The sequence below is a fragment of the Desulfurobacterium thermolithotrophum DSM 11699 genome (assembly GCF_000191045.1).
In the GTDB taxonomy this organism is placed as follows: domain Bacteria; phylum Aquificota; class Aquificia; order Desulfurobacteriales; family Desulfurobacteriaceae; genus Desulfurobacterium; species Desulfurobacterium thermolithotrophum.
The window spans coordinates 343857-401527 of sequence record NC_015185.1 but is presented as its reverse complement, the minus strand read 5'-3'; the positions used below and the strand labels follow the sequence as shown (position 1 = coordinate 401527).

Annotated in this window: 47 protein-coding genes and 4 tRNA genes (2 of these 51 cut by a window edge); 22 read left to right on the top strand and 29 right to left on the bottom strand. The window is 34.5% G+C overall.

What is annotated here, in order from left to right; genetic code table 11:
- The 12 genes from DESTER_RS02050 to DESTER_RS01995 all read right to left on the bottom strand — a co-directional run.
- Positions 1–775, bottom strand: the 5' portion of a protein-coding gene (locus DESTER_RS02050) for an ABC transporter permease (RefSeq protein WP_013638013.1). It extends 419 nt beyond the left edge of the window; 775 of the gene's 1194 nt are visible here — the first part of the coding sequence; the start codon lies at positions 773–775; its stop codon lies off the left edge, out of view.
- Position 776: 1 nt separating this feature from the next.
- Positions 777–1967 (bottom strand): ABC transporter permease, encoded by a 1191-nt coding sequence (locus tag DESTER_RS02045; protein WP_013638012.1) that lies wholly within the window; start codon positions 1965–1967, stop codon positions 777–779.
- Position 1968: 1 nt separating this feature from the next.
- The gene (locus tag DESTER_RS02040) at positions 1969–2658 is read right to left on the bottom strand and encodes an ABC transporter ATP-binding protein (RefSeq protein WP_013638011.1); all 690 of its coding nucleotides are present in this window, start codon (positions 2656–2658) and stop codon (positions 1969–1971) included.
- 2 nt (positions 2659–2660) lie between these two features.
- The gene (locus DESTER_RS02035) at positions 2661–3899 is read right to left on the bottom strand and encodes an efflux RND transporter periplasmic adaptor subunit (RefSeq protein ID WP_013638010.1); all 1239 of its coding nucleotides are present in this window, start codon (positions 3897–3899) and stop codon (positions 2661–2663) included.
- Positions 3896–5161 carry a TolC family protein gene (locus DESTER_RS02030; RefSeq protein WP_013638009.1) on the bottom strand — a complete coding sequence of 422 codons (1266 nt, stop codon included), beginning with the start codon at positions 5159–5161 and terminating at the stop codon, positions 3896–3898. The genes DESTER_RS02035 and DESTER_RS02030 overlap by 4 nt, the downstream gene beginning before the upstream one ends.
- 12 nt (positions 5162–5173) lie before the next feature.
- Positions 5174–6151: a tRNA (adenosine(37)-N6)-threonylcarbamoyltransferase complex transferase subunit TsaD gene (gene tsaD / locus DESTER_RS02025; protein WP_013638008.1), complete on the bottom strand. Its 978-nt coding sequence runs from the start codon at positions 6149–6151 to the stop codon at positions 5174–5176.
- A complete protein-coding gene (locus DESTER_RS02020; protein ID WP_013638007.1) occupies positions 6151–8016 on the bottom strand; it encodes a DUF3857 domain-containing protein in 1866 nt (621 codons plus the stop codon). The genes tsaD and DESTER_RS02020 overlap by 1 nt, the downstream gene beginning before the upstream one ends.
- Positions 8017–8037: 21 nt before the next feature.
- Positions 8038–9390, bottom strand: coding sequence for a phosphoglucosamine mutase (glmM, locus tag DESTER_RS02015; RefSeq protein ID WP_013638006.1), 1353 nt, complete (start codon positions 9388–9390; stop codon positions 8038–8040).
- Between the two features lies 1 nt (position 9391).
- A complete protein-coding gene (locus DESTER_RS02010; RefSeq protein WP_013638005.1) occupies positions 9392–10030 on the bottom strand; it encodes a YbbR-like domain-containing protein in 639 nt (212 codons plus the stop codon).
- Entirely contained in the window at positions 10014–10826 is an 813-nt protein-coding gene (gene cdaA / locus DESTER_RS02005; RefSeq protein ID WP_013638004.1) for a diadenylate cyclase CdaA, read from the bottom strand. Before cdaA ends, DESTER_RS02010 begins: the two co-directional genes overlap by 17 nt.
- Entirely contained in the window at positions 10820–12028 is a 1209-nt protein-coding gene (folP, locus tag DESTER_RS02000; protein WP_013638003.1) for a dihydropteroate synthase, read from the bottom strand. Before folP ends, cdaA begins: the two co-directional genes overlap by 7 nt.
- Before the next feature lie 69 nt (positions 12029–12097).
- Positions 12098–13384 (bottom strand): RNA-guided endonuclease InsQ/TnpB family protein, encoded by a 1287-nt coding sequence (locus tag DESTER_RS01995; RefSeq protein ID WP_013638002.1) that lies wholly within the window; start codon positions 13382–13384, stop codon positions 12098–12100.
- A 108-nt stretch (positions 13385–13492) separates the two neighbouring features.
- On the opposite strand from DESTER_RS01995, the gene DESTER_RS01990 reads away from it, so the two are divergent.
- The 15 genes from DESTER_RS01990 to DESTER_RS01920 all read left to right on the top strand — a co-directional run bounded on the left by DESTER_RS01990 (position 13493) and on the right by DESTER_RS01920 (position 32366).
- Positions 13493–16138 (top strand): CBS domain-containing protein, encoded by a 2646-nt coding sequence (locus tag DESTER_RS01990; RefSeq protein ID WP_013638001.1) that lies wholly within the window; start codon positions 13493–13495, stop codon positions 16136–16138.
- Complete coding sequence (locus DESTER_RS01985; protein WP_013638000.1) at positions 16125–16928, top strand: PDZ domain-containing protein; 804 nt, start codon at positions 16125–16127, stop codon at positions 16926–16928. The genes DESTER_RS01990 and DESTER_RS01985 overlap by 14 nt, the downstream gene beginning before the upstream one ends.
- Positions 16929–16939: 11 nt before the next feature.
- Entirely contained in the window at positions 16940–18832 is a 1893-nt protein-coding gene (gene gspD, locus DESTER_RS01980; RefSeq protein WP_013637999.1) for a type II secretion system secretin GspD, read from the top strand.
- Positions 18822–20417, top strand: a complete 1596-nt coding sequence (gene gspE, locus DESTER_RS01975; RefSeq protein ID WP_013637998.1) for a type II secretion system ATPase GspE — start codon at positions 18822–18824, stop codon at positions 20415–20417. The genes gspD and gspE overlap by 11 nt, the downstream gene beginning before the upstream one ends.
- A complete protein-coding gene (locus DESTER_RS01970) occupies positions 20417–21625 on the top strand; it encodes a type II secretion system F family protein (RefSeq protein ID WP_013637997.1) in 1209 nt (402 codons plus the stop codon). Before gspE ends, DESTER_RS01970 begins: the two co-directional genes overlap by 1 nt.
- Positions 21626–21637: 12 nt before the next feature.
- The gene (gene pilM, locus DESTER_RS01965; RefSeq protein ID WP_013637996.1) at positions 21638–22687 is read left to right on the top strand and encodes a type IV pilus assembly protein PilM; all 1050 of its coding nucleotides are present in this window, start codon (positions 21638–21640) and stop codon (positions 22685–22687) included.
- Positions 22674–23237 (top strand): PilN domain-containing protein, encoded by a 564-nt coding sequence (locus tag DESTER_RS01960; RefSeq protein ID WP_013637995.1) that lies wholly within the window; start codon positions 22674–22676, stop codon positions 23235–23237. Before pilM ends, DESTER_RS01960 begins: the two co-directional genes overlap by 14 nt.
- Positions 23221–23808 (top strand): type IV pilus inner membrane component PilO, encoded by a 588-nt coding sequence (locus tag DESTER_RS01955; protein WP_013637994.1) that lies wholly within the window; start codon positions 23221–23223, stop codon positions 23806–23808. Before DESTER_RS01960 ends, DESTER_RS01955 begins: the two co-directional genes overlap by 17 nt.
- 5 nt (positions 23809–23813) lie before the next feature.
- Positions 23814–24227 (top strand): hypothetical protein, encoded by a 414-nt coding sequence (locus tag DESTER_RS01950; protein WP_013637993.1) that lies wholly within the window; start codon positions 23814–23816, stop codon positions 24225–24227.
- 4 nt (positions 24228–24231) lie between these two features.
- The gene (gene pilQ / locus DESTER_RS01945; RefSeq protein ID WP_013637992.1) at positions 24232–26160 is read left to right on the top strand and encodes a type IV pilus secretin PilQ; all 1929 of its coding nucleotides are present in this window, start codon (positions 24232–24234) and stop codon (positions 26158–26160) included.
- Positions 26161–26179: 19 nt separating this feature from the next.
- Complete coding sequence (truB, locus tag DESTER_RS01940; protein ID WP_013637991.1) at positions 26180–27010, top strand: tRNA pseudouridine(55) synthase TruB; 831 nt, start codon at positions 26180–26182, stop codon at positions 27008–27010.
- 206 nt (positions 27011–27216) lie between these two features.
- Positions 27217–29514: a hydrogenase iron-sulfur subunit gene (locus tag DESTER_RS01935; RefSeq protein ID WP_013637990.1), complete on the top strand. Its 2298-nt coding sequence runs from the start codon at positions 27217–27219 to the stop codon at positions 29512–29514.
- Positions 29501–30451 carry an NADH-quinone oxidoreductase subunit B family protein gene (locus DESTER_RS01930; RefSeq protein WP_013637989.1) on the top strand — a complete coding sequence of 317 codons (951 nt, stop codon included), beginning with the start codon at positions 29501–29503 and terminating at the stop codon, positions 30449–30451. The genes DESTER_RS01935 and DESTER_RS01930 overlap by 14 nt, the downstream gene beginning before the upstream one ends.
- Positions 30452–30457: 6 nt before the next feature.
- Positions 30458–31921, top strand: a complete 1464-nt coding sequence (locus DESTER_RS01925) for a Ni/Fe hydrogenase subunit alpha (protein WP_218914922.1) — start codon at positions 30458–30460, stop codon at positions 31919–31921.
- Position 31922: 1 nt separating this feature from the next.
- Positions 31923–32366, top strand: coding sequence for a hydrogenase maturation protease (locus DESTER_RS01920; RefSeq protein WP_013637987.1), 444 nt, complete (start codon positions 31923–31925; stop codon positions 32364–32366).
- Here the strand turns inward: DESTER_RS01920 and rgy are convergent.
- From rgy to DESTER_RS01890, 7 genes are read right to left on the bottom strand one after another with little or no spacing between them, the layout of a single operon-like run.
- Complete coding sequence (gene rgy / locus DESTER_RS01915) at positions 32341–35889, bottom strand: reverse gyrase (protein ID WP_013637986.1); 3549 nt, start codon at positions 35887–35889, stop codon at positions 32341–32343. The genes DESTER_RS01920 and rgy overlap by 26 nt on opposite strands.
- On the bottom strand, positions 35867–37363 hold the full coding sequence (locus DESTER_RS01910) for a hypothetical protein (RefSeq protein WP_013637985.1): 1497 nt from the start codon (positions 37361–37363) through the stop codon (positions 35867–35869). Before DESTER_RS01910 ends, rgy begins: the two co-directional genes overlap by 23 nt.
- Positions 37360–38616: an MBL fold metallo-hydrolase gene (locus tag DESTER_RS01905; protein ID WP_013637984.1), complete on the bottom strand. Its 1257-nt coding sequence runs from the start codon at positions 38614–38616 to the stop codon at positions 37360–37362. The genes DESTER_RS01910 and DESTER_RS01905 overlap by 4 nt, the downstream gene beginning before the upstream one ends.
- Before the next feature lie 11 nt (positions 38617–38627).
- Positions 38628–39608 (bottom strand): IS5-like element ISDeth1 family transposase, encoded by a 981-nt coding sequence (locus DESTER_RS01900; RefSeq protein WP_013637983.1) that lies wholly within the window; start codon positions 39606–39608, stop codon positions 38628–38630.
- 3 nt (positions 39609–39611) lie between these two features.
- The gene (locus tag DESTER_RS08280) at positions 39612–39782 is read right to left on the bottom strand and encodes a hypothetical protein (protein WP_013637982.1); all 171 of its coding nucleotides are present in this window, start codon (positions 39780–39782) and stop codon (positions 39612–39614) included.
- Between the two features lie 46 nt (positions 39783–39828).
- Positions 39829–40359, bottom strand: coding sequence for a 2-oxoacid:acceptor oxidoreductase family protein (locus DESTER_RS01895; RefSeq protein ID WP_013637981.1), 531 nt, complete (start codon positions 40357–40359; stop codon positions 39829–39831).
- Entirely contained in the window at positions 40356–42146 is a 1791-nt protein-coding gene (locus DESTER_RS01890) for a thiamine pyrophosphate-dependent enzyme (protein ID WP_013637980.1), read from the bottom strand. The genes DESTER_RS01895 and DESTER_RS01890 overlap by 4 nt, the downstream gene beginning before the upstream one ends.
- Before the next feature lie 99 nt (positions 42147–42245).
- On the opposite strand from DESTER_RS01890, the gene prmC reads away from it, so the two are divergent.
- From prmC to hisG, 5 genes are read left to right on the top strand one after another with little or no spacing between them, the layout of a single operon-like run.
- The gene (gene prmC / locus DESTER_RS01885; RefSeq protein ID WP_041737641.1) at positions 42246–43094 is read left to right on the top strand and encodes a peptide chain release factor N(5)-glutamine methyltransferase; all 849 of its coding nucleotides are present in this window, start codon (positions 42246–42248) and stop codon (positions 43092–43094) included.
- A 1-nt stretch (position 43095) separates the two neighbouring features.
- Positions 43096–44364 carry a UDP-N-acetylglucosamine 1-carboxyvinyltransferase gene (gene murA / locus DESTER_RS01880; RefSeq protein WP_013637978.1) on the top strand — a complete coding sequence of 423 codons (1269 nt, stop codon included), beginning with the start codon at positions 43096–43098 and terminating at the stop codon, positions 44362–44364.
- 23 nt (positions 44365–44387) lie between these two features.
- Positions 44388–44672 (top strand): hypothetical protein, encoded by a 285-nt coding sequence (locus DESTER_RS08365; protein ID WP_041737326.1) that lies wholly within the window; start codon positions 44388–44390, stop codon positions 44670–44672.
- Positions 44579–45697, top strand: a complete 1119-nt coding sequence (locus tag DESTER_RS01870; protein ID WP_148223763.1) for an IS110 family RNA-guided transposase — start codon at positions 44579–44581, stop codon at positions 45695–45697. The genes DESTER_RS08365 and DESTER_RS01870 overlap by 94 nt, the downstream gene beginning before the upstream one ends.
- Positions 45698–45720: 23 nt before the next feature.
- On the top strand, positions 45721–46356 hold the full coding sequence (gene hisG, locus DESTER_RS01865) for an ATP phosphoribosyltransferase (RefSeq protein ID WP_013637977.1): 636 nt from the start codon (positions 45721–45723) through the stop codon (positions 46354–46356).
- 7 nt (positions 46357–46363) lie between these two features.
- Here hisG and purU read toward each other — a convergent pair whose 3' ends face one another.
- From purU to DESTER_RS01830, 7 genes are all read right to left on the bottom strand, one after another.
- The gene (gene purU, locus DESTER_RS01860) at positions 46364–47218 is read right to left on the bottom strand and encodes a formyltetrahydrofolate deformylase (protein WP_013637976.1); all 855 of its coding nucleotides are present in this window, start codon (positions 47216–47218) and stop codon (positions 46364–46366) included.
- Between the two features lie 2 nt (positions 47219–47220).
- Entirely contained in the window at positions 47221–49050 is a 1830-nt protein-coding gene (glmS, locus tag DESTER_RS01855; RefSeq protein WP_013637975.1) for a glutamine--fructose-6-phosphate transaminase (isomerizing), read from the bottom strand.
- Between the two features lie 227 nt (positions 49051–49277).
- Positions 49278–49354 (bottom strand) — tRNA-Met (locus tag DESTER_RS01850).
- 6 nt (positions 49355–49360) lie between these two features.
- A tRNA-Gly gene (locus DESTER_RS01845) sits at positions 49361–49437 on the bottom strand.
- A gap of 7 nt (positions 49438–49444) precedes the next feature.
- Positions 49445–49530, bottom strand: a tRNA-Tyr gene (locus DESTER_RS01840).
- A gap of 4 nt (positions 49531–49534) precedes the next feature.
- A tRNA-Thr gene (locus tag DESTER_RS01835) sits at positions 49535–49611 on the bottom strand.
- Positions 49589–50719, bottom strand: a complete 1131-nt coding sequence (locus DESTER_RS01830; protein ID WP_013637974.1) for an IS481 family transposase — start codon at positions 50717–50719, stop codon at positions 49589–49591. Before DESTER_RS01830 ends, DESTER_RS01835 begins: the two co-directional genes overlap by 23 nt.
- 213 nt (positions 50720–50932) lie before the next feature.
- Here DESTER_RS01830 and DESTER_RS01825 point away from each other — a divergent pair, with 213 nt between their 5' ends.
- Positions 50933–51331, top strand: coding sequence for a hypothetical protein (locus DESTER_RS01825; RefSeq protein WP_013637973.1), 399 nt, complete (start codon positions 50933–50935; stop codon positions 51329–51331).
- A gap of 18 nt (positions 51332–51349) precedes the next feature.
- On the top strand, positions 51350–54925 hold the full coding sequence (locus DESTER_RS01820; RefSeq protein ID WP_013637972.1) for a cytochrome c3 family protein: 3576 nt from the start codon (positions 51350–51352) through the stop codon (positions 54923–54925).
- Positions 54926–55160: 235 nt separating this feature from the next.
- Here DESTER_RS01820 and DESTER_RS08470 read toward each other — a convergent pair whose 3' ends face one another.
- The 3 genes in view from DESTER_RS08470 to DESTER_RS01815 are tightly spaced (at most 27 nt apart) and all read right to left on the bottom strand, a layout consistent with a single transcriptional unit that may run on beyond the window.
- Positions 55161–55292, bottom strand: coding sequence for a hypothetical protein (locus DESTER_RS08470; RefSeq protein WP_013637971.1), 132 nt, complete (start codon positions 55290–55292; stop codon positions 55161–55163).
- A 10-nt stretch (positions 55293–55302) separates the two neighbouring features.
- Positions 55303–55452, bottom strand: a complete 150-nt coding sequence (locus DESTER_RS08275) for a hypothetical protein (protein ID WP_013637970.1) — start codon at positions 55450–55452, stop codon at positions 55303–55305.
- Positions 55453–55479: 27 nt separating this feature from the next.
- On the bottom strand, positions 55480–57671 hold the 3' portion of the coding sequence (locus tag DESTER_RS01815; protein ID WP_013637969.1) for a cytochrome c3 family protein. 886 nt of this gene lie beyond the right edge of the window; 2192 of the gene's 3078 nt are visible here — the last part of the coding sequence; the start codon falls outside the window, past its right edge — the gene reads right to left on this strand; its stop codon occupies positions 55480–55482.

Here is a 57671-nt window from a genome sequence, read left to right as displayed (position 1 = left end):
CTTCATATCTACTTATTGTGAAATCTTTTTTTCCATGTCTCTTGAGTAAAAGTCCTTCTACTTCTTTTATTGTTTCAGGAATAAGATCTGGAGAAAACGGCAGAACATAGATTCCATCAATGTAATCAACGTTTGAGATTCTCTTAACAGCAGAAGTTATTGGAATGTAAACTCTTTCGTCAAGATTTTCTCCACTTAGGTCTGTACCCCTTTTTTCCATAACTCCAACAATTTTGTAAGGAGCATTAAAAAGGTAGATTACTTTTCCAACAGGACAAGTTTTGTTGTAGAGCTCTTTTGCAACATCTATTCCTATAACAGCTACTTGAGAAATTTCCTCTATGTCTTCTTTTGTTAAGAATCTGCCACATAAGGGTGTGTAACCTGCAATTTCTATATATTCAGAATTTACTCCAAACACATCTGCCTTTACCGATTTTCCACCGTAGTGTACGTTGGGACTTACCTGTTTATACGGAGAAACTGCTTTAACAGAAGGACATTTTTCCTTAATTGCTTCTGCATCTTTTAAAGTTAAAGTTGGATAAAATGAGAGCTGAATAGTTCTACCACCAAGGTTTTTAACTTCTCCTGGAATTACAGCAATGACATCTGAACCAAGATTTCCAAGAGCTTTTAAAACCTGTTGTTTCAAAGCTCCTGTAATTCCCATCATGAAAGTAAGAGAAAAAACTCCTATTGCTACTCCTATCACAGATAAAATCATTCTCTTTTTATTTTCTTTAAAGTAAGCAACAAGAGATCTAACAGCCATTCTACACCTTCGTTTTTAAGGCTTTTACAGGTTCAAAGAGAGAAGCTTTTTTAGCAGGGAAATAAGCAGCAAGAAGACCGACGATAATTGAGAATATCGTAGCTAAGAAAAAGGCTTTTACTGGATAAACTACCGGAACGTTAAGAAGCGGCAAAATGTAGTGAACTGCTAAATAACCAACGAAACTTCCAATGAAAGCAGCAACAACTGATATAACGACACTTTCAAAGAGAATTCTTAATAAAACAGCTTTTTTAGTTGCTCCTAAGGCTCTTCTCAGACCAATCTCCCACTGTCTCACATAAACATTTATGTAAAAAATAGAAGAGAGAACAAAACCGCCTACTACAAGAGCTGTAGTTGAAGCTATTCCCAAAAATAGAGCAAAGCTTGCAGAAAGCATTGAAAGAAACTTCTTAACAACAACAGGAGTTATTATTGTAAAATCATCTGGCTTGTGGTTTTTCAATAAGATTTGTCTTGTTTCTTTGACTATTTTTTCGTACTGTGAAATATCAAGAACTCTAAATCTTATAATAGACACTCTGTTAAACGTCTTTTCTACTACTTTATCAAAAACTCTATAGGGAATGAAAACCCTATTATCAAGGTTGTGTCCGTTAGGAGTTTTTCCTTTTCTCTTATAGACTCCAATTATCTTAAAAGGTGTTTTTCCAATTAGAATAATTTTTCCTATTGGATTTTGTCCAGGATAGAAGAAATCGCTAACATCGTGTCCTACAACTGCAACTTTTCTAAGGTTTTTTAAATCATTTAATGTAAAACCTCTACCCATTTCAATTTTGTAATCCCAGGAAAGAAGCCAGTTTTTTCCAACACCAAAAACAGCAGAAAACTTAGAAGTTTGGATATTTGAAATCATCATTGGTTTAACAATTCCATAAGTTAGAGCAAATATTCCTTCTAAATGTGAAATTTTCTTTACATCTTTTAACTCAAGGTTGTTAGTTCTTCCTCGAGGACCACTCCCTATACTACCAGAAACAATAAGAACAGAATCAGGACCAAGTTTTTTAATTACTCTGTTAGCTTGAAGATTACTTCCTTCAATAGCTGAGACAATTAAAACAACAGAGGATACTCCAAAAACTATTCCAAGTAGTGCAAAGAAAGTTCTCGTTTTACTGTAAAACAAAGAAAGGATTAAATCCTTAACAAAAAAACTCATCATTTTACTGAACTACCTTCCCATCTTCTAATTTAATAATTCTTTTTGCATAAGATGCCGTAACAGGATCATGAGTAACAACAATTATGGTTTTTCCTTCCTTGTTAAGATTAGAAAATATTTCCATTACAGCTTTTCCAGATGCTGAATCCAACTGTCCTGTTGGTTCGTCTGCAAGAATTACTTCCGGAGAATTTATTAAAGCTCTGGCAATGGCCGTTCTTTGTTTTTGGCCACCTGAAAGCTGATCAGGCTTAAAGTAGATTCTTTCTTTCATTCCAAGTTTTGAAAGAATTTCTTTTCCCTTTTCTTCAGGAGATTTATTTTTGAAAAGCTTTTTCTTGTAAGCCGGATCAAGATACTCTACAGGCAAAATTACATTATCAAGAACTGTAAGATAAGGGACTAAATAAAATGCTTGGAAAATAAAACCAATATATTTACCTCTTATTTTTGAAAGTTCGTCATCTGAGAGCTCTAAAACGTTCTTACCGTTAAGGTAGTATTCTCCTGAAGTAGGCTTATCAAGACAACCTAATATGTACATAAGTGTTGACTTTCCAGAACCAGAAGGCCCCATTATAGCAACAAATTCACCCTTTTCTATTTGAAGGTCTATTCCTTTTAAAACTTCTGTTTGTAGCTCACCCTGTTTATAGACTTTTCTTATGTTCTTAAGTTCTATTAATGCCATTTTTACTTCCTTGTTACTTTTAGTGCTACAGTATCTCCTTCTTTTAAACCTTCGACGATTTCTGTAAACTTGTCATCGCTCCATCCAACTTTTACTGGTGTTTCTACAACCTTTCCATTTACGACCTTATAAACTGTGTATTTTCCATTTTTCCACTTAACAGCAGCATTAGGAACTACGAGAACATTCTTTTTAATACTAGCTATTATTGAATTGTGCGTTGTCATTTCAGGTTTCAAAAGTTTTACATCCTTAAAACCTCTTGCAACAACTATATAGTACACAACATTATTGAGAATCTTTGGTTTTGGATATATCTCTTTTACTTTTCCTTTAAAAATCTTGCCTCTATAAGCATCAACTGTAAACTCAACATCCATTCCTTTCTTAATTTTTCCAATTTCTGTTTCATCAACGTATATCCAGTTTTCAAGTTTTTCAGGATCAAGGATTGTTACAAATTCAGGAGCGTTAAGTCCTGCAACAACAGTTTCACCTTCTTGAGTAGAAACAAAGGAGATAATTCCACTTTTTGGAGCATAGATGTATGAATAAGAATATCTGATTTCTGCCTGTTTTAAAGCTGCCTTTGCAGTTTCAAGATCAGATTTATACTTTGCTTTTAGTTCTTCAAGGTTCCTCTTTTCAATTTTTACATCAAGATTAGCCTTTTTTAGACTCTCTTCTGCGGCTTTTAGAGAGCTCTGCGCCCGTTCAAACTCTGCCTTTGCCTGTTTTAACTTCTGCTCAGTTGTATATCCGATCTTAAAAAGTTTTTTCTGTCTATCGTACTCCCACTTTTTTAGTTCATAGTTTTCTTTCTCAGCTTTTAGCTTAGCTTCTGCTGCTGTTAGCGATGCAAGAGCTGACTTTAATCTCATTTCTTGTATCTTTATCTTTTCTGAATAGGTCTTTTTTACCTCTTCTAAGTGAGCTTTAGCTTTTTTTAATTCTTCTTTTAGTTCTCTGTTATCAATTATTGCGATCAAATCTCCTTTATTTACGTAATCACCAACTCTAACATTTTCTTTCACAACTGTTCCAGATATTCTTGCACCAACTTTGATTTCTCCTCCAACTTGTGGTTTTACTATTCCAGTAGCATCTATAACATTTCTAACATCTCCTTTTTTGACTTTAACTGTTTGAACTGGAACAAGCGTTACTTTTTTGCGGGATTTAATAAAGAAAAAACCTCCTATAAAGATAGCAATAAGGACTAGCGCTAATATTTTTTTCACTTTTTACCTCCGTAAAGAAGCTCACCAGTTGCCTTTTTTAACTCATAGTAAGCACTATTTAGGTTAAAAAGAGAATTTATATAGCTTTCTTCCGCAGTCTTTAAATTATCAAAAGCTTGTAAAAGAGCAACTATATCTGAAACACCTAACTTGTACTCGTTTAAAACTCTTTTATAAGCTTCCTTAGAATAATTTAAGAAAGACTTAGCAGATTTAACCTCTTCCATAGCCGAATTTACTGCTTCTACAGCGTTTAAAACTTCCCTCTTAATAGCATTTTCCTGCTTTTTTAAACTAAGTTCTTTTGAAATTAAGTCTTTCGTAACTGCAAGAGATTTTAGTTTTGTTACTCCACTATCAAAAATAGGAAAACTTAAAACTGCTGAAAGTTGATAGTTGTCTTTATCAGGGAAAAAAGCTGTTCCACTTTTTGTATAAGACGCAGAAAAATTTAGCTGTGGAGAAAGTGTTTTCTTTTGAATTTCGACGTTCAATTTAGCAATTTCTATCTCTTTTTTAAGCTTATAAATTTCAGGTCTCTTTAAAAGAGCAATTGAAATGAGTTTTTTTATTTTTGGTAGCTTAACTTCCTCTAAAAGCTCAACTTCAGCTTTTTCTCCTGTTTTTAGCGAAAAGTTTACTAGCTCATTTAACAGGTTAAAAGTTTGATTATATTCTTTTTCTGTATTTCTTAGAGAAGTTTTTGCCTTTTCAACATTTGCCTTTGATTTTAAAACGTCTGTAATGAGAACTAATCCATTTTTGTACTTTTTTTCGGAAATTTTTAATATCTCTTTGCTGCTTCTAAGGAGCTCTTTTCTTATTTCAATCAATTTTTCCAAGGTCTTTAATTTCAGGAGATAATTAATAGCTTGAGAGTAAAGCTCCAATCTTGTTTTTTCTAATGCATCTTTGTTAACTTCAATAGAATACTTATCTACCTTTAGCTGAACATTTCTTTGAAGATTTAAGGGATTAGCACTTACTGAAATTCCCAAAGTATATTGCTGGTTCCAAGATTTTGATAAAAAACCTGTGTAAGGATAGAACTCATCTACTTCTCCAGTTAGACTAATTCTTGGAAAATAAGAACGGAAAGTTGCTTCTCTTAGGAATTTTGATTTTTCTATAGCAGTTTTCTCTATTCCAATTTCTAGAGAATATCTATCAATAAGAGATTTTAGTTGAGAAATAGTCACAGCGTATGAATTTTTAAGAGAGAAGAAAAACAAAATAAATAATAAAAATATGGACTTACTCATTTAAAAGCCTCCTTACAAAGAGCTTCTTGCAATGGCATTCATACTTAAACTATCTTCTCCTTCTATTAAAAACTTCCTGTATCCTACATACGCTACCATTGCTCCATTGTCAGATGTAAATTCCATTTCAGGAAGGAAGAGGTTTAAGTTTTTCTCTACCTGCATTATTTTTAAACTTTCTCTTAAGAGAGAATTAGCAGAAACACCACCAGCAATTGCTACTTTTTTCACTTTTAATTCCTTAATAGCTTTTTTCAGTTTTCCTGTAAGATACTCAATTGCCGTTTTCTGAAAAGAAGCAGCTACTTGCTCAACCGGATATCCCTTCTCTATAAGTCTTCTAACTGCTGTTTTGAGTCCACTAAAGCTAAAGTTAAATTGTGGAGCTCTTGGTTTTGGAAGATCTATAAAGTCTCCATCATAGTTTTTATAAATCTTATCTATTACGGGACCTCCCGGATATCCCAAACCAAGCATTTTTGCTACCTTGTCGTAAGCTTCCCCCACGGCATCATCAAGAGTCTTTCCAATGAGCTTATACTTACCAAGTCCCTCAACTAAGACAATAAGTGTGTGTCCACCACTTACAACTAAGGATAAAAAAGGAAACTCAGGAACTTTACCAATAAAAGGAGAGAAAATATGAGCCTCAATGTGGTGAACTCCTTTTAAAGGAATTTCCCTCCAGTAAGCAATACCCTTTCCAAATGTTACTCCAACTAAAAGAGCAGGAAGAAGACCGGGAGTTCTTGTAACAGCAACAAGTTCTATATCACTAACTTCAATACCTGCAACCTTTAAAGCTTCATTAAAAACTATATCTATATTCTCTGCATGTTTTCTTGCTGCAATTTCAGGTACTACTCCTCCAAACTCTTGATGAAACTGATACTGAGAAGAAACAATATTAGAAAGCATTCTGTTTTCTTTACCATTATAAACTGCTATGGAAGTGTCATCACAAGAAGTATCTATTCCTAAAACTATCATTAACTTTTCCTCTTAAGAACAATTGTTTGATTTCTTAACGTTTTTACAGTAGTGTTAAAAAGTTCTCTTAAGTCTTTGTATTCTTCAGGAGGTACTACATTCTTCTTTAAAATCATTTTTGAGTGAAACTTCAAAGTTTTTCCTTCCATTTTCCACTTTATTTCAAAAGAACCAACTCTATTTTCAAAATAAAAGTTTTCTGGTTTTAAATATAGCTCAAAACCTTTTGGTAACTCTACTTCCACTACTGATTCTTTTGTCATCTTATACCCAATAACGTAAGGATACTTTCTCTTCTTTGAAGCCACTAACGAAACAATCCTGCTGTAATCAGGAACTGGGACTTTTGCCACTAAAAGGTGAGAAGTTAAAGTTCCATAAGTTGTATCTTCCCCTTTTATTTTTACTTCAATGTCTGGAATGTTAAGGTTTTTAAAGTTTGATAGCTTAAAACTGTCTACATCAAATCCTGGAGAAACTTTTGAGGCTAATTCTTCAACGTGTCTTTTTGTTGAATCAGGAGAAAGTGATAAAAGTCTGCTTCTTTCAAATTCGCTGTAAATACCACTATAAGTAAATGTGAACTCACCGCTTAATTTTCCAAACGGATGAAGTTTAAACTCTCCTTTAAAGCCTTCAACATTTTTCTCTGAAGGAGCTATAGGTGTTTCTGAAACTTTTCCTTCTTCTTTTTCAACATCTACAATCAGAACTCTTCTTCCTTGATCTCCAGAAGGAAGATAACCAATAGGTGTAACATCACTGGTTGTATCCATGAAAAGATAACCATTTTCAGTTTTTATAGCTGCTATTTCATGATTAAACGCTGTAGGAATTGGAACTTCAGGATCCATGTTAGGAGTACTAAGTGTAGGGATTAAAACAGGATAACCCTTTACTCCAATGACTTTTAACATTGAAATTAAGAGTGTTGCATGATCTTTACAGTCTCCATACCTATTTTTCAAGATTTCTAAAGCTTTATGTGGCTTATAACCATTTATTCCAAACTCCATTCCGACGTATCTTATGTTTTGAGCTACAAAATTATAGATAGCTCTTATTTTTTCCTCTTGTGTTCTCTTTCCAGCAGTTATTTCTTGTACAGTTTTTATAATTGTTTCATCAGGTTCAATAGCTTCCTTTGCAAGATCCGAATACCACCTAGCAACTTGGTTCCAGTTTTTAAGGGAAGTAATTACAACTTTTTTAACAAGTTCTCCCATTGGAGGCATATTAGGTTCTTTCTCTATAGGAGGAATGTCTCTAAGTTTCCAACTAAGGACTTTATAGTTACTCTCCTCTTTAACCTGAGGTTTTTCTGTCATGTTATATTCTTTATACTTAAAGTACTTACCTTTGGGAATATAGGCTGTAAAAGAAGCTTCTTTTATTGGATATTCATCCTGGAAAAAGTTTGTGCTCCAAAATTCATTTTTCATATAAGGTTTTACGGTTTCTACTTCGAATGCATACTTTATTATTGCTCCCTTAGTTACTGCAGGCATTGAGATAGTTTGATATTTTAGGTCTGAATAAATTGGCGCTTCCGATACAAAAGGAGGATATACGATATTGAAAGCTTTTTTATCTGGTTTTACTATTTTACCGTTAGGTAAAACCGTGTAGGCATAAAGAATTTTTAGCTTTTGGTGTTCAGTGGAAAATGGAATTACTATTTCTCCAAAGTCCTTAATTCCTCTCTTGTCAAGAATTTTAATTGCTCTTTCTTCTTTCCAAATTTTTCTTCCATCGGGGAAAAACTTAACAAAAGTATAGTCGTATAGAATCTCTGCTCCGTAAGTATCTGCAAGAACTTTTAATGGAAAAAGAAACAAAGCTAAGACGGTTAGAAGCTGTCTCATTTCACCTCCTATTAACACTTTTTATTCTTCAACTATACCTTCTTCTCTTAATGCTTTTTCTATGAGCTCTGTCATTTCTTCAATTAGCTCTTCACTCTCTGCTTCAACCATAATTCTAATAAGAGGTTCTGTTCCTGAATATCTTACAAGAACTCTTCCTCTTCCACTAAGTTGTTTTCTTGCTTCTTCTATTGCTTTACTAACTCCTTCCATCTTCTCTATAGGCTTCTTTTCTTTCACTCTTAGGTTCTTTAGTTTTTGTGGATACTTTTTCATCATGCTGCTAAGTTGACTTAGAGGTTTTCTTGTTGACTTTACAATGGAAGCAAGGATAACAGAAGTTAAAAGGCCGTCTCCTGTTTCAAGATAGTCCCTTAAAATTATGTGACCGGATTGTTCACCTCCAACAAGGGAATCTGTTTCTACCATCTTTTCAGAAACAAGTCTATCTCCAACATTTGTTCTAATAAGGTTTATACCAAGTTTCTCAAGAAAAAGCTCAAGACCTATATTACTCATAACCGTTGCAACAACAGTTTTGTTTTTATCCATATAGTGAGCTGCAAAAATTGCCATTATTTGATCGCCATCTACTACTTGACCGTTTTCATCAACGGCAATGCATCTATCGCCATCTCCATCATAAGCAAATCCAATATGGAGTTTAAGTTCCTTAACTTTTGAAGCTATGAACTCTGGATTTGTTGCACCACAGTTTTCGTTAATATTTAAGCCGTCTGGCTCAGCATTGAACACAAAAACCTTTGCTCCTAAAGCTCTAAATATTTCAGGTGCTATTTTAAAAGTTGCTCCGTTTGCACAATCTATACCTATTTTAAGACCTGCAAGATATCTACCTGCAGATTCTATGAATTTTTCGTAACCTTCAACCAAGTTTTCTCCATCAAAAACTCTTCCAATGTTATCTGAAGAAGCCTTAGGTAATTCAAACTTATTAAAAATAACAAGTTCAAGAGCTCCTTCTTCTACTTCTGTAAACTTTCTACCTTCCTTATTAAAGAACTTTAATCCATTATATTCATACGGATTGTGAGAAGCTGAAACCATAACACCACCGGATAAATTTCCTTCCTTGATGAAAAATGAAAGAGCAGGAGTAGGAACTACATCAACGTCAATTACATCCACTCCGGTTGCCGTTAGTCCACTTATAAGTGCAGACTTTATCATATCCGAAGAAAGTCTTGTATCTTTTCCAACAACTACCGTGTGTTTTTCTCCAGGATACTTAGAATTAAGATAAACACCGTAAGATACTCCTATCTTTTGAACCATTTCTGGTGTTAATGGATATCTGTTTGCAATTCCTCTAATACCATCTGTTCCAAAAAGTTTTCTCTTTGGAATCCGCATTCTACCTCCTGTTTTTTCTAATTATCAATTTTACTCTGCTTGGCTCTACTTTATAATTGCTAACGATGTTTAGGTATATTTCTGCATTTCCCTTTATGCTTGATAAGTCAATCTTTTCTGTTCTAACAAAATGTACTTTATTTTTTAGCTTTTCAGGAATATAAACAATAACATAGTTAGGAGATAGAATAAGTTTAAGATTTTTCCTTATTCCTATAGCTTCTAGCTTTACAGGAACTACCTTTTTTATTAGCTTTTCAGCCTTAATTCTTAAATAGCTTGGATCAATCTTTTTCACTTTAACAGAAGATACAGGAAGCAAGAGCTTATCTTTCTTTATTTTTACTAAAGCAGTCCCACTTTCGTTAGTTTGAATCTTTTCTGGCAAAAGAATTCTAACCAAATTTTTTTCCTTAAGAATAAGTAAATCTTTTCTATAGCCTTCTACAGTAAGATTTATTTCTTTGGGAAAGTAATCAATAATCTTATAATTTCCCCTAGAAAGAGGGCTTACTTTAACTCTCAATTCGGTTTCTGTAATTTCTTTGTTTGTAGCAAGAAGCCAAAGTAAGATAGCAGAAAGTAGAGCAAGTACCTTATAGTGAAACTTATAAAAGATAAGATCAAAAGCTTTCTTCATTTCTCCTCTTGAAATAGTCAACAAAGTTTTTCTTTTCTTTAGCTTTTTTAACAAGCAATCCTTTTAGTACCTTTTTTAATTTTGGAGGGTCAAGATTTTTTATCAATTTTCCTGCATACGAAATAGACACAGCTCCTGTTTCCTCAGAAATAACTACTGCTATAGCATCGGTTTCTTCTGTAATTCCTATGGCCGCTCTATGTCTTGTTCCTACAGTTTGAGGAAGATGAGGGTTTAAAGATAAGGGAAGAAACGCACCCGCTTTGTATATCTTATCTTTCCTTATTATCGTTGCGCCATCATGAAGGGGTGTTCCAGGCCAAAAAATAGTTATGAGGAGCTCTTTAGAAACCGCCCCGTTTATTAATGTTCCTGCTTCAATATAATTGTCTAATTTTATATCTCTTTCTACTACAATTAAAGCACCTATTCTATCTTCAGACATAGAAGCAGAAGCTCTAACTATTTCCTCTATAACTTTTTCTGCTTCTTCTTCAGTGGTAAAAATACCAAACTGCTTTTCCCCTATCCTTGCAAGAATTCTCCTAATTTCAGGCTGAAAAATAACGATTAGTGCGAATATTCCTATTGTTATTAAATTGTTAAATATAAAGGACAATGTGTAAAAGTGAAAAAACTTTGCTATAACGCTAAACATTAAAAGAACTAAAAGACCTATTAAGATTTGAATAGCTCTTGTTTCTGAAAGATAAACAAAGATCCTGTAAATAAGAAAAGCTACTATCAGTATATCTATAACGTCCCATAGAGTAATTTTCGGTATAGCTTCTAACAATAGACCTCCTCTAGTGCCCATAGAGTATCAAGAAATTTCTTTGTTTCCTTTACATCGTGAACTCTTACTATTTTTGCGCCTCTAATTACCGAGGCATAAACGGATGCAAGAGTTCCTTCTAACCTTTTTTTAGGATCACTTTCACCTGTAATTGTTCCGATAAAGCTCTTTCTTGAAGTTCCGATAAGAATTGGAAGTCCTAGTGTTTTAAACTCTGAAAGTCTTCTTAGGATACATAGGTTATCTTCCAACCTTTTTCCAAAACCTATGCCTGGATCTATTATCAATTGCTCTCTCTTTACTCCTTTTTTCTCCGCTTCTTTTAGTGTTTTCTCGAAGTAAAGAAGGATTTCTCTTATAACATTTTCGTAATAAGGGTTTTTTTGCATGTCCTTTGGAGTTCCTTTTATATGCATAACAATTGCAGGACAGCCTTTTTCTGCTACTAAAACAGCCATGTTTTTATCAAAGTGAAAACCGCTTATATCGTTAACTATATCTGCACCGGCTTCAAGAGCTTTCTTTGCTACTTCCGATTTATAGGTATCTATGGATATAAAAAATTCATTTCCAAGTTTTTTTCTTATTTCTTCAATAACAGGAATAGTTCTTCTTAGTTCTTCTTCTATTGGTACAGGATCAGAACCAGGTCTTGTTGACTCCCCACCTACATCTATTATATCAGCACCACTTTCAAGCATTTCTTCGCAGTGTTTCAAAGCTCTATCAACAGTAGAAAACTTTCCTCCATCGGAAAAAGAGTCAGGAGTAACATTTAAAATTCCCATTATTGCTGGTTTTCTTAACTTTAGTTCTTTACCGTTATAACTGATTATAAACTCGTCTTTTTGATAGTTTTCTACTGCTTCTTTTAGTTTAACTGCTAGTTCTTTAAGCTTAAAAGGTTGGAGCTTTAGTTTTTCAATCAATCTAAAAAGACTTCTTTCTGTTACCATTAATAAAACAGTGCATGTTCCTTTTTCAAAAATCGAAGCCTTTCTTGGAACAGCACAATCTCCACCAACAGATATAGCATCCTGTTTAAGGATATTTGCAGCTCGCGTATCAATATTAGATATCTCTATGTTGAACTTAGAAACCTTTGACGAAAGAATTTTTACTCCTGCTTCAGTAATTCCAATTGATAGAAGATAGTTTTTTAATTCCTCTTTATCTTTAAATTCTCTTATTGTTATAAACATTAGATTCTCCAAACTAGAAAGTTATAATTTGATTTTAACTTAATTATATTCTGTGACATCCTCCTACCACTAAAGTGGTAGGCTTCCTGCTTCAACGAGGGCTATAACCCTCTCCACAGGCTTAACTTCCCCGCTGCCCACGGGTAGGGTTTTCAGGAGTTTTCCTTCTCCTATTCTTTCAACTACCTTCAACATCCATAACAGTTGCTCAATCGCTGTCTTCAAAATGTTCCTTGCTGAATTAACATCCCTGTCTATCTCTCTACCGCAACTTTCACATTTAAACGTTCTCTCTGACAGCAAAATCTCCTGTCTGTGTCCACAGAATGAACAGGTTTGAGTGGTAGCTTCATATCTATCTACAAATAACACAGGAATAAGAGTCGCAAGATTTCTTAACCTTGCAGTTATTCCTCCTATCCCTGTGTTCTGTATCTGCTTTCCAAATAACCCATCCTTCCAGCTTTTTATTGAATCATCTTGTATCGCTATCAAAGAAAATCTTTTGAGATAACTGATGACTTTATTATGTATGTCTTTCCTCTTGTTGCTGATATATTCCCATTCCCTTTTTATGAGATGGTTTATCTTTTGATAATTCTTACTTCCTTTCTCTTTTTTAGAAAGTGTCTTTTGTAGTCTTTTTAGTCTTTTAGTTTCAGGTATATACCAGTTGAATTTTTCTCCATTTGATAGCGTTAGTTGATGTTTTACTCCTAAGTCTATTCCCACAGGTTGAGGTATCCTCTTTTCTTCAATTTCCTTCAATACTTCTTCTTTAGGTAGATAACAGACCACATGCAGATAGAACCCCGATGGTCTCTTGATAAGATACCCTTTTGTTATCTCCGCATTTTCAGGTATCTGATGAAGTCCTAAGACTCTGAATTTCTTCTTTATTCCCTGTATCTTTACTCTGTTTCTGTCTCCCGAAATCTTGTAGGTTACTCCATACTGTTTGAGGGGGATTGTTCTAACTTCTGATTTAAATTTGAGTTTACCTACTTTGTTTCCATTTTCTTTAGACTTTTTCAAATTCTTAAGGTCATCTTTTATTTGGTCTATTAACTCCTGTTTCATTTGAGAAGAGAGAGTTTTAATTTCTCTTTTTTCAAAACCATCAGGAATTTTGATTTCTACTTCTTTATATTTGTAGTCCTTTGTTCTATTTTCAATGTCTGCTATGACAAAGTTACGCAACCATTTAGCTTCCAAAAAGAGTCTATCAAGCTTTTCAATGTCCTTTTTTGATAGGTTCTGAAGTTTTAGCTGATAGACTCTGCATACCTGATTTTCTCTTCTTTCTCTTGTTTCCTTAAGAGTCTTTTTTATTTTCTCTGCTTTTGCTGTTTTCATAGTTTATAATTAATTGTAGGAGATTTGGATTTCAACGGCTTACGCCGTGCGATTTATCCCTGCTTTAAAAAGCAGGGCTTTCTCGCAAAGTTTTCTGTAAGGAGTTTTATGGGAATAGTAATAACTACTCACAAAAACATGGATCTAGATGCTCTTGGGGCAGTTATAGCAGCAAAAAAGCTATATCCAGATGCAACCGTTGTTCTTCCTGGTACGAAAGGAAACGATGTTGTAAAGCTGCTTTCAGAAAATCCTGAACTTATTGACTTCGTAGAGGAAGAAAACTTTAATCCACAAAGTGTTAAAAAGATAGTAATCGTTGATACTGATAACATTAATAGAATTCCTGATAGCATAAGAAAACTAATAAAAGAAAAAAATGTTGAAACAATTGTTTATGATCATCACTCTGCAGAAGTTAGCTTTAAAGACATTGAGCATCATTACAAAGCTTCAGGTTCTGTAACTTCACTTATGGTTCTTCTATTAAAAGGTAAGGGAATTACGCCCACTCCAATTGAAGCTTCTGTTATGTTAGCAGGAATTTATTCTGATACTGGAAACTTCAGGTTTTCTTCAACTTCTCCTATAGATTTTTTAGCGGCAGCTTATCTTGTATCTATAGGAGCTAATATCGAATTTGTCAAAAAGTACCTACCATCAGACCTCTCAGATAAAGAGTTAGACATACTTAAAAACTTAAAGGATAACTTGAAGATAACGGAAGTCCATGGAAACTTAATCGGAATTACTTATGGAAGATTTGATTCTTACATTAAGGACATCTCTTCGCTTGTTAGTAAACTTTTAGAAATTAGTGGTTTGCCGGCTATCATCGCTGTACTTGAGTTTGAAGGAAGTGTATCTTTAATAGGAAGATCAAAGACACCAAAGGTAGATGTTTCAAAAGTTGCAGAACACTTTGGAGGTGGGGGACACGTAGAAGCAGCGTCAGCTTCTATAAAAAGAAAAACTGTTTTTGAGGTTCTTGAAGAGCTAAAAAAGGTATTAGAAGAAGTTGTAGAACCTCTCAAAAAAGCAAAGGATATAATGACTTATCCTCCTATTGTTGTTTCTTTTGACTCTTCCATTGAGGAAGCAAGAACTACTCTTATGAAAAACAGTATAAATGCTGCTCCGGTTGTAGATAAAAAGAGAAATATTGTTGGTATTGTTAATAGAACATTAATAGATAAAGCAATATATATGGGACTTAAGGAAGAACCTATTTTTGAGATTATGGAAAGAGATTTCTTACAAGTTCTTCCTGAAACACCTATCGGTGATGTAGAAAAGGTAATAATAGATAGACATCAGAGCTTTGTTCCTGTTGTTCAAGATGGAAAACCTATCGGAGTTATTACAAGAACGGATATTCTTATGAATCTTTATAAAGATGAAATTTCTGATATTTCAAAGTTTTACGAGAAAAGAGCTCTATCGTCACCTAAGTACAAAAATATAGTTCAAAAGCTAAAAGAAAGTTTACCTAAAGACCTCTTAGATCTCATTAAAAAAATCGGAGAATTTGCAGATGAGTTTGGAGTTAATGCTTACATTGTTGGAGGTTTTGTAAGGGATTTAATCTTAGGACGTAAAAACTTTGACGTAGATATAGTTATTGAAGGGGATGCTACAGAGTTTGCAAAGAAAGTTGCAAAGAAGGCAAATGCAAAAGTTCACACATTTGAAAGATTTAAAACGGCTACAGTAGTTTTTCCTGATGGTTTTCGAATTGATTTTGCCTCTGCAAGAACAGAAGTTTATAAAGCTCCGGGAGCTCTACCTGAAGTTGACATGGCACCACTAAAAAAAGATTTAATGAGAAGAGACTTTACAATAAATACTCTCGCAATAAAGCTTAACAAAAAGGAGTTTGGAAAACTAATAGATTTCTTTGGAGGGCTTAGGGATATAAAAGATAGGAAGATTAGAATTCTTCATTCCCTTTCTTTTGTTGAAGATCCTACTAGAATTTTGAGAGCTCTAAGATTTGCAACTCGTTACCGATTTGAGCTTGGAAAACATACAGAAAAACTTCTTAAGATAGCTGTTCAAAGGAAGCTCTTTAAAACAGTCGAAGGACAGAGAATTTATCATGAACTCAAGCAGATCTTTTTGGAAGATAATCCTTTAAGAGTGGTAAACAAATTAGCTTACTATAAAGTTCTTTCTTCTATTTTTCCTACTATCGTGTGGGACAAAAAGAAAAAAGATCTTTTTGAGAGGATAAGAAAAGTAATAATCTGGCATAAGCTGAATTTTCAAGAAAAAGAGATTAGATATGACCTCCTTTATTTTGGAGCTCTTTTAATAGGTCAATCGTTTCAAAAAATAGATACCTATCTTGATAACCTTTCGGTTCCTGAAAAAGATAGGGAAATTCTTAAAGAAATCTTATTGAAAGCATCTTACCTTCTAAAAGAAGTTAACAAGGAAAGAAAGAACAGTGAAATTTATAAGTTAGTTAGTAGATTTAAAGAAGAAGTTCTTCTTTTTGCTGCCAGCCTAACAGAGGAAGAATGGAAAAGAGAAAAGATTCTTGAATATTTAAAAAGTTGGAGATTTACTAAACCAGCAGTAACAGGAGATAATCTAAAAGCAATAGGACTTAAACCAGGACCAATTTTCAGAGAAATTTTAAATGAACTAAAATACAGGCTAATAGATAAAGAAATACCTGAAGATAAAGAAAAACAATTAGATTTTGTAAAATTTCTAATTAAAGAAGAGGAAAAGTATGCTAAAAGATAAATTGAATTTTGGATTGAATATTTTCTCTGTCTTATTACTTTCTTATTCAATTACGTTATTTCTCTCATCAATCTTTTTGTTAAAACTTCAACCTTGCTTTAATGTCGACTTTAGTTTTAAACCTCAATTTAAGGCTTCAGCTCTTCCTTTTCCTCTTCTTGAGAGAGAAGGCTTTTTTAAATCACCTATCAAGTTAGAAGAAAAAACAATCACTCCTGAAAAAAGAGAAGTTATTAGTCTTGAAGATTTTACTTTAAAAGGAACTATCATCTGTAGTCAATGCAGCCATAGTATAGTTATTCTGAAGGATAAAAAAACAGGAAAAACCTTAGCGGTATCAGAAGGAAAAGAAATAAAAGGTTTTAAAGTTTTAAAAATTTATTCTGACTATGTAGTCTTAAAAAAAGATGGAAAGGAATACATTTTAAAGCTCTTTGAAAAAGAGAATAAAAACTCCCTATCACGCTTAAATACAGGTTTTGAAAACTTTTTTCAAGTTAAAAGAAAAGACATAATGAACGAAATAGCTTCGGGAAATTTCTTGAGATATATAAATATCGTACCTAATATCAATCCAGAAGGTCTTAAAGTTAACTACGTAAATAGGAAAAGTTTCATATATAAGTTGGGTATCAAACCTGGAGATGTAATTACTTCAATTAATGATATTCACATAAAGACACCTGAAGATTCTTTTTCGGCTTTTGAACAATTAAAAAATTCAGATTCAATTACAATTACGGTAGTAAGGAATGGAAGAGAGGTAAAGTTACACTATGAACTTGAGTAGGGGGAAAAAAAATGAGAAAGTTTTTGACTCTTTTTACAGGTATTTCCATAGCATTTTCTTTACCAGCTTATACTAAGGAACCAAATAAAACTGTTCAGATAAACTTTGATTCTGTAGACATACAAGACTTTACAAAAGTAGTCAGCCAAGCAGTAAGAAAGAACTTTATAATTCCTCCTTCTTTAAAAGGAAAAATAACAATCATTTCTCCAAAGCCTATTCCTAAGAAAGAACTGTTTAACCTTTATGTAGCAGCTCTTGATGAGCTTGGATATCAGGTTGTAGAGTATAAGGATTACGTCAAAATCGTTAGAAACAGAGAAGCTACAAAAGAAAGTTCTATTGTAAAAACGGGTCAAATAGATGGTGGAGATAGAATCTTAACGTACATCATAATTCCTAAACATCTTGAAGCTAACAGTGTTCGAAGTCTTGTTAGAAATCTTTTGTCTCCTGTAGGTAGAGTTAGTATTGTTCGCAACTCCAATGCAATCGTTGTTACAGACAAAGAAAAAAACGTTCATAGAATAGAAACTGTTGTTAGAAGACTTGATAGAGCTCCTATGAAAATGGAAATTGCTTCTTTCGAAATAAAAAATGGTAAGGTTGAAGACGTAGAGAAAGTTTTAAAAGTGCTTTTAGATAAAACCTTTGCCTTTGACATTGCTAAGACAGTTCCACTTCCGGGAAGAGACTATTACCACTTTGCTTCTGATAAAAGAACTAATACTCTTTTTGTTGTTGGAACACAAAAAGTTATAAGAGAAGTTCAATCTTTACTTCCTAAATTAGATAAACCTTTAAATGTTGAAGATGGGAATATACACATAATAAGACTTAACTACGCTTTTGCAGAAGACATGGCAAAAGTTCTTAGTAGTCTCTTTAAAGGAACATCGAGAAAATCTATGGGACTAACAGGAGAAGTTAAGATTGTTGCCGATAAATCAAGTAATTCTCTCATAGTTTTATCCTCTCCTTCAGATTTTAAAGTGGTTAAAGAAGTAATAGACAGCGTTGATATAAAAAGACCACAGGTTTTTGTTGAAGTTCAAATTGTCGAAATGTCAATGGACAAGCTCTTACAACTAGGAGTAGAATGGAAATTCCTTTCAAGAGGAAATCTTGTCCCATTTGGTGGTAGTCTTTACGGTAATCTTCCTCTTCAAGCCGGTTATCCTTCTGCTTCTCCAGGACTTTTATTAGGTATTGCAAAGTGGAGGGGTGATACACCAGACATAGGACTTCTTCTTAATGCCTATGCAAAAGAAGGAGGAGTAAATGTTATTGCTACGCCTCAGATACTAACTCTGGATAATGAGGAAGCAGAAATAAATATCTCAAAAGTAATTCCTTACTCAACGGGAGTTAAATACGATGCCAATAATAATCCTGTCATAAGCTATGACTATAAAGATGTAGGAATAACCTTAAAAATTACACCTCACATTACAGCTTCAGGAGAAGTAAGACTTAAAATCTACGAAAAAGTGGAAGATGTCGTTGGATATGCTAATGCAGACCAAACTGCTCCGATAACGTCTAAAAGGGAAGCAAAGACAACTGTTGATGTTCAAGATGGACAAACCCTTGTCATTGGAGGACTTATAAAGAGCAAAAAACTCACTACTATTGAAAAGGTTCCTGTTCTTGGAAATATTCCTGTTCTTGGAAATCTCTTTAAGAAAACGGGACATCAAATTGAAAAAACCAATTTACTTGTTTTCATAACTCCAAGAGTTGTTAGAAGTAGGGAAGAAGAAAATGAACTAACAAATGACAAGGTAAATCTATACAAAGAAAACATTCAAAAGATTAACAAGTCAAGGCAAGGAATTACATCAGATATTAAAGGCTTTGGAAAATTTAATTTAGGAGAAGGGTTAAAGATAAATGTTAAGTGAAAAAGTCTTTTTGAAAAAGCTTAAAGAAGAGGAATTAATTCCTAATAAAGATTTTTCTTCTTTTAAAGAAGTTGTTGGGATACTAAGATGGGAAAATCCTAAGCTTAAATCTCTTTTTGAAGAATTAGGTTTTCCATTCCTTGAAAAACTCCCTCAGCCGCAAAGAGAAGTTCTTGAGAAAGTTAGTCCTTCTTTTTTAAGAAAAGAACGGTTAATTCCATTAGAAGAAGATGAAAATGAAGTAGAAGTTGCAACTGATAATCCTTTTAACCTTGAAGGAATAAAAAAAATTGAGTGGATATTTGCTAAACCGGTTAAAATAGTTGTTATTCCGTTTGATGAAGTTAACAAATTCTTAATGGCAAAGGAAGAAACGGAAGAAAAAGAAGAAGTCATCGACCAGTATGGAGAAGATATTTTAACTCTTCAAGAAGAAGCACCAACTATTCAACTTATTAATGATATCCTAATGACAGCAGTTAGAATAAAAGCAAGTGATATTCACTTTGAGCCTTTTAAAGATAGAATGAGAGTAAGACTTCGTATTGATGGAGTCTTAAAAACTCTTAAAGAAATACCACCTTCTAAAATTCCTTCGGTTGTTTCAAGGCTAAAAATTATGGCAAACCTTGATATTGCAGAAAAAAGACTTCCTCAAGATGGAAGGATAATGATAAAAGTAGGTGGAAAAGAAGTTGACATTCGTGTTTCTACTCTTCCAACCTACTTTGGAGAAAGAGTTGTTTTAAGACTTTTATCAAAGGAAAGTATCCTTTATTCTACAAAAGAGTTGGGACTTCTTGATAAAGAATATAAAAAGTTTAAAAAACTAATTCATACTCCTCACGGCATAATCTTAGTAACTGGACCTACAGGTTCAGGTAAAACTACTACTCTTTATGCAGCTCTTTCAGAAATAAACAGTGAGGAGATAAACGTAATTACTGTTGAAGATCCTGTTGAGTATCAGCTTGACGGTATATCGCAAGTACAGGTAAAACCAGATATTGGTCTTACATTTGCAAGTGCCTTAAGAAGTATCTTACGTCAGGATCCAGATGTGATAATGATTGGAGAGATTAGAGATATAGAAACTGCCGAAATTGCAATTCAATCAGCTTTAACTGGACATCTTGTCTTCTCTACTCTTCATACAAACGACTCAGCAACTTCAGTTACAAGGCTTCTTGATATGGGTATAGAACCTTTCTTAGTTGCATCGTCTGTAATAGGAGTAATTGCTCAAAGACTTGTGAGAAAAATTTGTCCTCACTGTAAAACTTCTTATGAACCTACAGATGAAGAACTTAGAGAAATTGGATTAACAAACTTTGAAGGAAAACTTTTTAAAGGAGCCGGTTGCGAACAGTGTATGGGAACAGGATATCTTGGAAGAACGGCAATATATGAAATTTTAATTGTTGATAAAGAAATAAGAAGTGCTGTACTTGAAAGTAAGGATGCTGACGTTATAAAAAACCTTGCAGTAAAAAAAGGTATGAAAACGCTTAGAATGGATGGAGCTGAAAAAGTTAAACTTGGAATAACAACTATTGAGGAAGTTCTTAGAGTAACGAGAGGCTAATGGGAGTTTTTACTTATAAAGGTTACGATAAAGAAGGAAAAGAGAGAAAAGGAGTTATTGAGGCATCTTCTCGTTCGGGAGCTATTTCCATTTTAAAAAGTCAAGGAATTTTTCCTTATGAAATCAAAGAGGAAGCCATTAAAAAGAGAAACTTTTCTTTTTCTATCTTTAAAAAGGCACTATCAGTTCAAGAGTTAGCTGTTTTCTTTAGAACCTTAGCTACTCTTTTAGATGCAGGAATACCTTTAATTGAAGCTATTGAATCTCTTTCTGAAAACTTTAAAGAAGATAGAAAAAAGATATTTATGACAAAAATCGTAAATAATTTACGTGAAGGAAAGAGCCTTTCAGAATCTCTTAAGATAGCAGGAATAAAAGATCCTGTTATAGTAAGTTTTGTCTCGTCGGGAGAAAAAGGAGGTACATTAGTTCAAAGTTTAGAAATAATTGCATCAATTCTTGAAAAAAGGGAGGAGTTAAAATCTACTATTATTAATGCTCTTATTTATCCGGTAGTTTTGTTGGTTGTTGCCATTGGTGTAGTTGTTTTTATGATGCTCAGCGTAATACCTAAAATAGTTTCTATATATACTTCTATGAAAATTTCTTTACCGCTTAGTACAAAGATTACACTTTTTATAAGTAACGGATTTATTAACTATTACCATTTTATTTTGATCTTTTTTGTTTTTCTTACTTTATTTTTTATTTTTTTAGAAAAGAGAAAGAAAAGAGAATTTGATAAATTTAAGTTAAGACTTCCTGTATTTGGAAAGCTTTTCCTTTATATCGAACTCAATCGCTTTTTTGAAACTCTCAGTAGTTTATTAAAAGCAGGAATTCCTATTGTAGACGCTATGATTTCAGCTACTCATACTGTTAAAAACGAGTACTTAAAGGAAAGACTTCTTCTTATAAACAATGAACTAAAAAAAGGAAAAAGCCTTGCTACCCTTTTTTCTAAGGAAATCAAAGAACTTCCAACTGTTGCTTTGCAACTTATCAAAGCAGGAGAGCAAAGTGGAAGGTTAGCAGAGCTCCTTTCAAAGGTTTCAAAATTCTTAAGAAATGAAGTGGAAATATACACAAAGAATTTGACCTCTATGCTAGAACCTGCTATTATGATAATAATCGGATTGATTGTTGGTTTTATCGTATTTTCATTATTACTACCTATTGTAGAGATAAGTACAATAAAGAAAGTATAAGGATATAATGGGATGGGATGGTTAACAAGATTTTTAAAGGGTGAACATTACTACCTTCCAGGTCTTGATATTGGTTCATACAGCATAAAACTCGTTCAGTTAAAAAAAGACAAAGATACTTTTAAACTTAAAACAAAATCGGAATACATTTACGAGGAGCAAGTTTTTGCTGGTACAGAAATTGTTGATTTATTTTTACTTGCTTCCTACTTGAAAGAAATTTTCAAAACTAACAAAATAGAAGAAAAGAACGTAGCAATTCACGTACCTTTATCTTCCTGCTTTTACAGCGTTATTAGTATTCCTCCTTCAAAGAAAATAGAAGAAGCTGTTATGAACTATATTCAAAGCATGATGACTCCTCAAGAACTAACGCAAGTAAAGATAGATTACAAAGTTTTACCTGTCTCTATAGAAAAAAAAGGTATAGATGTTGCTATTGCTGCTGTGAAAAAAGAATTCTTAAAAGAAAGAGTAAGTGTTGTTGAGAAAGCTGGTTTAAATCCTGTGATTGTTGATATAGAACCAGCTGCTTTCAATAATCAATTTTACCTTAACTATCCAGAAAAAACAGCATCTCCTGTTTGTCTTGTTGACTTTGGAGCTTCTTTTACGAGAATTATAATTTCCTTTGGTGGATATCCTTATGTAACTCGAAACGTTGAATATGGTGGTTATTCTATTACTGAACAAATTCAGAAAGAGTTTATGCTTAGTTTTGAAGATGCAGAGAAACTAAAGAAAGGAACTAGCACAAAGGATGTTACCTATAAGGAAGTTTTTGATAAAGTAATCGTTAGAGCAATAAAAAAAATTACAACAGAGATACTTTGGACAATTGAAAATTTTAAAGATCGCTTTAATCAGGATGTAAATGAAATCTATTTTTTTGGTGGTTCTTCAAAGATAGAAGGCTTAGTAGATGTTGTTAAGGAATTAACAGGAAAAGAAGTCTATAAAGGATTTCCTTTTAAATTCGACAATTTAGATAATTATGAAGAATTTGGAATTGCTGCAGGATTAAGCTTAAGATATAAGGGTGATAGCAATGTTAAGATTTAACTTTGCTGAAGAAAAAAAGTCAATACTTGCTAAGTATTTTCATCCTGATATAGTCTTTACTATTTTTTTACTGCTAAGTGTTCTTTCTATTGAACAGTATTGGGAACGTTCTATTAACACAGAATTAGTTAAAACAAAGGATGAAATAAGAAAACTGGAACTAGAAAAAAGTAAGCTTAAAAACATCGAGAAAAAAGAAAAGGAATTAGCTGAGTATAGGAAAGAGCTCCAGAAAAAGCTAACAGTTGTTAAAGAACTTGAAAGGAAAAGACATGTTCCCTCATTTCTTTACTTTTTTGGAAACAAAAAGTATGTTTCGGGTATATGGTTAAGCTCTCTTTCGTATCAAGATAATTCCATAAATCTAACAGGAAACTCAAAAAATCTTAAGAATTTATATACTTTTCTTAAAGAATTAGATAAAAATCTTGGAACAGTAACATTCAAAAATGCAAACTTAGAAACTATAGAATTTAAAAATCTTCATAAACAGATAAATTACTATAAGTTTCAAGTTAATTTGGAGTTAAGAAATGGAATTCCTCATTAATTTTTATGAAAAGTGGCTGGAAATTCCAAGATGGCAAAGATGGTTTATTATCATAATTTTAATCGCTTTTCTTTTTTGGTGTCTATACTTTTTACGCATAACCCCATTAAAAGAACAATTATTAACAGAAAAGAGAAAGCTTGAATCTCTTGAGTCAACGGTAAACAGGCTAAAAATTGCCAAGAAAAGGAAAGATAAATTGGAAAGAGAAATTACTACTTTAAGAAAAGAACTTTTAATAATTGAATCAAAACTGCCAACAGGAAAAGAAGAAGTAAGCAAAATAATTCGTTCTATATCAGATGCTGATAGCGGTGTAACTATTGTTAATATTCAAAGAAAGCTACCTATGGATAAAAAGTATTACGTAGAAATTCCATACAAAATAGAATTAAAAAGTACTTACCCTCAATTTATTCATTGGTGTGAAAACTTATCAAAAGCCAATAGAATACTTAATTTTGGCAATTTTTCAATAAACTCCATTTATAATTTAGAAAAAGATAAAAAGAAGACAAAATATACAGTAAACGTTAATCTTGAAATAAAAGCTTTTAGCTTGAAGAGGTAAAAGCAATGAAAGTATTACTGATTTTGCTATTCTTATTTATGCCTTGTAGTTCTTATTCTACTGAAATTTCAGATCCCTTTGTTAATCCATTTAAGAAGTTATTTATACTTGATAATAAATATACACATATAAAGCCGAAAAAAACATCTTCTTCCTTAAGGCTTTTTAAGAGTGTACTTGGAAAAAATCTAAAAGAACTTAAAATAGAAGGTATTATCGGAAGTGCTAATTCTTATTCTCTTGTTGTTTCGGATCCAGCAACAGGAAAAGTTTATATGTTAAAACCTGGAGATCCTATATCTTCAGATACAAAAATTAAGGAAATTACTATCAATAAGGTTATTTTGGTAAAGTATTATAAAAAGAAAAAGAAGTTAAAGAAAAAAATTATAGAGCTTAAAGTAGATAAGGAGGGTTAAATTAATGAGTAAGTGGTTAATACCAGTCTTACTTTTATCCGTTAGTACTATTGCAAATGCAGGTACTATAACAGAATTAAATGCTATTTATGATAAAAATATTTTTGAAATAAGTTTTCAAAAGAAAGGTAATTGTGAAGTTGTTCCATTAATAAAAGACAACAAAGAAATAAGCGTTAAATTAGAAAACTGCACTCTTAATAGGTCATTTACAATTGGAGAAAGAGGAGATCTTATAAAAAAGGTAACCATAAAACCTATAGGAAGAGATACGATTGTAGATTTTAAGCTTAAGAAAACAGCAAGATTAGAGTCTCTATCTGAGAAAAATTTAATTAGGCTGAAGATCATTCCTTCTGATATTGTTAGACCAAACATTTCTCTTAAAAAATTTTCAAAAGGAGAAATTTTAGATATAAATTTGATAAAGAATCCTGCAAATATTTTCTATAAAAAGTCAGCTAATACTTATATTATAGATATTTCAGGTTTGAAACTTAAAAATTTTACTATTTCTCCAAACTCAAAACTAATAAAAAATATAGAAGTATTTAGTAACTCTCAAGGCAGCACAATAAAAGTACACTTAGTAAAGTCTAGTCCTGCGGAGATAGTTGTAAAAGATAACAAAGTAAAACTAAAAATTTTTGAAATGTCTGTACCTACAAAAACATCTTTTAATTCTTTAAATCCTACTAATAAAAAATACATATCTTTGAAATTTAACAATGCTGACGTTAGGTCTGTAGTAAAAGCAATTGCAAATATTGCGGGAATAAATATCGTATTTGATCCAGAAGTAAAGGGAACTGTTAGCATAGATTTTGAAAAACCAGTTTTTTGGAAAGATGCCTTAGAAGCAGTACTTACTCCTCTTGGTTTAACTTATAAAGAAACTGAAAACTATATGCGTATTTTACCTAAAACAAAGATTATTAAACAAGAATTACAAGAGCCTACAAAAACATACATAGTAAATCTTAACTATGCAAATGCTGAAGAAATAGAAAAAGAAATAAAGGAATTAGTTAAAAAACTAGACAAAAGAGAAAGAATAACAGTAAATAAATCAACAAATTCTCTTTTACTTACAGTTACAAAAAAACATTACCAGGAAATTATGAATCTTTTAAAAAAACTAGATAAACCTATGAAACAAGTAATAGTAAAAGCGAAAATAGTTCAAATTTCCACCAGTGCAGCAAAGGATTTTGGTTTTGGTTGGTTAATCGGTGGATATAATCATATGGGAACGCCTCCTTCCTCTTATATTACTGGTAGTTACGGCTTTGGCCTTGGAAGTAATACAGGAGTGCTACCTTTTATAAATGAAACGTCCTATTCAAGTTTATATAATATACCGGTAGGTGAAAGTACTCTAGCTTTAGGCATTTTAAATAAGTCTCAGAATTTAAAAGTTGAAATCGCTCTTAAAGCTTTACAACTTGATGGAAATGCAAAAATAGTTTCTAGTCCAGAAGTACTTACTCTAAACAATCAAGAAGCCACAATAGAACAAGGTATAGAAATTCCCTATAGAGAAAGTACTGTAGCTTCTGGTGGTGCGACAACTTATACTGTCAGTTTTAAAAGAGCCTCTCTTATTTTAAAAGTAAAGCCTCACATAACAAACAATAATGAAATTATTTTAGATTTAGAGGTTCGTAAAGATAGTCCTAACTACGAACACGTTGCACTTACAGGAAGTAATGAACCAGCTATAGATACTCGTAACGTCAAATCGAGAATAAAGGTTGCTAACGGTAACACAATAGTAATTGGTGGTATTTATGAAAAAGAAAAATCAAAATCTAAAACAGGAGTACCTGTAATTTCCAATATTCCTTTATTAGGCTGGCTTTTTAAACAAGAAAGTGTAAAATTCACTGAAAAAAATCTTCTAATTTTTATTACACCTAAAGTTGTTGAATGAGATGGTAAAAGGATTTTTGTTGATTGATAAACCTAGTGGAATTACATCTACGGAAGTTGTAAGAGTAATAAAACGTTTTTTAGGAATAAAGAAAATTGGTCATACAGGAACTCTTGATCCACTTGCAACCGGACTTTTGATTCTTGCTGTTGGAAAGGCAACAAGATTTTCTGAATATCTTTTAAAGCAAGATAAATGTTATGTCGTTAAAGGAAGATTTGGACTTTCAAGCGATACGTATGACATAGATGGAAATTTAAAGGAAGTTCCGTGTCAAGAAATAAAAAAGGAAGATCTTTTAAAAGTTCTTAATAACTTCAAAGGAGAAATAGAACAAGTGCCTCCTCCTTATTCTGCCATAAGAATAAAAGGAAAGAGAGCCTATGAGCTTGCAAGAAAAGGAGAAAAGGTAGAATTAAAACCAAGAAAGATAAAGATTTATTCTTTAAAGCTTATAAGTTTTAATTATCCAGATTTTGAACTTGAAGTATGTTGTTCATCGGGAACTTATATAAGATCTTTAGTTTATGATATTGGAAGAGCTCTCGGCTGTGCTGCCGTTGTTACAGAATTAAGAAGAACAAAAGTAGGAAAAATTACGATTGATAAAGCTATTTCACTTTCAAAGCTAAATAGAGAAAATATAAAGGAATTCTTAATCCCAATTGATAAACTTTTAGACATGCCAGAAATGAAAATTTCAATAGATGATGGAAAAAAGTTTAGAAACGGAGTAAAGATAAAGGTAAACGCATTAGATGGTCTTTATAAAGTTTTTTCTGCTGATAAGTTCCTAGGAGTAGGAATTGTCAAGTCTAATCTTTTAAAACCTGAGAAAGTTTTGTCTTAAATTTTTCTAAATAGAAATTTCCATAAGCTGGATTTTTTAAATAGTCTCCGTTGAGGTCTTGTTTCTTTAGGTTTAAATTAAACTTTAATTAGGAGATACTAACTATAAAAGCAATACCTTAGCAGAGTATCTCTAAAGCCAATTGTAATTATCCAATGTAGATAATATAATTAAATATTAGTTAACCAATTAAAGAGAGGTAAAAAATGAAAAAGGTTGGAGTGGTTTTTTGTAGTTGCGGAGAGCAAATCAACCAAAAGATTAACTTCAAAGAACTTAAAGAACTTGCACTTAAACTACCAGGAGTTGAAGAAGTAATTATTACAAAAGACTTATGTAAATCCCCTGAGAAGCAGCTAGAATCTCTGCGAGGAAAAGTTAGCAGCTTAATATTTGGTGGTTGTTCTGAGAGATCTTCTTTACAGTTTAACGAAGATAGAATTCAAAAGCTGCTCAAGTTTCTCCAGATAGATCCTGCGATGTTTGAAACGTTAAATTTGAGAGAACAATGCGTAATGATTCACGACAACATAGAAGGAATAAACGCAAAAGCAAAAGATATGCTCCTAATGGCTTACGAAAAACTTAAAACCAATGTAGGAGCTCTAAAAGAAAAACTTAAGAAAAGAGTTTTAATTGTTGGGGGAGGGGTTGCAGGTCAATCATGCGCTCAAGCTTTAGCAGATATAGGCGTGGAATCAGTTATCGTAGAGGAAAAACCTTATCTAGGAGGTTTGACAGCCTCTATTCCCGCTCTCTGGCAATCTGAAAGTTATCCTTCCGTTTGTACCAGTCAGTGCGTTTTACCTGTAGTCGGTAGAGAAACCATGTTGAGAGACAGAATAAAAGTACTTACAAACTCAGAAATAGAAGACATAGAAAAAGATAGTGGAACCTTTAAAGTAAAAATAAGAAGAAAATCAATAAAGATAAATCCTGATAAGTGCATAGCCTGTGGAGAATGTGAGAAAGTATGTCCTGTTGAAGTTCCTAATGAGTTCAATCTTGGGAAAACAAAGAGAAAAGCTATTTATAAACCGTTTCCTTTAGCCATTCCCGATGTCTATCACATAGATGAAGCTGCATGTATCTTTTGTGGAGAATGTGAAAAGGTCTGTCCAACTCAGGCAATAAATTTACAGGCTGAAAGTGAAACGATAGAAGAGGAAGTTGGTGCAATTGTTATCGCAACAGGATTAAAAGGAGGAGATGTATCCCAATATAGAGAATTAGGTTATGAATTTCCAGAAGTAATAACACTTACAGAGTATCAAAGATATAGTGCAAACAACTTTTTCGGAAATAAGCCTAAGGAAATAGCTTTTATTCTGTGTAAAAAAGATGAAGAAGGCTACTGTTCAAGATTATGTTGCCTTGAGACTGCAAAGATTGCTGCCTTACTTGCCAAACAGATGCCAGATATTAAAGTGAGAATCTTTTACCGCAGTTTAAGAACAACAGGACGCGCCTTTGAAGAATTTAGAAAGAGAGCAGAAGCTGGAGGGGTTGAGTTCATTCAAACAGTAGTTGAAAAGGTAGAAAGAGAAGGAAAAGGAAAATTAAGAATAAAAACTGAGAAAGGAGAATTTACAGCTAATTTAGCAGTTCTGGCTGAACCACTTGTTCCTGCCCAGGCAAGAATAACTCAAATGTTAAATATGTATACAGATATTTACGGATTTCCGCTTGAATTCCAGCCGAGAGTTATTAATCCACTTGAAAGTTTTGTAGAAAGAGTCTACGTCATTGGAACAGCAAAAGGATTCAAAGACGTTCAGGAAAGTATAGAATCTGCTTTAGGAGTTGCTCCTAAGATTTACAAAGATTTAAAGGGAAGAGAAAAGAAATATTATGCCCAGATTGACCAAGACAAGTGTTCTAGGTGTGAAACTTGTCTTATGTGTTGTCCACACGGAGCAATTTCTGTAAAGAAAGGAAAAACTCCTGAAGACAACTGGATAGAAATAGATCCTAATTTGTGTAGAGGTTGTGGCCTCTGTTACGCTGCATGTCCATCTAAAGCCATCAATTTCTCTAATCTTGAAGACGAACAAATACTGAAGATGGTAGAAGTAGCCTTTAAGCATCTTCCAAAAGATAAACCTAGAATTCTCGCTTTTCTCTGTTACTGGTGTGCCTACGGTGCAGCAGATTTAATGGGAGTAAATGGAGAAAAACTTCCTGAAAACTTTAGAAGTATAAGAGTAAGATGTTCTGCCTCTTTAAGCCTTGAAGTTATTAACGAAATATTGAGCAGAAATTTGGCAGACGGAATTATTGTAGCAGGATGTCCTGAACACAACTGTCATCACGTGTGGGGTAACTATATGCAGGAAAGAAGGATAGAAATGCTTAATGAAAGTTTGCGGTTACTTGGAGTCAACAACAAACTGGTGAAATGGGAATACATAGGTGTTCCCAACTGGAAGAAATTGGCCAACTCTATAAGGAAAATGAACGAAGTTCTAACCAAATTGAAGGAGGATAACTATGTTAAAGCTTAAAATGGCTTATTATTTGGGAGGTGGATGTGCAGGTTGTGAGACCTCTCTTTTAGATACGGCTACTAAGCTTATGGATTTTCTTGACCACGTAGAACTCATGTTTTTTGCTCCCACTTTAATAGATAAAAAGTATAAAGATCTAGAGTCTATCCCAGACGGCTCAATTGATATAGGTTTCTTTACGGGAAATGTAAGAAATTCCGAACATGAACATATAGCAAAATTTATGAGGAGAAAATGCAAAACACTAATTGCTTTTGGTATATGTGCAAGTTTAGGAGGCATCAAAGGTTTAGTTAACATTTACAGGCAAGAAGAGATTGTCAAAAAAGCTTACATTGAAACTATAACAACTGACAACACTGAAGGTATTGTTCCTCAGCCAGAATATGTAGCAGATGGTAAATACCCTTTAGATCTTCCTGTTCTTAAACCTGCCAGAGCTCTCGATCAGGTTGTTAAAGTAGATTACTATGTAGGTGGATGTCCTCCCCATTACAACCACATAAAGTGGATACTTGAATCCATCCTTAAAAACGATCTTCCAGCAAAAGGTAGTTGGTTAACTATGGGAACAGCTGTTTGCGATGCATGTCCAAGAAATCCTATACGCTACGGTGGTATTAAAAAAAAGCCTACACAGGTAAAAAGAACACTAGAAAAGCCACCAAAGGACGTATGTCTTTTAGAAGCTGGATATCTTTGTTTAGGCCCTATTACTCAAGGTGATTGCGGAGCAGCTTGCTTAAAAGCCAATATGCCTTGTAGGGGATGTGGAGGTCCGATCCCAGGAGTGTCAGACTTTGCCATTAAAGCGGTAAGCACCATAGCTACAACTTTAGATAATAAAAATCTGCTTAAAGAGATACCTGCTCCTGTTCAGCTTTTTTATAGATACAGCCTTCCAAAATCTAAACTGATCAAATCAAAAGATTAGGAGGAAATGATGAAAAAAGTTACGATAGAACCACTAACTAGACTCGAAGGTCACGGAAAAATTACCGTCTTTTTAAATGACAACGGAAAGATTGACGAAGTTTTTTTCCAAGTGGTTGAGTTTATGGGATATGAGAAGCTAGTCCAAAATGTTCCAATAGAAGAGGTTCCTAGAATAGCAAGTACTATTTGTGGAGTATGTAGGGCTGTTCACTTTATGGCTTCACTAAAAGCTGGAGACCAAATATTTTCGGTAGAACCTCCTCCCGTAGCTAAAAAGCTAAGAAAATTGTTACTTTCTGCTCACTACATAGAAGATCATACTGAAATTTTATATGCTATGGGACTTCCAGACTTTATATGTGGACCAACAGCACCACCTGAAGAGAGAAATATAATCGGAGTTGCAAAAAAACTTGGCAAAGAATTCGTTAAAGAAATTCTTGAGAAGAGATTTTCTGCAGCTAGAATAGTGGAGATATTGGGAGGTAAAACTACTCACCCTGCGTCGGCGATACCAGGTGGATGGTCTAAAGACATAAGTGAAGATGAGGTAAAGGAGCTCCAAAAATTGGCCGAAGATTGTTTAAAACTAGGCAAACAAAGTGTAGAACTATTTAAAGAAATAGTAGTAAAAAATCCTGAATATTCTAAACTATTGAAAGAAGAAACCTTTAACGTTGCTACTAACTATATGGGAACAGTCGATAAGAACAATAAAGTTGCCTATTACGAAGGTATTCAAAAGATAATATCTCCTTTTGGACAGGAAATAGGAAGCTTTACCGATAAAGAATATCTTGATTACTTTGCCGAAAGAACAATACAGTGGAGTTACGCAAAATTCCCTTACCTTAAATCTGTAGGCTGGAAAGGATTTATTGACGGAGAAGGAACTCCTTTCTGTAGTGTAGGACCACTTGCAAGATTTAACGTATCTGATGGTTACAGTACTCCCCTTGCTCAAAAGGCTTATGAGGAGATGGTAGAATTCTTTGGAGGAAAACCTGTTCATAATATATTTGCCTACCACTGGGCAAGAGCCATAGAAATACTCAATCATGCAGAAATAGTTAAAGAGCTTGTAAATGATCCAGAAATAACTAATCCCAACACCTGCAATCCCGTTGGAAAAGTTTCTGGAGAAGGAGTTGGAATTATAGAAGCACCGAGGGGAACGTTAATACACCACTACAAGACTGACGAAAATGCAATGGTAACTGACGCTAACATGATTGTTCCAACTACGTTTAACAACGGCTCTATACAGATCGCTGTTAAAAAAGCTGCTAAGTTTTTCTTTGATGATGGAAAATTTGATGAAGCCAAACTCAATCTTATAGAAATGGCGCATAGGCCTTATGATTTATGTTTAGCTTGTGCTACTCATGCTTTTCCAGGTCAGATTCCAATTCAGCTTGAAGTGTATACAAAGAACGGAAAACTCATTAAGAAGTTGAGGAACTTTTAAGTTGAAATTGTTAATAGGTATAGGCAATCCCAACTTCTCTGATGATGGTTTAGGGTTTTGGACTGTGGAAGCTCTTTGCGGGGAGATTCAAGCCGTTCACTTTCTCTCCCCTTCTTTATATATGGTGAAAACACTTTTGGGAAAAGAGAAAGTAGTAATAGTAGATGCTGTAAAGCTCGGTCTTAAACCTGGAGAAATCGTAGAACTTGACTTGACATCCGGGCAAAACCAGAAACTTTATGGGGGAAATAGTCATTCTGTTTCTCTTAGTGAAATTATAACTGTTGGTTACAGTTTATTTGCTGATAAGATGCCAAGAGAAATAAAATTTATTGGAGTAGAAGCGGCAGACTTGGAAACGTTCAAAAATGAATTAACTGAACCAGTAAAGAAAGCTTTTCCAAAGGTTGTGGAGAAAGTTAAGAATATCTTATTTCCAAAATAGGTTTAAGGTTTTCTATTACTTTTTGGTAATCTTCCTCTCCTCTTTCAACTTTATCCATTATATTTTCAAGTTCTCTTGTAAATTCTTCAGAAGTATAGTCGGGAAACTTTTCTGAAAGATAGTTGTAAACTTCTATTCCAAGTTTTGTAGGATAGAGAAATTTCCCCTTTTCTATGATGTACTTTCTGTCAAGAAGAGTTTGAACAATTTTTGCATAAGTGGAAGGTCTTCCAATTTCCTTTTTTCTCATTTCTTCGATGAGCTCTCCTTGAGTATATGGAAAGACTTTTGGAACTTTTTTCTTTACATAGGATATAATTTCAAAATAGTAAGTTTTTTCCTTTTTTAACTCTACAGAAAGAGGTTCTAAATTAAGAGGTTGTATCAAGTTCCATCCGTTTTTTACTATTTTAGCTATTCTTTCTTCTTCTTCTTCTTTTTCTACAGGAAGAAGTTTAACAAGAAGTTTGCACTTTTCAACTTTAGTAGGTATCATCTGAGAGGCCATGAATCTTTTAAATATCAAATCATATATTCTAAAGTGATTCTTTGTCATCTTTGAACTTGAACCCGAAACTAAGACAAGAGCTTTTAGGCTTTCAGCATCTAAAGGTCTTGTAGGTCTTATACACTCGTGAGCTCCACCATCTCCCCAACTTCTCAGCTTTATAAATTCTGCTCCAAATTTTTGAGATATGTACTCTTTTGCAACTCCCATTCCAGCAGTTGAAACCCTTGTTGAATCTGTTCTGTGATAAGTTATAAAACCACTTTCAAAGAGAGCTTGGGCAATGTTCATCGTTTCTTCTGCAGAAATGCCTAAATTGTTAGATGCTTCTTTAAGAAGTTCTCCAGTATTAAAAGGTGGAAGAGAATTTTTCTCGAAAATAGATTTTTCTTTAACTTTAATTTCTACCTTATCTATAGCTATCTTTTGAAACTCTTCTAAATTGTCAAATTCAAACCTAAAACTACCTGCTTTAGTTTCAACTACAATTATTCCTTTCTTTTCCTTGCTTTCCTCATATCTTTTTATAACCCAACCAAGAACAGGCGTTTGAACTCTTCCTGCAGAAAGCCAGTGTTTTTTAAATACTTTCCATAAGTGCTGACTAAGTGCAAATCCTACCCATCTATCAGCAATTCTTCTTACTATCTGTGCCTTTACAAGATTTTCATCTATTTCTTTTGGAGTTTTGAGAGCTTCCATAAATGCCCACTTTGTAACTTCATGAAACTCCATTCTTCTTACTTTCTTTTGAAAAGGTTTTATTACTGTTCCAATATCCCACCCTATCTTTTCCCCTTCTGTGTCAGGATCACTTGCTATGTAAACTTCGTCTATTTCAAGCCCAACTTCTCTTAGAGCTCTAACTACCGTTATCTTATCAACATCTGGTTTTCCACTACACTTTGAACAAAAAGGTTCTGTTGTTTGTTCAAAACACTTTGTACAGTACTTTATAGTATCGTAGACTGGAATATAACTGCTTTCTTCTTCTTTAACTCCCCACAAGCCATCCCTAACCGTAAGATCAAAAACGTGTCCCTTTGAAGCTGTTAGAAGGAGTAGTCTATCTCCTATGTTTATTTCATAAACATCAATATCTAAGACTTTTCTTCTAACTGGTTTTCCAAAGAAATTAGCTATCGTTCTTGCTTTATTTGGAGACTCGACAACTATAAGAGCAGTATTTACAAGATTTTTTGTTTCTGCTTTTATCTTACCTTCTAATATTTCTTTAACTCTTTTTCTATCTTCATCAACAGTTTTAAAAATTTTGTTAAGTTTTTCTTCATCTATTAATTCAAAACCAAACTTTTCTGCAAGCTCTTTTCCTTTATCGTAATCAAGGACTTTGAAATTTAAATCTTCAAGAAAGATGGAAAGTCTTTTTTTTAGAGAATTGAGTGCCTTTAAGTCATCAACAAGCATAAGACTAACACCTTTTGTAAGCCCTCCTGCAAACATTCTTGACGTTCTTCCAGAAGCTTGAACATAACCTGTAGCATCACCAACAACGACAAAGAGCTCTCCATTTTTTTCCTTTAAGGATATATCTTCAGACGCTCTAACCTTTTCTAAAAACTCTTTGTTACTAAGATAACTTTCAAGAAAACCTTTGATTTCTTCTAATTTCTCCTTTACTTTCGGATATTTATCAAGAAGTTCTTTCTTTAAACTTAGATATTTTTTTAAGTAGCTTAAATAAGACATTACCTTAGTTTTGTCTTCTATTAATTCCCTTAGAACAAGAAGAATTCCAAAAAGTTTAACCGGTGCTAAAGAAAGTTTTAAATTAAACTCTAATTTGGGAACACCTAAAAAAACTGCATATCTAACTGCTTGAGGAAGATCTATTCCTCTTGCAAGAGGATTTCTATAGCTTGCTATTCCAACAACTGCCTGAATTTTTCCGTCAATAAAGTTTCCCTGATTTTCAGATGAAAAGTTTTCATAAGAAACTGTGGAAATACCTTTCTTATTTAAAAAGTTGACAACTTCCTCAACGTAATCCTTACCTAAGTCTTCCGAAATAAAGACAAAAACTCCTTTTCCGTACTTTTTTATGATTTTTACTGTTTCTTCAAGATAATCTTTATCCGTATATATTAAGACATCTTCAACATTTCTAAGTGCAGTTGCAGATTTTCCAACTTCAAAACCAAGGAGCTCTCTAAAGAGTTTAACTCTCTTTGACTTTGGTTGAGAAGTTGCAGAAGAAACAACAAGAACGTTTTTTATTTCGCTTTTTCTTTTTTCAAGAAAATTTTCAAGTTTTTTTAATTTCTCGATAAGCTTTCTATCTACCTTTTCTCCAAATTTTGCAACTAAGGATTTAAGTTCTAAAACTTTTTCTGCAATACTTATATCTTCTTCTGTAAATCCTAAAAGGCGAATAACTTTGTCCACATTCTTTGCACTTTTTAAGAGAGAATCCACATCATCAACAAAAACAAAATCAAAAGGTTTAGGAATTATCTCAAAGTTTCTGTAAAGAAAATTTGTTGTCGTAACTAAAATTTCAAAATTTCCAGATTGTATTGTTCCCTTTTCTGACTTTTTTCCTGTATAAGCAACTATCTTTTTGTTGGTTAACTTTGAAAGTTTTTCTACAGTTTGAAGAACAAGTAATTTTGTTGGAACAAGTATATAAACCTTTCCACTTAAATAAGCAGAAGTGACAAGTCCCCAAGTTGTTTTTCCAACACCAGTTGGAGCAATCATCGTAAAAGATTTACTAAGAGCAACTCTTCTTGCCCACATAACTTGGAGAGTCCAAGGAGTAAAGCCTGTTTTTTCTTTAAAAAACTTTACATAATTTTCAGTAAATTCATCTAAAAGACAAATTTTCTTAAAATCTTGGAGTTTATTCCCAAGAGCATTACATATTTCTTTTCTATTTGTATAGAAAAGCTCCTTTGGTAAACATTTTTCGCATGGAAGTCCTGCTTTAAGTCTTTCATCAGATATTATTCCACCGCAGTTTGGACACATTCTATGAAATTCTGCTAATTTCATCTTGTCCTCTTAAAGAAATCTTGATCTTACTAAAGGTTGTTTCAACTGCTGTTCGAATGAAATTCCTCTCTCCTTCTGTTAACTTTTTGTCTCTTATATATGTGAGAAGAAGAGGTAAAAATATTTTAAATCTTTCGTCTTTAAGTTTATCAGAAAATTTATAACAAAAATAAAGTATGTTCATTTTTGTTTCAATAGGTAAAAACCAATTAAAAGCTTTTTCTATCATTTCTTCTAAAACTTTCTGGAACAGATTTTCGGGAATATCAAGTTTTGAAAGAGCAGATATAGCGTAGTTTAAGTAAAGGATACTTTCTTTAGTTCTGTAAGAGCTCCTTTTCAAAATAGAAAGAAGTTCAAAAATGAACTGCTCTTTTTCTTTGTCTGAAAGTTGCTTTTCTGTTAATTTTTCTATTAAAAAAATTCCTTTTAAATCTTGCTTATTGTAGTACTTTCTTAAAAGAGAAACGTTTATTTCATCACTAGAATCTAAGGAAGGAATTTTCAAGTTCGGGAAACGACCATCTAATGGAAAATCTATTTTCCTAAGGGAAACTTTAAAGATAGGATTAACAGCTGATAAGCCTATCATTTCTTTTCCATCAAGCTTTTCAATAGGAATAGGGAAAATCTTACCTAAGACATCTTCAAAGGGAAATGTAAGTCTTCCAATCAAGATAATTTTTTCTATAGGAGCTCTTTCTCTAAAAAGCTCTTCATAACTATATAAAGAAAGAACAACGGATGACGAAATATCTACAGGCTTTTCAATAAAATCGCCATAGTTACATAAACCTGTATAAGGTGATATTGCTAATCTCACTTCTTCTTTTTCTATAGAGCGCTTATATCTAAAATTTTCAAGAAAAATTTCTTTTCTATTTTTAAATAGAACTTGTCCTGCAAAGCTTCTAAACTTATCAAGTAGCTTTCCTCTCTCTCCTTTTTTTCTTAAATCCCTATTTGAAATTCCTACTTCAAGAATAAATCTGTTAAATAAATAATTTCCTAAGATATCTACGAAATGATATTCCCCAACAGGTAGTATAGTTATTAATTTTCCACCTATTGATAAAGAAGTTTTTTTATAACCAATATTGACAACTAAAGTCTTTTGTGAGAAAAAGTTGAAGTCATAATACACAGAAACCCTTCTTTCAAGTAAGTTATCAAAAAGATTTCTTATTAAAAATGTCGATTTTCCATAAAGATAACCAGGTAAAACGATCTCTTGTAAGTCTTCAATTGATAGAGAAAAGAAAGCAAATTCAAGGATATCAATAGCATCATAGACTATACCATTTAAGTACAAGTAACTTTTTTGCTCAAGATTATCAAGAAGAGAAAGTAACTTTCTTCTAACTTCAACAGGAACAGTTTCGTATTTAACACCTATTTCCCTTAAAAAAAGGTCTTTTAAACGAAAGTTTTTATCTTTAAAGAAAGAATCAGGATAACCAAAATAAATTCTCAAAACTTTATCACCTCTCTGTTAAAACCATGATATTTAATTTCTTTTCCAGGATAACCGTGAATAAATACTGTCTTTCTTGGAGAAAGTATGTTGATTAAATCTTGGAGCTCTTTTTTATCTGAATGAGCAGAAAAATGATGTCTTTTTATTTCACATTTAAAATTTTTCAAAATTTCTCTATCATTTAAAAGACGGTATCCAAAGCTTTCTTCAACTAAATAACCACTAAAAATTATTGCGTTTCTTTCGTTTCTTGATAAAAGGGAAGCATAAATGTAAGAAGGTGTATTTTCCATAAGCATTCCAGAGGTAGAAATAATGCAGTTAGCCTCTCTTAAATTTTCCTCGCAGGCTTCTAAAAAGTCAATGCCTTCATAGGTAGGAGCCGGTTGGACATAGTAATTAAAGAACTCTTTGTTAAGTAAGTTTTCGTATATATTTGAAACTTCTCTTGCAAGACCATCAACATAAACAGTCATAGGAGGAATTTTTCCTGCCTTCATTCCTTCAGTAAGAAGCAAAATTATTTCTTGAGCTCTTCCAAGAGCAAAGACAGGAATGAGTATTCTTCCCTTTCTTTCAAAAACTTTTACTATGGTCTGATAAAACTCTTCAACTGCTTTTTCTTTTTCAAAGCTCCTATTGGAATAGTAGTATGTGCTTTCAGTAACAAGTAAATTAACGGAAGAAGATGGAAGATGTGCAGCTTCAACAGTTTTTTGAGGTTGAAGAGATATATCCCCAGTGTGATAAATAGAACTAGAATCATCATAGTTTATTTGAAAAGCAGCAGCTCCAAGAATATGACCTGCAGGTAAAAACTTTACTTCAATATCTTTAATATTAAGAGTATCAAAAAATTCCCTTCTTTCTAATCGCATAAAGGTTTCGTCTAAGAGCTTATATTCTTTCCATTCATCTTCACTTTTTTCCTTTATGTACTTAACCTTTATAGCATCTTCGACCATAAGCGAAAGAAGCTGAGCTGTTTCATGAGTTGTGTAGATAGGTGTATCTGGATATAGAGAAGACAAAATGTGAATACTTCCACAGTGGTCAATATGAGCGTGTGTAACAAAAATTGCATCCAATTCTGGAGCTAAAACTTTAAGAAGCTCAAAATCAGGATAAGGTTCTTTTGCATTAAATCTTATTCCTGAATCTATGAGAATTTTTACTCCGCCTAAAACATACAGATAGGAACTGGCTCCTATTTCGTTTCCACCACCAATTGGTATTAAAAAGTTTTCCATAAAAAGAAAATTTAATACCTTTTAAATGAGAGTGTTTGAAAAATCATCCAGACAAAGAACAAAACTCCCATGTTAAAGAGGATAAACTTAGCTAAAACAAACAGTTGAGCTATATGAAAGCTCTTTGTTTTCTCGTAACTTCCAACATCCTGCTTAACTTCTCCAAAAATACTCTCTATCAGTCCTCTAAACCTGTAAATTTCATCAGATTCTAAAAGCTCTTTGCATTTAAGCCTAATCTCAGATTTAATTCCCTTCCTTAATGTTTCTCTCACCTTTATGTAAGGCTTTAAGCCTACTAACAGAACAAGCTCAATAAACTTAATGCTGTCATAAGCTTTGTCTCCTAAAAATGGCTTTCCTTTCAAAGCTCTCCATATAAATCCCCTTTCGTTTAACCACCTAACTATTTTCTCTCCAAGTTTCACTTCCGAAGCGTAACTCTCTCCAGGTAATGCAGTAAGAATGAACCTTTTTCCATCTTTTAGATGAACGCTTAATACAACAACTTTAACGTGGCTTTTTACCTCCTTTATCTCTTTGCCTCTTAGAATTTTCAATGGATAAATCTCATTGTATTTGAAGCCAGTTCCATCTATTATCAGAAATCTTAGTTCTTTATGATACTTCCCTAAGAGTCTTCGAGAGACAAAGTTCAGAAAATCTACAAGGAGAATGGAAGGTAGTTGCTTGAGTCGGTAATAATAGGTTGAAAAATCAGGAATATTCTCTCTTCCAAATATCTGAACTGCCAAATATTCAAGGTCTCTGAATGATAGGTTCCAGGCTACTTGGAGGAAAAGAAGGGTAAGAATTATCTCGTCAGGGTATTTCTTGGGTCTTCCTCTTTTGGTTTTAAAAGGATATAAATATACCAGTACAGCCTGTCCTCTCCGGTTCATGTATGTTTTTGATAGGTTGAGTACTTTGTGGAAATTTAGTCTTTTCGCTTTCATACCGGAGAGGATAGGCTTTTTTCTTAATTTTGGCAATTTTCAAACACCCTCTTCAGCTTCTTTCTTCTTCTCTTCAAAAATACTATATTTTGAAGTCTTAACAAACATAGCAGCTGGCTCTATTACATTTCGTCCTATTTCTCTGCAAGTATCACACTCTACAAACGGTCTTCCCTCTTTTCCATCTAAATAAACTACCCTCCACCCCATTATTTATTCCCTATTGCCTATTGCCTCTTCCCTACTGCCTCTTGCCTCAATTACAACCTGTCAAAAAACCTTTATTTAAAGCTTCAATATTCACATCTGCAAACTTTGGATTCAATTCAACAATTGCTTTCTCAACTTCTTCCTTTGAAAAAGGAAAATTCTCAATCACTTTCAAAGCATAGCCTAAGATAAAAACGTTTAGAGACTTTGGATTTACCTCCCCCTTTACAGCTAACTCTGAAGCCTTAACAGTAAAAACGTTAAATCCATTAACCTCCGGGAAATCATCTTCAATATTTGTAACAATGTATCCTTCTGGCTTCAAATAGTGAAGAAATCTTAAAGTTTCGGTTGGATATAGACCTAAAAGCAGATCTGCTTGACCCTCTCCAACCAGAGGAGCTTTAAAGTCCCCAATTTTCAAGTATGAGATAACTGTTCCACCTTTTTGAGCCATACCGTGAGTTTCTGTTCCTATAAAATCGATACCTTTATTCAGAGCACACTGGGCAAGGAGTTTCACCAAAAAAATTGTTCCCTGTCCGCCAACTCCTGTCAGAACTATCTGATATCTCATCTCACATCCTCCACAAAGGCATCAAATGGACAAAGATCCGAAAGACAGACACCACAACCCACACAGAAGTAAGGATTTACCTCCACCTTTCCTTCATCGTTCCACTCAAAGGCAGGACAACCGAAATCGTTTATACAGTGTCCGCATCCTGTACACTTATCCTGATCGACTTTTGCAAACTTTCCAGGCAGTTTCACTTTTTCTTTGTCAAAAGTGCAGAACTCATTAACAATAGCAACAACAGGTCCGTTGGCTTTTTCATATATCTCTTTTACCTTCTTGAAAAACTCAACTGTAGTTTTAATGGTTCCATCGTAATCGAGAATCAAAGGTTTTACTCCACACCCTTCAACAATCTTCGGAATGCTGACATTTCCTATTCTCTCCGGAGTTGGCTGAAGACCAGTCATGGCAACGGTACTATTGTCCATAATTACCAGAACGAACTTGTGCCTGTTAGCGACAGCATCAATGAGGGGTGGAATGCCTGCATGGAGAAAAGTAGAGTCTCCAATCGTTGCAACTATTGGCTTTTTAGTATCAGATTTTGAGAAGCCACAGGAGAGTCCAACAGAAGCTCCCATACAGAGAACTGTATCAACAGCTTTTTGATTCAAACCGAGAGTGTAACAACCGATATCTGAAGGATAAATTGCCTTATTTCCAAAAACTTTTTTCATTCCATAGAAAACTGTTCTATGCGGACAGCCGGGACACAGAGCAGGCACTCTTGGAGGAACTTCTCCTTCATATTCTTTTCCAACGTAGACGTTCCTACTTATGTGTCCCCTTTTTAAAAGGATATCGGCAACTCTATCGTGTGCAACCTCATCTATCTGGAAAACATCCCCAGAAAGTTTACCTCTAACGTTTCCAAGGTGTTTTATCTGTTCCTCTATAAGAGGATAGGTCTCCTCAAAGACTATAACCTCTTCGTAAGAGGAGATTAAATCACTTAACCTCCCCGAAGGAAGAGGAGTTGGCATGTCAATCTTTAAAACATCTGCTTTTAATCCTGTATCCTCAAGGACTTCAAGAACATAAGAGTAACTCGTTCCAGAAGCAATAATGAGAAGTTTTCCTCCTCTAAGCTTTTCAACTTGGGGCTTCAAGAACTCATCGTAGTTGAACTGTGCAATTCTCTGAAGCTTTTCCAGAAGCTCATACCCCTGCTTTAATCGAGGGATTCTTGGAACTGCCGCCCACCTTTCAATATTTCTTTCAAACTTTCCTTCTCTTCCCTCAAACTCAAAGTCAGGAATATCAACTATCTGTCTTCCGTGACATACCCTAAGAACGGGTCTGAGAATAACAGGAATTTCAAACTTTTCAGAGAGGTTAACGCCAATAACCGTCAGTCTGAAAGCATCTTCTGGACTTGAAGGATCAAGTGCAGGAATTCTTGCAAACTTTGCAAAGTACCTCGAATCCTGTTCTGTCTGAGAGCTGTAAAATCCTGGGTCGTCTGCAGAGATTATGAGGAAACCACCCTTATTTCCTATATAAGCACTACTCATCAGGGCATCTGAAGCCACGTTGAGACCGACCATTTTCATTCCACAGGCTGCCCTTTTACCGGTTATCGCAGCAGCATAAGCTGTTTCAAAGGCAACCTTTTCGTTAGTTGACCACTCGGCATAGGCTGAAAGATTCTTTTGCTTGACAATTTTCTGGTAGGTCTCTAAAATTTCCGAACTCGGAGTTCCAGGATAGGCTGCCATAACATCAACGCCAGCGTAAAGCAATCCCCAGGCTATAGCCTCATTTCCTAAAAGTGTCTTTTTCATCTCTTCCTCGTTATTGATGATATTCTTTCCTAGTTGAACAATGAATCTTAATTCTATCACGTTACATAATTGCTCTCTCCTGTGTGTATAATTCCTGACATGAAATGGACTGTTGGAAAACTAATCAAAAGAGCAACAGAAATTCTCAGAGAGAGAGGGATAAAGTCAGCAAGACTCGATGCTGAGCTGCTCCTTGCCCATTCTCTTGGATTTAAAGACAGAATTAAGCTTTACACAGAGTTTGAAAGACCTCTAACAGAAGAAGAGGTAGAAAACTACAGACAACTGATAAAGAGAAGGGCAAAGGGAGAACCTGTTGCCTACCTCACAGGTGAGAAAGAGTTCTTTGGTTTCACATTTAAAGTTCAGAAAGGTGTTTTAATTCCAAGGCCTGAGACAGAGCTCCTTGTCGAAGTGGTTTACGATTATTTAAAAGACAAAGAAGATAAGACTATAGTTGATGTTGGAACTGGAAGTGGATGCATTATTTTAACTCTTTATAAGCTTCTTGGAGACAAACACAGATATATCGGAACAGATATATCTTCTATTGCGTTAAAAGTTGCCAACGAAAATAAAGAACTTCTTGGCTGTAATAACGTAGAGATAGTAAAGATGGACTTGTTAAAAGAAATTAACTATCCTGTTGACGTTATTGTTTCTAATCCTCCTTACATTCCTTTTGGAGACAAAAAGTTAGATAAAGAAGTTTTAAAATATGAACCCGCCGTTGCACTTTTTGGTGGAAAAAGTGGTTTAGAGATAGTTGAAAGATTAATAGGAGAATCTGCTAAAAAACTTAGTTCTAACGGTTTTTTTGCTATTGAGATAGGAAAAGGACAATCAAAAGGGGTGAAAAAGCTTTTAGAAAAAGCTGGTTTTAGAAATATTAAGTTGCACAAAGACTTAGCAGGAGTAGAAAGAGTTATTTCTGCAGAAAGAGGTTAGAATGGAAAAGTTTGTTATAAAAGGTGGAAGGAAGCTTTATGGAAAGATTCGAATATCTGGTTCAAAGAATGCATCTCTTCCAATCCTATTTTCTTCTATATTGACTGGAAGACTTAAACTTTCAAATGTTCCTGATTTAAAAGATGTAACAACTACTTGTTATTTGCTTCAAAAAATGGGATTTGAAATTGAGAAAAATAAAGATGTTGTTGAGATTGAAAGCGGGAAAGTCATAAAAACAGAAGCTCCCTATGAGCTTGTTAAAACTATGAGGGCATCTATCCTTTGCTTGGGACCTCTTCTTGCAAAATACGGTAAAGCTAAGGTTTCTATGCCTGGTGGTTGTGCAATAGGTTTAAGACCTGTAAACCTTCATCTTAAAGCTCTTTCAAAAATGGGAGCAGACATAAGGATAGATCATGGTTATATAACGGCAGAAGTAAAAGGAAGGCTAAAAGGATGTGAAATAACTTTTGACTTCCCTACTGTAGGGGGAACGGAAAATGTTCTCATGGCTGCAGTTCTTGCAGATGGAAAAACCATCATAAGAAATGCTGCAAAAGAACCAGAAATAGTTGATTTAGCAAAAGCTTTGAAAAAAGCTGGAGCAATTATAGAAGGAGAAGGAACAGACGTTATAGAAATAACAGGGATTTCTGAACTTGAAGAAATAGATTATAGAGTAATGCCAGATAGGATTGAAGCGGGAACATTTGTTGCAGCAGTTGGTCTTGCAGGTGGAGAGATAGAATTAGAAGAGTTTCCATTTGAAGTTTTAAAAGCAGTAATAGAAAAATTTGAAGAAGCAGGGCTAAAGATAGAAAAGTTGGATAAAAACAGAGCAAAAGTAAAAAAAGTAGGAAAACTTAAGGGTACAGACATTATTACTCAACCTTATCCTGGATTTCCAACTGACATGCAAGCTCAATTCATGGCAACTATGTGTCTTGCAGAAGGAGTTTCTGTTATAAAGGAAACCATCTTTGAGAATCGTTTTATGCATGTTCTTGAACTTCAAAGACTTGGAGCTGATATTTCAATAGATGGAAACACAGTAGTTATAAAGGGAGTAGACAAGTTAATTGGAGCTAAAGTTACAGCTACAGATCTAAGAGCAAGTGCTTCTCTTGTTATAGCAGGACTTGCTGCAGAAAATACAACTGAAGTTTATAGAATTTACCATCTTGATAGAGGATATGAAAGGATGGAAGAAAAGCTCCAAGCTCTCGGAGCTAATATAAAAAGAGAAAAAAGTGAACTTCCATACTAAGATTAAAGGAGATGATATAAAAGATGTCACCCCCTGAAATTCGGGACTATAGTAAAGAGGCAACCTTTAAAGGCAGGAGGCTGGATTTTTCCCTGGGGAATAAGCCCCGTGCGTGGAGATTAGCCGATGCCTCCTGCCGGCTAATTATAGTGGCGGGAAGCGCCGTATTGGAGTATGGGAATAGTTCCGAAGCAGAGGTTGCAAAACACAAAACATATCAGGGGGTAGAGATGAAGGAGAAGGTAGAGAAAACACTGTATGTCGGAGTGGGACTACCACAAAAACAGCTTTACAGCAGCTTTATTTAGATTGTCTGACAGGGATACTTAATACCAAGAAGTACGAAGCAGAAGAGTTAGAGAAATTTAAAAATCACCTAACAACTTTTAGGAAAAAAGGATATTCAGTAAAAGTTGCGGTAGAAACCTTAACAGGAGTAACATTTTTTACGGAGGAGATAAGGAACTGCGTTGATGAAATAACTTACGTTAACACTAACAAATTTAAGAACATTCTAAAAGGTGTTAACAGTGCTAAAAACGACAGGATAGATGCAGAAACGATAGCCATTTACTATGAAATGGGCTTACTTCCGACAGTTTACGTCCCGACGAGAAAAGAAAAAGAGCTAAGGATAAAGATGAAAGAGAGAGATAGCTTTGTAGATATGAGAAAAGGGGTAATTAACAGACTTCATAGCCTATTGCTTGAATATGGGATAAAGACAAACAAGAGAGAACTCACCACGAAGAAAGGGATGGAAAGGATAAAGGAAGAAACGAAGAAGAAAGTGCCTCCGTCATTACGAGAAACGATATGGAGGCAAATAGAAACAATAGAATACTTAACAGATAAGATAAGAGAGACAGAAGAAGATATCAAGAGTTTTATAGGAGAAGATGAGGAGCTTAAGGGAAAAGTAGAACTTCTAAAAAGCATACCTGGAGTAGGAGATATAGTAGCTATAGCCTTTATATCTGCCGTATGTAACGAAGAGAGGTTTGAAAACGGAGACAAGGTAGCGGCTTATTTTGGACTTGTTCCTCGTGCTAATAGCAGTGGAGACGAAGTTAGAAATGGAAGGATAACAAAGAAAGGGGACAGCAGAACGAGGAACAAGATTATCCAGGCTACGAGAGCGTTATTGAACAGCAAGTTAGACAATTCAGTTAAAAGATTTTACGAAGGGTTAGTTAAGAAAGGTTTAGAGAAGAAGAAAGCGCTGATAGCTGCGGCGAGGAAATTGGTTAAAGTAATGTTCGCAGTTTTGAGAGAGAGAAGGCAATTTATGGATTTTGTTGAAAATAAATGCAACCTCTGTGTTGGGGGTTGACATCTTTCATAGGAGAAAGAAATATGAACTACAACCAAATAACAATTGCTCTTCCTAAAGGTAGGCTTTTAAAAGATGCGGTTAAATTTCTTAAAGAGGCAGGGATAGATGCTTCTGAAACTTTAAAGGAGACAAGAAAACTAATATTTGAATGGGAAAATTATAGGTTTATTCTTGTAAAACCTATGGACGTACCAACTTATGTCTATTATGGGACAGCAGACATAGGAATTGCTGGAAAAGATGTTATTGAAGAAAAAGGATATGATCTTTATGAGCCTTTAGATCTTGGTTTTGGTGGCTGTAGACTTTCTGTTGCAGAGCCTGAAAATATAGAAGAACCTTACGATATCGAAAAACTTTCATTTATTAAAGTAGCTACAAAGTATCCCAAAATTACTGATAGGTATTTCAGAAGCAAAGGAATTCATCCTGAAATTATAGTTCTTTATGGTTCTGTAGAGTTAGCTCCTCTTGTTGGACTTTCAGATAGAATTGTTGATCTTGTTCAAACTGGAACAACACTTCGTGCAAATGGCTTAAAAGAGGTAGATACGATTCTTTACTCAACAGCAAGATTAATAGTAAACAAGGCAAGCCTTAAAACCAAGTATTCAATCATAAAACCAATAGTAGATAAAATTAAAGCTATCTTGTAGTTATGAATTAATCAAAGATTACCGTTTTGTTGTCATATACGAGTATTTTGTTTTCAAGATGCCATCTAACAGCTCTTGCAAGGACTAATTTTTCAAGATCTCTACCTTTTCTAATCATGTCCTCTATACTGTCTCTATGACTTACTCTGACAACATCCTGTTCTATTATTGGACCTTGATCAAGCTCTTCCGTTACGTAATGACTTGTTGCTCCAATTATTTTCACTCCTCTTTCATAAGCTCTATGGTAAGGTTTTGCTCCTACAAAGGCTGGAAGGAAAGAGTGATGAATGTTTATTATCTTGTTTCTAAATTCATTGACGAATCTATCACTTAATATCTGCATATACCTTGCAAGAATTATTAGATCAATTTTTTCTTTTTTTAGGAGCTCTATTTCTTTTTCTTCAACTTCAAGCTTATTTTTTTTACTTTTTGGAAAATGGTAGAAAGGAACTCCATACATTTCAACAACTGGTTTAAGATCTGGATGATTGCTTATTACAAATTTGAGATTTCCCCTAAGCTCACCAGCTTTAAATCGATAAAGGAGTTCATAAAGGCAGTGGTCATACTTTGAAACAAAAATAGCAACATTTTGAATATCAGAACTAAACTTTATTTGGTAATCCATCTGAAATTTTTCTGCAATAGGCTGGAAAGATTCAGGTAATTTTTCTTTCGGTATTTCAAAGTTGCTTAAATCCCATTCTATTCTCATGAAGAAGATTTCCTTCTGAAAATCAATGTGTTGATCTGCATGAAGAATGTTCCCACCATGTTTTGCTATAAAACCTGTAATTTCTGCAAGTATTCCTTTTCTATCTGGGCAGGAAATTAAAAGTATTGCTGTTTCTCTCATCTTTACTCCACAGTAACGCTCTTAGCAAGATTTCTTGGTTGGTCAACATCATAACCTAAAAAATCTGCGATATAGTAAGCAAAAAGCTGCAAAGGTACGACATTAATAATAGGAGATAAAAACTCATTAACCTCTGGAACCTCTATAGAAAACTCTGAAAGTTGTTTTACAGCTTTATCTCCCTTATTAACTATAGAAACAACCCTTCCCTTTCTTGCTTTAACTTCTTCAACATTTGAAAGCACTTTCTCGTAAACTTTACTCTTTGTTGCAACAACTATTACTGGCATCGTTTCATCTATTAATGCTATAGGACCATGCTTCATTTCACCAGCAGGATATCCTTCTGCGTGTATATATGAAATCTCCTTTAGCTTTAGTGCTCCCTCAAGAGCTATTGGGTAGTTTACATACCTCCCAAGATAAAGAGCATCAGAAGCTTTATAAAATTCAAGTGCAATTTTTTTAACGATTTCTTCTTTTCTCTCAGTATTTAAAAATTCTTCCATTTTAGATGGTACTTCCATTAAAAGTTTAAAGTAAGCTTCTAACTTTTCAGAACTTAAGGTTTTTCTTTCTTTGCCAAGATAAAGAGCAAGTATAAAAAGTGCTGTAAGTTGCGTCGTAAAGGCTTTTGTTGATGCTACGCTTATCTCAGGACCAGCATAAGTGTAGATAGTAGTATCAGCTTCTCTTGTGATCGTTGAACCTATTACATTGCATATTGCAAGGGTTTTTGCTCCTTTCTCTTTTGCTAGTTTCATTGCTGCAAGTGTATCTGCTGTTTCTCCCGATTGAGTAATAGCAATGACTAATGTCTTTTCATTTACTATTGGATTTCTATATCTATATTCAGATGCATAATCTACTTCTACTTGAATACGGGTAAGGTTTTCTATGTAGAATTTTCCTATAAGACCAGCATGATAAGAAGTACCACAAGCAATGATTTGAATTCTATCAAAGGATTTAGGGTCAACTCCTTCAAGTTTACCATCTCCTTTAAGCCATGACATGTTTCCACTTATCGTATCTGCAATTGATCTTGGTTGTTCAAAAATTTCTTTTAGCATGAAATGTTTATAGCCTGCTTTTTCAGCTTGAGCTATAGACCATGGGATAGTGTGAACTTCTTTTTCTTTTTTCTCTCCATTGAAGTCAAAGATTTCAACACTATTCTTTTTAATTACTGCTAATTCAAAATCATCAAGAAAAATTGCTTTATTTGTATAGGGTAAGAAAGCAGGAACATCAGAAGCTATAAAATTTTCTTCCTCCCCAAGTCCAATAACAAGAGGACTATCCTTTCTTGCTACAAAAATTTTATCCTGCTGAAGAGAAGAAATAACTCCAATTGCGTAAGAGCCTTTAAGACGAGAAACGGCTTTTCTAAAAGCTTCAAAAAAGTTAGGTGTTTCCTTTAATTCTTCTTCTATTAAATGAGCAATTACTTCTGTGTCTGTTTCTGAAAGGAATTTGTGTCCTTTAGATTGAAGTTCTTTTCTTAGTTCCACGTAGTTTTCTATTATTCCATTATGGACTACTGCTATTTTTTGAAAACAGTCAAAATGAGGATGGGCATTTTTACTTGCAGGCTTGCCGTGTGTTGCCCACCTGGTATGACCAATACCAATGCTGGAAAAAAGATTTAGCTTGTTAAGTTCTATTTCAAGATTTCGTATTTTTCCTTCCTTTTTATATACTTTAAGCTTTCTATTTATAATTAAAGCAATACCTGCGGAATCATAACCTCTATATTCAAGCCTTTTAAGACCATCTAAAACGACATTTTTTGCATTATCTTTACCAACGTAACCTACAATCCCACACACTCTAACCTTCCCTTTTAGAAATTTGCTAAAGTATAACATAGGAAACTTGAGTAATTCTAAAGTAGCTGTAAGATACCTTTTGCTATCTTTGATTTCTGTTAGAAGAAGGCATAAAAACAAAAGAATTTTGAACAGGAAGGTGATAAATAAGAAAGCTTATAGGAATCTAAGAGAGCATTCTAGGATAGAAAATACTATTTTTATTTTTGCGTTCACTTTTAAAAAATTGGTTGCGGGGGCGGGATTTGAACCCGCGACCTTCGGGTTATGAGCCCGACGAGCTACCAGACTGCTCTACCCCGCGATATTATGGAGCGGGCGACGGGATTCGAACCCGCGACCCTCAGCTTGGAAGGCTGATGCTCTAGCCAGCTGAGCTACGCCCGCTCTTTAATGGTGGAGGGGGCAGGATTCGAACCTGCGTAGGCGTCAGCCGGCGGATTTACAGTCCGCTGCCTTTGACCACTCGGCCACCCCTCCAGTATGGTGCCGGCTGAGGGAGTCGAACCCCCGACCTGGTGATTACAAGTCACCCGCTCTAGCCAGCTGAGCTAAGCCGGCACTTACTGGACGGTGAATAATATAGGAAGTTATTTTTTAATGTCAAGTATCTGTTCGAGTTCAATACATGGTGGACACCTTGATGACTTCTAATATAGTCCTCAAACTTCTCAGCGGGAGTCTTGTAATTTAAAGAGTGATGGGGTCTAAGAAAGTTGTAAATCTTTAAATACTCAAAAAGTTTTTTATTCATCTCATCAACAGTCGGTTCTGTTCCTTCTATCATCCATAGTTCACTTTCTGTCGTTTGAATAAACCTTTCTACATGCGCATTAGTCTTGGGAGATTTCGGATAACTAAAGTAGTGTTCTATCCCTTTTCTTTTAAGATATTCGTCTAACTCCCCTAAAAATTCGCTCCCGTTATCCGTTTGAACTTTCTCTATCTTGAAGGGAAGAAATTTTTCAAGTTCTTCAAAAAACCTTCTTCCGCTCCTGCTGCTTTTTGTAGAATAAACCTTGGCAAATGCTATTCGGGTGAACTTGTCTATTGCCGTGAACTGGTAAAAGGTTTTACCGCACCAGTAGAGGTATTTAACGTCCATGAGGATTGTTCCTGGTTTGTCTGCTCTTAGTCCTTTTCTGGTGCGGTTCTTTTTCCCTTTCTGTTTCTTCCTCTTGTAGGTACTTTTTAGTTTCCAGGTTCTTTCTATTAGTCCGTGTCTTTTGAGAACCCTGTAAACTGTAGAGGATGATATTTTTACATTTAGGTATCTTTCCATGAAGGCTGCTATCTTTTCTTTGCTCCAGGTTGGGAATTTTTCCCTTATTGTGACGATGATGTGTTCTATTTCAGGTTCTGTTTGGGGTTGTCTTACTTTATGAGGTCTTTTGTTTCTGTCTTGGAGTCCTTCTATCCCGTACTTGTCGTATCTTTTTTTCCACTTGTAGAAGGTTGTTGGACTGATGCCAAAGTATCTGCATGTTTTTCTGGCGTTGCCTGTTTTGTGGTAATACTCTATCCATTTGAGTCTCCTTTTAACATTTCTGTCTTTTGTTAGGTCAAGTTTCTTTTTTACTCTTCTTCCTTCTTTCAGGGTTTCTTTGAATGCTGTATTTGTGCTTGATATATGGAGGGATGTTCCTTTGAATCTTTTCAATTGTTTCATCGGTGGACACCTCCTTCTGGGATTCAAAGGTTATTTTAGGGTGTCCACCTTCTATCTGAACTTCAACACTTTTTGTATAAATTCAGTACATGATGAACATTTTTTCTTTCTGATTTTTTACTTTGTTTTCCGTATTGCTGATGTTACCTTCTTTGCGATTTTTTAAAATTCTATATAATAAATAAATGAATAAAAGTTTTTAGGAGGTTTGCTATGGCTTCAAAATCTTTAAGGAAGGTTCTTTCCTTAGCTTCCCTTTTTACAATGGGAACTCTTGCATATTCCTCTTCAGCTTATCCACATCCAGCTGTACCGCTCAAGGATATTGACGGTAACCCGATTACCCTCGACACAAGCAAGTGTATAAAAATTGGTAACAAAGAATACTGCGAGGGAAAACCTGTAAGTTGGGAAGCAACTTGCGGTGCCTGTCACAAAGAAATAACGGGAGATGTAACTAGTGGAGTTCACTTTCCAGGTCCTGTTCATGCAGCCTATCACATAGGTCGTGGATGGAATGAATTAGCAGATAATTTTGGAGCAGAAAGAGTTAAGGAAGGAAAAGATTATAGAAAATTCCTTCGCTCTTTTGGTGATGATGGAGCATGGTGACCACCTTCTTACCGCCAGTTGGCGGCAAAGAAACCATCTGAAGATCCAGGTTTAGCACCTGACGTAAATAACGAAACAGATTTTAGAGGTAATGTTGCTTACGATATGGATCAGGGAACACCGGATAAAGTATTTACCTGTGCTTCTTGTCACTCTGGTGGAATTATGGAGTTTGATAGAGATTCAGGGAAAAGACATGATGAAGTATCAGACTGGGATGATGCTAAAGATGGAACTGGATTCTTCTCAAATGCAACTTACAGCGATAGTGAAGTGGATGGTGACGCATTTTCTTATACTCCAGATGAATACTCAAGAGGTTACTTAGGTAAACCCCATAAGTTTAACTGGAAGAAGTCCGGAGTCCTTGATACAGACTGTTTCTTATGTCATGCTGATAGAGGTCAGAATAAATCTGTTCAGTCTGGTATGTGGACTGCAGACAATCCTACACCTGCTAATCCAAGAGTTTTTATTTTTGAAAAGAAAGATGCAGAAGGAAAAGTTGTTGAAATTTCACTTGGTTTTCCACCAAGTTTAAATTCCACCGAAATTAGTAATAATTACACAATAGACTCAGTGGCGTTTTACTCTAATCCTTTAGAAAGAATAATAAACCTTTATTATAACGAAGAGATTACAAACTGTTTGGAAAATATAAACGCTGCTGATAACATGACATTAAGAACAATCGTAGTTTCTCAGTTAACAGAAGCCATAAGAAAAGGAGACCTTTATAGCCCAGATTACAACATAAACATAGTGAATCCTGCAGATAACTCAACCATCTGTACCATGAATAATACAACTGCTCCAGCTCTTGGTAATTTCACTTCCACTTTCTTCATCGACCCTGGAGCTCCAAACTTCTCTGCAAGAGATTACTTGAGAAATGCTTTCTTTGAATCAACAGTTGAAGGTCAACCATACGTCGGCGCTGGTATGTTCCTTAGAGCTACAACAATAAACGACATGTTCTCTTACAATCCAATGGATACAAGTAATCCAAAGCCGTTCGTAAACCTTGGAAGAGCTGGTTTCTTCTTCGGTTGGGCTGACACTGGAACTTTAATGGGAGTTGCTCATCCCGATGATCCTTCCAAACCTCTGGCTTTTGTAAAACTTGAAAAGCAGGAAGATGGAACGTTTAAGGCTGTTGCTTACTATGCAACGGATGCTGATCTTTCGAGTGTCAAGCTGCCAATTCTTGAAACGAGTGGACACTATACTCTCTGTAAAGCAGATAGTTCAAAAGAAGCTGGAGTTAGCAAATCTTTACCTGCAGATAGGAAAGATGACGAACTTACTCTGATGTGTGCCCAGTGTCACTTTGCAATACCAGATGAGGGCAACAGATGGTTTGATATGAACGGCAAGAGCCACCCATCTTGGTACGTAAGACGTGGAATTATTGGAATGGGTGCTGATGTTGTGAAAAGAGCTGCCGTCTTTAGCAGAGAAACAGAGGGTAATACGACAGATGCTCCAATATTTGTGAATCCAGATGGAACAATAGCTGATCCGAACAACGCTACTGCAGGACTTCCCTCTGGATATGATGTTCACTTTGCAGCAGATAAAGGAAACCTTTCTTGTCTTTCCTGTCACGGTCAAGACAATCTCTCTGATGAAGAAAAATTACATCACAATCCTCATAACTTCTTGAAAGGAAATGATCCTGCAGGTGAGGTAATGCCGGCACTTGACTACAATCCTTCACTTCAGACCTGTACAAAGTGTCACTGGGGTTCTGATGCTGCTGCAGCTAAGGAACACGAAGCTTACTTTGGACCGGCAGCTTCAGTTCACATAAACTCTATGATGTGTCAGGTTTGCCATGTTCCTTATAAAACATACTGGAGCTTTAGATTTTTCAACGATCTTGTAGGTTATTCCAGCCAATTTGACAATAGATTTATGAAGTTTGTAGTGGACAATGGAAATGTAACAATGTATCAGTTCCCACCTGAATGGGCTATTCCTGCATTCTCTCCATCTCCGACTTACGGTGTTAACTATGCCTTTACGATTACTCAGACGACTAATGACGGTGGAGATGCAATTGTTCCTATGACAATGATAGATATGGATCCATATAGAGCTCTAATGAGATGGAATGATAACGGCACTATGTTTGGCATGTGGGCAACAGGTGCTGATCCGCAAATGAAGCCGTTCCTTTTCCCATGGAGATGGGCACCGGCAATAGTAAGGAGACATACAATTGACGATAATGGTAATGATGTCGTAAAAGCAGGTTTAATTAATCCAATTACAGTTGCAACCTGGATGGATGCATCTACAGGAAGAGTTTTATTTGTTAGAGAACTTAATGCTGCTGTTAAAGGATTAGCAGTTGATCCAACTACAGGAAAACCTGTTGGTCGCTCCACAGTTGACCCTGAAGATCCACAAAAAGAAGTTCCAGCAATAACTATGGCTCCAGTTTCTCAAGCTCAAGCTGACACCGGAAAACCTGCTATATCTATGAAAGACTTAAATGGAAACGACACAGGAATGGTAGCAGCAGTTAAGCTAATAAATGGTAAGTTTATTTATGATAACGACGGAGATATGGTGCCAGAAATTGATAGCGATTATGAATACGATGCTATGAAAGAAGCTTTAACACAGGTTCTCAACAAGGAAGATCCAAACCATTCTCATAATCCTGTAATATATTTAGGAATAGCTCCATTTGGTGTTGATCACGGAGTTCTTCCAGCTAAATATGGTCTTGGAGCTCAAAAGTCAGGTCCTCTCTCCTGTAATGCGTGCCACAATTCAGATGAATCAAAGAACAGGTACAGTCCAGCTGTGAAAAGTGGAAACTTTAACGCTGGAAGATTTGTAACTCTTGTTCCATTTGCTCTTCCAGATAAAGCTATTAAAGAATCAAAAGCTTACGGTGGTTGGCATGTGCCAAAAGGAGTTACTACTGTCAAAACTCCAGATGGCAGAGAAATAATGGGATTAACTCAGGGAGCTCTCGCCCAGTTTGAATCTGTTCCAGTTGAAAGCAAGGAATACGCTGCCTTCGCTCTTGTTACAAGAGAAGGAGGAACAGTATCCAAAGAAGGCATAGTAATTTCTGTATCACCTGGAGCTGTAGATGTTCCAACTATAATTAAAGTAGAAAAAGCCGAAGTTCCAGAATTACAGTCTTCCGTGCTAGAAGAAGCATCAAAAGAGGGAATAAAAACTCCTGTACTTGCCTCTGAAATTCTTCATATTCATACAAAAACAAACAGATTTAATTCTCCAATTCAGATAACACTTCCTTATGATCCAACAAAAGTTACTGGAAAGGTTTCCTTATTTACCAGTGAAGATGGAAAAACTTGGACTAAGATTGGAGATTTTGATGTAGACTCTAATAATCCTTACGTTACATTCTCTCGTTCTACACTTAGCTATTTTGCTATTGTAGGAACTGCTTCCACAGAAAGTTATCCTCAAACAACGACAACTACTGCTACTGGTGGAGGTGGATGTTCCATTGCTCCAGCTGTATCCCCAATTTCAGGAATTCTTAACTTTTTCTTAATGGCTCTTGGAGCATTAGGCTTAAGATTTAGAAGAAAGAAACACTAAAATCTAATAAAGGGAAGAATCCCGTTTAGGGATTCTTCCCTTCCTAAAATAATTTTCTTCAAATTTTGAAATATTTTCCTAAGTAGTAATTTTACTGAATAAAGAAAAAATGGAATTAATTCACATTTGCGGAACTTTTTGATAAGAAAAGGTAGAAATCAGGTAGGAAGATAAAGCGGAATAAAAAAAGAAAACTTTAACGGGACCTCTTAAAAAAGTCCCGCTGATAAGTAAATTAGTGATGACCTCCAAATAAATGCTTGTAAGCAGTTAAAAAGAGTGTAAGCAACATAAAAATATAAAGAACTAACTCAACTGCAGATATCCATTTTCTGAAAAAGAATATGTTTTTAAGAGCTCTTCCCATAGTTTCCTCCTTAGAACCACATGAATATAGATTCTGAATACCAATGGACGAATTTAACAAGCCAAACTCCTAAAATAGGTAAAAGTAAAATTGCTAGTGTAGCTATCAAAACTATCCATGCTTCTTTTTCTATATCTCTGGAACTAACCTCTCTTGCCATATTTTAAACCTCCTAATTATTATTTGCTTAATGATGTACATTTTTGGAGTGGAAGAACTTGTATCTATAAAGAGCCTCTATTCCATGACAATCAACACAAATACTTCCCTTTAATTGATCATTTCTTAAAAAGCTATTTGTTATATTTCCCTCCACTGGTTTTCCAGGTCCTCTATCACTCCATCTACTCCATATATGGGGATTATGACATGTTTCACAAGTTATCTGACCACCTACTTTTACTCTTTTACCGCTTTCATCATAGATTGGCCAGTCTCCACTTCTACCTGGCCTATCCATATCCCTAATAACTATACCTTCTTTCTTTGAAGGATGAAAATAGTACTTGATACTCTTTTCTTTTGCAATTCCATCTTCAGAATGACAAGTTAAACAATAATTAGAAAGTTTATTATCTGTAATCCTCTTAACATCTATAGCCCATAGCAAATTATCTTTTGCTCTATGAGGAACGTGGCATGCAGAACAAACTCCATCCTTTAAGACATCTTTACCAAGAACATTTTTAAAATTCTTATTTACAACTCTCATATCGTGATCAGTACCTATTACTCTTGCTTGTTGTGTATGACAAGATATACAAAGTTTACTATCTCCCTCTATCGGATACCTGATTAATCTTTCTTTATCTGCTCCATTATGCGGATTGTGACAAGTTACACAGTCCATTAAACCACTTTTTCCATTTTTTACAGGACAACCAGTTGTTTGATCAATAAGTGGTAATCCTGAATACTCCACCAACTTTATACTTTCAGGAGATTTAACTTTTTTTCCTATTGGATGTGTATGTTCTCCTACTGTCTTATTTCCTGCAATACCTCCTTTAGTATGACAAGAGCCGCACATTTTGATATTAATGGTCTCTCCCTCCCCAAGGTCTCTACTCCACAAAAGCTTAAACTTTGGATTATGAGGAGTATGACAACCAGAACACTTACCTCTCTCCTTTATCTTTATCCTTTCCTGAGGGGGCAAAATTTTTTTTTTCAAAAAATCGTGAGAAGTTCCCTTTGTATCTTTGCCTTTATGACAAGTAAGACAAAGAGCTGAATCATTAGCAACTGACTTTCTAAGCATAAACTCTAACGTTGAATGAGCATCATGACACGTAAAACAGGTAATTAGCTTACCTGGAAGCTCCTTTGAAGGATTTTCAATATTCATAGGATGATCTGGATAAGAAGATCCCATAACCTTGTCTTTAGCTATTCCATCTTTTCCATGACATTCAAGGCAAAAATCTCCTTCCTTTTCCTTGGAAGAAAAATCTCCAATACCTCTTAAGAATCTTCCAACCGCCCTATGAGGAACATGACATGCAGCACATACACCAGCTTTATCAGGAGTTTCTCCTAAGACGTTAACATCTTTTATATCTGAGTGAGCATTTATTAAGACTCCACTCTTATTGGAATGACACTTAAGACATAAGTTCCATTCTGGAACGCGTAGGAAGCTGGTTGCCGCCTTAGACTTAGAACCTTCAATAGAAGTCCACTTGTGAGGATCATGACATGTACTACATGTCATAATTCCTGTTTTAGAGAGAGGTAAATCAGTCTTGGCTTGCAGTTTCTTACCTACAGGATGAGAAATCTTACCAATATCTTCTCCTATTCCTCCTGGATAGTGACAAGACAAGCAAGCTTTACTGTAACTATCCTTTATGCCTAACTTTTTAGCATATATCTTTGCAGATCTTGAAAGTTTTACACCCCATAAATAAGGTCCAACCGCTTTATGAGGAGCATGACATGATTCACATAGACCAGCCTGAGATACTCTTTCTCCTAAAACATTCTTAACCTTTATCTTCTTACCTGAAAAGTCATGGAAAGTTCCTTCTACACTACGTTTACCATGACACATTATACAAAGTTCAGGACTACTGATCTTAAGGAAACTATTTCGAGGAGTTCCTTTTGCATTAACAGAAACTTTTTTATTTGGATTATTAGGATCCCAAATATGAGGATTATGACAATCTGTACATTCCCCTCTGTGAGATGCAGTTGCCGGACCAACTTTTACCTTTGAAATACCTCCATTATGGCAGGAAACACACACTCTACTACTTATATCGTAATTCTTATATCCTCCAGTTGAAGATGGTACTACAGCAAATAAGTACTCGTCGGTCTTTGCTTTATGTGCAGTGTGACACATTAAACAACCGCGATTATCTTTATTATGAG

Bases quoted from the DNA above. Each gene is read 5' to 3' on its own strand.
- gspD (WP_013637999.1), top strand. From the start codon at position 16,940: ATGAGAAAGTTTTTGACTCTTTTTACAGGTATTTCCATAGCATTTTCT.
- DESTER_RS01990 (WP_013638001.1), top strand. From the start codon at position 13,493: ATGGGAATAGTAATAACTACTCACAAAAACATGGATCTAGATGCTCTT.
- DESTER_RS01955 (WP_013637994.1), top strand. From the start codon at position 23,221: ATGGAATTCCTCATTAATTTTTATGAAAAGTGGCTGGAAATTCCAAGA.
- purU (WP_013637976.1), bottom strand. From the start codon at position 47,218: ATGAGAGAAACAGCAATACTTTTAATTTCCTGCCCAGATAGAAAAGGA.
- tsaD (WP_013638008.1), bottom strand. From the start codon at position 6,151: ATGATAGTTTTAGGAATAGATACTTCTTGTGATGACACTTCCATAGCA.
- DESTER_RS01960 (WP_013637995.1), top strand. From the start codon at position 22,674: ATGTTAAGATTTAACTTTGCTGAAGAAAAAAAGTCAATACTTGCTAAG.
- prmC (WP_041737641.1), top strand. From the start codon at position 42,246: ATGAAATGGACTGTTGGAAAACTAATCAAAAGAGCAACAGAAATTCTC.
- DESTER_RS01935 (WP_013637990.1), top strand. From the start codon at position 27,217: ATGAAAAAGGTTGGAGTGGTTTTTTGTAGTTGCGGAGAGCAAATCAAC.
- DESTER_RS02020 (WP_013638007.1), bottom strand. From the start codon at position 8,016: ATGAGACAGCTTCTAACCGTCTTAGCTTTGTTTCTTTTTCCATTAAAA.
- glmM (WP_013638006.1), bottom strand. From the start codon at position 9,390: ATGCGGATTCCAAAGAGAAAACTTTTTGGAACAGATGGTATTAGAGGA.
- murA (WP_013637978.1), top strand. From the start codon at position 43,096: ATGGAAAAGTTTGTTATAAAAGGTGGAAGGAAGCTTTATGGAAAGATT.
- DESTER_RS01895 (WP_013637981.1), bottom strand. From the start codon at position 40,359: ATGAGATATCAGATAGTTCTGACAGGAGTTGGCGGACAGGGAACAATT.
- DESTER_RS02030 (WP_013638009.1), bottom strand. From the start codon at position 5,161: ATGAGTAAGTCCATATTTTTATTATTTATTTTGTTTTTCTTCTCTCTT.
- DESTER_RS01930 (WP_013637989.1), top strand. From the start codon at position 29,501: ATGTTAAAGCTTAAAATGGCTTATTATTTGGGAGGTGGATGTGCAGGT.
- gspE (WP_013637998.1), top strand. From the start codon at position 18,822: ATGTTAAGTGAAAAAGTCTTTTTGAAAAAGCTTAAAGAAGAGGAATTA.
- DESTER_RS01970 (WP_013637997.1), top strand. From the start codon at position 20,417: ATGGGAGTTTTTACTTATAAAGGTTACGATAAAGAAGGAAAAGAGAGA.
- DESTER_RS01950 (WP_013637993.1), top strand. From the start codon at position 23,814: ATGAAAGTATTACTGATTTTGCTATTCTTATTTATGCCTTGTAGTTCT.
- DESTER_RS01890 (WP_013637980.1), bottom strand. From the start codon at position 42,146: ATGAAAAAGACACTTTTAGGAAATGAGGCTATAGCCTGGGGATTGCTT.
- DESTER_RS08365 (WP_041737326.1), top strand. From the start codon at position 44,388: ATGTCACCCCCTGAAATTCGGGACTATAGTAAAGAGGCAACCTTTAAA.
- pilQ (WP_013637992.1), top strand. From the start codon at position 24,232: ATGAGTAAGTGGTTAATACCAGTCTTACTTTTATCCGTTAGTACTATT.
- DESTER_RS02040 (WP_013638011.1), bottom strand. From the start codon at position 2,658: ATGGCATTAATAGAACTTAAGAACATAAGAAAAGTCTATAAACAGGGT.
- hisG (WP_013637977.1), top strand. From the start codon at position 45,721: ATGAACTACAACCAAATAACAATTGCTCTTCCTAAAGGTAGGCTTTTA.
- folP (WP_013638003.1), bottom strand. From the start codon at position 12,028: ATGTTTATAACAATAAGAGAATTTAAAGATAAAGAGGAATTAAAAAAC.
- rgy (WP_013637986.1), bottom strand. From the start codon at position 35,889: ATGAAATTAGCAGAATTTCATAGAATGTGTCCAAACTGCGGTGGAATA.
- DESTER_RS01830 (WP_013637974.1), bottom strand. From the start codon at position 50,719: ATGAAACAATTGAAAAGATTCAAAGGAACATCCCTCCATATATCAAGC.
- DESTER_RS01825 (WP_013637973.1), top strand. From the start codon at position 50,933: ATGGCTTCAAAATCTTTAAGGAAGGTTCTTTCCTTAGCTTCCCTTTTT.
- DESTER_RS01925 (WP_218914922.1), top strand. From the start codon at position 30,458: ATGATGAAAAAAGTTACGATAGAACCACTAACTAGACTCGAAGGTCAC.
- pilM (WP_013637996.1), top strand. From the start codon at position 21,638: ATGGGATGGTTAACAAGATTTTTAAAGGGTGAACATTACTACCTTCCA.
- DESTER_RS08470 (WP_013637971.1), bottom strand. From the start codon at position 55,292: ATGGGAAGAGCTCTTAAAAACATATTCTTTTTCAGAAAATGGATATCT.
- DESTER_RS01905 (WP_013637984.1), bottom strand. From the start codon at position 38,616: ATGGAAAACTTTTTAATACCAATTGGTGGTGGAAACGAAATAGGAGCC.
- DESTER_RS01995 (WP_013638002.1), bottom strand. From the start codon at position 13,384: ATGAAAACAGCAAAAGCAGAGAAAATAAAAAAGACTCTTAAGGAAACA.
- DESTER_RS02010 (WP_013638005.1), bottom strand. From the start codon at position 10,030: ATGAAGAAAGCTTTTGATCTTATCTTTTATAAGTTTCACTATAAGGTA.
- DESTER_RS08275 (WP_013637970.1), bottom strand. From the start codon at position 55,452: ATGGCAAGAGAGGTTAGTTCCAGAGATATAGAAAAAGAAGCATGGATA.
- DESTER_RS01985 (WP_013638000.1), top strand. From the start codon at position 16,125: ATGCTAAAAGATAAATTGAATTTTGGATTGAATATTTTCTCTGTCTTA.
- DESTER_RS08280 (WP_013637982.1), bottom strand. From the start codon at position 39,782: ATGGGGTGGAGGGTAGTTTATTTAGATGGAAAAGAGGGAAGACCGTTT.
- DESTER_RS02045 (WP_013638012.1), bottom strand. From the start codon at position 1,967: ATGATGAGTTTTTTTGTTAAGGATTTAATCCTTTCTTTGTTTTACAGT.